Annotated in this window: 43 protein-coding genes, 2 rRNA genes and 2 riboswitches (2 of these 47 running past the window's edge); of the genes, 14 read left to right on the plus strand and 31 right to left on the minus strand. The window is 49.1% G+C overall.

The window, feature by feature from the left end; all coding sequences use genetic code 11:
- The 3 genes from B9A14_RS15800 to B9A14_RS15810 all read left to right on the plus strand — a co-directional run.
- Positions 1 to 311, plus strand: partial view of an adenylyl-sulfate reductase subunit alpha gene (locus tag B9A14_RS15800; RefSeq protein WP_084666781.1) — the 3' portion only. 1,450 nt of this gene lie to the left of the window's left edge; 311 of the gene's 1,761 nt are visible here — the last part of the coding sequence; the start codon falls outside the window, past its left edge; the stop codon is at positions 309 to 311.
- A 45-nt stretch (positions 312 to 356) separates the two neighbouring features.
- A complete protein-coding gene (locus tag B9A14_RS15805; RefSeq protein WP_084666782.1) occupies positions 357 to 677 on the plus strand; it encodes a 4Fe-4S dicluster domain-containing protein in 321 nt (106 codons plus the stop codon).
- A gap of 111 nt (positions 678 to 788) precedes the next feature.
- Positions 789 to 2,165, plus strand: coding sequence for a hydrogenase iron-sulfur subunit (locus B9A14_RS15810; protein ID WP_084666783.1), 1,377 nt, complete (start codon positions 789 to 791; stop codon positions 2,163 to 2,165).
- On the opposite strand, the gene B9A14_RS15815 is transcribed toward B9A14_RS15810, so the two are convergent.
- On the minus strand, positions 2,157 to 2,831 hold the full coding sequence (locus B9A14_RS15815) for an SdpI family protein (RefSeq protein ID WP_084666784.1): 675 nt from the start codon (positions 2,829 to 2,831) through the stop codon (positions 2,157 to 2,159). The two genes, B9A14_RS15810 and B9A14_RS15815, sit on opposite strands and share 9 nt — an antisense overlap.
- Positions 2,832 to 2,871: 40 nt before the next feature.
- Positions 2,872 to 3,156: an autorepressor SdpR family transcription factor gene (locus tag B9A14_RS15820; RefSeq protein ID WP_084666785.1), complete on the minus strand. Its 285-nt coding sequence runs from the start codon at positions 3,154 to 3,156 to the stop codon at positions 2,872 to 2,874.
- A 276-nt stretch (positions 3,157 to 3,432) separates the two neighbouring features.
- Between B9A14_RS15820 and B9A14_RS15825 the strand changes: the two genes are divergently transcribed.
- The 5 genes from B9A14_RS15825 to B9A14_RS15845 all read left to right on the plus strand — a co-directional run bounded on the left by B9A14_RS15825 (position 3,433) and on the right by B9A14_RS15845 (position 7,908).
- Positions 3,433 to 5,997, plus strand: coding sequence for a heavy metal translocating P-type ATPase (locus B9A14_RS15825; protein ID WP_084666786.1), 2,565 nt, complete (start codon positions 3,433 to 3,435; stop codon positions 5,995 to 5,997).
- A 91-nt stretch (positions 5,998 to 6,088) separates the two neighbouring features.
- Positions 6,089 to 6,316 (plus strand): hypothetical protein, encoded by a 228-nt coding sequence (locus B9A14_RS15830; RefSeq protein WP_084666787.1) that lies wholly within the window; start codon positions 6,089 to 6,091, stop codon positions 6,314 to 6,316.
- A gap of 101 nt (positions 6,317 to 6,417) precedes the next feature.
- A complete protein-coding gene (locus tag B9A14_RS15835) occupies positions 6,418 to 6,660 on the plus strand; it encodes a DUF2933 domain-containing protein (RefSeq protein ID WP_084666788.1) in 243 nt (80 codons plus the stop codon).
- Positions 6,661 to 6,690: 30 nt separating this feature from the next.
- Complete coding sequence (locus tag B9A14_RS15840) at positions 6,691 to 7,152, plus strand: hypothetical protein (protein ID WP_084666789.1); 462 nt, start codon at positions 6,691 to 6,693, stop codon at positions 7,150 to 7,152.
- Positions 7,153 to 7,350: 198 nt separating this feature from the next.
- Complete coding sequence (locus B9A14_RS15845) at positions 7,351 to 7,908, plus strand: hypothetical protein (RefSeq protein ID WP_157109989.1); 558 nt, start codon at positions 7,351 to 7,353, stop codon at positions 7,906 to 7,908.
- A 293-nt stretch (positions 7,909 to 8,201) separates the two neighbouring features.
- Here the strand turns inward: B9A14_RS15845 and B9A14_RS15850 are convergent, their stop codons facing one another.
- Complete coding sequence (locus B9A14_RS15850; RefSeq protein WP_269456781.1) at positions 8,202 to 8,492, minus strand: AzlC family ABC transporter permease; 291 nt, start codon at positions 8,490 to 8,492, stop codon at positions 8,202 to 8,204.
- 342 nt (positions 8,493 to 8,834) lie between these two features.
- Between B9A14_RS15850 and B9A14_RS15860 the strand changes: the two genes are divergently transcribed.
- From B9A14_RS15860 to B9A14_RS15875, 4 genes are all read left to right on the plus strand, one after another.
- A complete protein-coding gene (locus tag B9A14_RS15860; protein ID WP_084667210.1) occupies positions 8,835 to 9,230 on the plus strand; it encodes a DsrE/DsrF/DrsH-like family protein in 396 nt (131 codons plus the stop codon).
- Positions 9,231 to 9,252: 22 nt separating this feature from the next.
- Complete coding sequence (locus B9A14_RS15865) at positions 9,253 to 9,495, plus strand: sulfurtransferase TusA family protein (RefSeq protein ID WP_197686533.1); 243 nt, start codon at positions 9,253 to 9,255, stop codon at positions 9,493 to 9,495.
- 67 nt (positions 9,496 to 9,562) lie between these two features.
- The gene (locus B9A14_RS15870; protein WP_084666794.1) at positions 9,563 to 10,702 is read left to right on the plus strand and encodes an NAD(P)/FAD-dependent oxidoreductase; all 1,140 of its coding nucleotides are present in this window, start codon (positions 9,563 to 9,565) and stop codon (positions 10,700 to 10,702) included.
- Between the two features lie 15 nt (positions 10,703 to 10,717).
- Positions 10,718 to 11,176 (plus strand): helical membrane plugin domain-containing protein, encoded by a 459-nt coding sequence (locus B9A14_RS15875; RefSeq protein WP_084666795.1) that lies wholly within the window; start codon positions 10,718 to 10,720, stop codon positions 11,174 to 11,176.
- 13 nt (positions 11,177 to 11,189) lie between these two features.
- Here the strand turns inward: B9A14_RS15875 and feoB are convergent, their stop codons facing one another.
- Entirely contained in the window at positions 11,190 to 13,160 is a 1,971-nt protein-coding gene (gene feoB, locus B9A14_RS15880) for a ferrous iron transport protein B (protein WP_084666796.1), read from the minus strand.
- A 24-nt stretch (positions 13,161 to 13,184) separates the two neighbouring features.
- Positions 13,185 to 13,472, minus strand: a complete 288-nt coding sequence (locus B9A14_RS15885) for a FeoA family protein (RefSeq protein WP_084666797.1) — start codon at positions 13,470 to 13,472, stop codon at positions 13,185 to 13,187.
- Between the two features lie 454 nt (positions 13,473 to 13,926).
- Between B9A14_RS15885 and mntR the strand changes: the two genes are divergently transcribed.
- A complete protein-coding gene (mntR, locus tag B9A14_RS15890) occupies positions 13,927 to 14,418 on the plus strand; it encodes a transcriptional regulator MntR (RefSeq protein ID WP_231967840.1) in 492 nt (163 codons plus the stop codon).
- A gap of 111 nt (positions 14,419 to 14,529) precedes the next feature.
- Here the strand turns inward: mntR and B9A14_RS15895 are convergent, their stop codons facing one another.
- The 23 genes from B9A14_RS15895 to B9A14_RS16005 all read right to left on the minus strand — a co-directional run bounded on the left by B9A14_RS15895 (position 14,530) and on the right by B9A14_RS16005 (position 37,796).
- Entirely contained in the window at positions 14,530 to 15,822 is a 1,293-nt protein-coding gene (locus B9A14_RS15895; protein WP_172839191.1) for a DUF4830 domain-containing protein, read from the minus strand.
- An 81-nt stretch (positions 15,823 to 15,903) separates the two neighbouring features.
- Complete coding sequence (guaA, locus tag B9A14_RS15900; protein ID WP_084666799.1) at positions 15,904 to 17,430, minus strand: glutamine-hydrolyzing GMP synthase; 1,527 nt, start codon at positions 17,428 to 17,430, stop codon at positions 15,904 to 15,906.
- A 94-nt stretch (positions 17,431 to 17,524) separates the two neighbouring features.
- Positions 17,525 to 18,067, minus strand: coding sequence for a hypoxanthine phosphoribosyltransferase (hpt, locus tag B9A14_RS15905; protein WP_084666800.1), 543 nt, complete (start codon positions 18,065 to 18,067; stop codon positions 17,525 to 17,527).
- A 174-nt stretch (positions 18,068 to 18,241) separates the two neighbouring features.
- Positions 18,242 to 18,386, plus strand: a riboswitch (cyclic di-AMP (ydaO/yuaA leader).
- A gap of 8 nt (positions 18,387 to 18,394) precedes the next feature.
- Entirely contained in the window at positions 18,395 to 19,090 is a 696-nt protein-coding gene (locus tag B9A14_RS15910; protein ID WP_084666801.1) for a LolA-like protein, read from the minus strand.
- A gap of 95 nt (positions 19,091 to 19,185) precedes the next feature.
- Positions 19,186 to 20,067 carry a uroporphyrinogen decarboxylase family protein gene (locus B9A14_RS15915; protein ID WP_084666802.1) on the minus strand — a complete coding sequence of 294 codons (882 nt, stop codon included), beginning with the start codon at positions 20,065 to 20,067 and terminating at the stop codon, positions 19,186 to 19,188.
- A complete protein-coding gene (locus B9A14_RS15920; protein ID WP_084666803.1) occupies positions 20,064 to 21,917 on the minus strand; it encodes an ASKHA domain-containing protein in 1,854 nt (617 codons plus the stop codon). The genes B9A14_RS15915 and B9A14_RS15920 overlap by 4 nt, the downstream gene beginning before the upstream one ends.
- A 1-nt stretch (position 21,918) precedes the next feature.
- Complete coding sequence (locus B9A14_RS15925) at positions 21,919 to 23,538, minus strand: response regulator (RefSeq protein ID WP_084666804.1); 1,620 nt, start codon at positions 23,536 to 23,538, stop codon at positions 21,919 to 21,921.
- 20 nt (positions 23,539 to 23,558) lie between these two features.
- The gene (locus tag B9A14_RS18120; RefSeq protein ID WP_172839192.1) at positions 23,559 to 25,397 is read right to left on the minus strand and encodes a histidine kinase; all 1,839 of its coding nucleotides are present in this window, start codon (positions 25,395 to 25,397) and stop codon (positions 23,559 to 23,561) included.
- 87 nt (positions 25,398 to 25,484) lie between these two features.
- The gene (locus B9A14_RS15935; RefSeq protein WP_084666806.1) at positions 25,485 to 26,282 is read right to left on the minus strand and encodes a methyltetrahydrofolate cobalamin methyltransferase; all 798 of its coding nucleotides are present in this window, start codon (positions 26,280 to 26,282) and stop codon (positions 25,485 to 25,487) included.
- Positions 26,283 to 26,300: 18 nt separating this feature from the next.
- Complete coding sequence (locus B9A14_RS15940) at positions 26,301 to 26,933, minus strand: corrinoid protein (RefSeq protein ID WP_084666807.1); 633 nt, start codon at positions 26,931 to 26,933, stop codon at positions 26,301 to 26,303.
- Positions 26,934 to 27,187: 254 nt separating this feature from the next.
- A complete protein-coding gene (pyrE, locus tag B9A14_RS15945) occupies positions 27,188 to 27,763 on the minus strand; it encodes an orotate phosphoribosyltransferase (RefSeq protein WP_084666808.1) in 576 nt (191 codons plus the stop codon).
- 96 nt (positions 27,764 to 27,859) lie between these two features.
- A complete protein-coding gene (locus tag B9A14_RS15950; protein WP_084666809.1) occupies positions 27,860 to 28,780 on the minus strand; it encodes a dihydroorotate dehydrogenase in 921 nt (306 codons plus the stop codon).
- A gap of 8 nt (positions 28,781 to 28,788) precedes the next feature.
- On the minus strand, positions 28,789 to 29,580 hold the full coding sequence (locus tag B9A14_RS15955; RefSeq protein WP_084666810.1) for a dihydroorotate dehydrogenase electron transfer subunit: 792 nt from the start codon (positions 29,578 to 29,580) through the stop codon (positions 28,789 to 28,791).
- 196 nt (positions 29,581 to 29,776) lie between these two features.
- Positions 29,777 to 30,064, minus strand: a complete 288-nt coding sequence (gene groES / locus B9A14_RS15960) for a co-chaperone GroES (RefSeq protein WP_084666811.1) — start codon at positions 30,062 to 30,064, stop codon at positions 29,777 to 29,779.
- A 155-nt stretch (positions 30,065 to 30,219) separates the two neighbouring features.
- Complete coding sequence (locus B9A14_RS15965; protein ID WP_084666812.1) at positions 30,220 to 30,714, minus strand: MogA/MoaB family molybdenum cofactor biosynthesis protein; 495 nt, start codon at positions 30,712 to 30,714, stop codon at positions 30,220 to 30,222.
- 20 nt (positions 30,715 to 30,734) lie between these two features.
- On the minus strand, positions 30,735 to 31,184 hold the full coding sequence (locus tag B9A14_RS15970; protein WP_084666813.1) for an MOSC domain-containing protein: 450 nt from the start codon (positions 31,182 to 31,184) through the stop codon (positions 30,735 to 30,737).
- A gap of 99 nt (positions 31,185 to 31,283) precedes the next feature.
- On the minus strand, positions 31,284 to 31,784 hold the full coding sequence (gene moaC / locus B9A14_RS15975; RefSeq protein WP_084666814.1) for a cyclic pyranopterin monophosphate synthase MoaC: 501 nt from the start codon (positions 31,782 to 31,784) through the stop codon (positions 31,284 to 31,286).
- A gap of 6 nt (positions 31,785 to 31,790) precedes the next feature.
- Positions 31,791 to 32,762: a GTP 3',8-cyclase MoaA gene (moaA, locus tag B9A14_RS15980; RefSeq protein WP_084667212.1), complete on the minus strand. Its 972-nt coding sequence runs from the start codon at positions 32,760 to 32,762 to the stop codon at positions 31,791 to 31,793.
- 56 nt (positions 32,763 to 32,818) lie between these two features.
- Complete coding sequence (locus B9A14_RS15985; RefSeq protein ID WP_084666815.1) at positions 32,819 to 34,747, minus strand: molybdopterin biosynthesis protein; 1,929 nt, start codon at positions 34,745 to 34,747, stop codon at positions 32,819 to 32,821.
- Between the two features lie 37 nt (positions 34,748 to 34,784).
- Positions 34,785 to 36,020 (minus strand): molybdopterin molybdotransferase MoeA, encoded by a 1,236-nt coding sequence (locus B9A14_RS15990; RefSeq protein WP_084666816.1) that lies wholly within the window; start codon positions 36,018 to 36,020, stop codon positions 34,785 to 34,787.
- A gap of 72 nt (positions 36,021 to 36,092) precedes the next feature.
- On the minus strand, positions 36,093 to 36,287 hold the full coding sequence (locus B9A14_RS15995; protein ID WP_231967842.1) for a hypothetical protein: 195 nt from the start codon (positions 36,285 to 36,287) through the stop codon (positions 36,093 to 36,095).
- 139 nt (positions 36,288 to 36,426) lie between these two features.
- Positions 36,427 to 36,570: riboswitch (molybdenum cofactor riboswitch) on the minus strand.
- Between the two features lie 169 nt (positions 36,571 to 36,739).
- Positions 36,740 to 36,985 (minus strand): YkoF family thiamine/hydroxymethylpyrimidine-binding protein, encoded by a 246-nt coding sequence (locus B9A14_RS16000; RefSeq protein ID WP_084666817.1) that lies wholly within the window; start codon positions 36,983 to 36,985, stop codon positions 36,740 to 36,742.
- 109 nt (positions 36,986 to 37,094) lie between these two features.
- Complete coding sequence (locus tag B9A14_RS16005; protein WP_084666818.1) at positions 37,095 to 37,796, minus strand: class I SAM-dependent methyltransferase; 702 nt, start codon at positions 37,794 to 37,796, stop codon at positions 37,095 to 37,097.
- Positions 37,797 to 38,184: 388 nt separating this feature from the next.
- Between B9A14_RS16005 and B9A14_RS16010 the strand changes: the two genes are divergently transcribed.
- Positions 38,185 to 38,739, plus strand: a complete 555-nt coding sequence (locus B9A14_RS16010) for a cysteine hydrolase family protein (protein ID WP_084666819.1) — start codon at positions 38,185 to 38,187, stop codon at positions 38,737 to 38,739.
- Positions 38,740 to 38,753: 14 nt separating this feature from the next.
- Here the strand turns inward: B9A14_RS16010 and B9A14_RS16015 are convergent, their stop codons facing one another.
- From B9A14_RS16015 to B9A14_RS16025, 3 genes are all read right to left on the minus strand, one after another.
- Positions 38,754 to 39,086, minus strand: a complete 333-nt coding sequence (locus B9A14_RS16015) for a LysM peptidoglycan-binding domain-containing protein (protein WP_084666820.1) — start codon at positions 39,084 to 39,086, stop codon at positions 38,754 to 38,756.
- A gap of 198 nt (positions 39,087 to 39,284) precedes the next feature.
- Positions 39,285 to 39,400 (minus strand): 5S ribosomal RNA (gene rrf / locus B9A14_RS16020).
- Positions 39,401 to 39,519: 119 nt separating this feature from the next.
- Positions 39,520 to 40,972: ribosomal RNA gene (locus tag B9A14_RS16025) — 23S ribosomal RNA — on the minus strand; it runs 1,572 nt beyond the window's last position.

Below are 40,972 nucleotides of genomic sequence, written 5' to 3' on the forward strand. Positions count from 1 at the left end.
TAAATTATGCCCTTCAACATATTCAAATGCTAAAAAATCAAACCCAATATCTGGTGGCCCAGGACCTTCACGAGCTTATGCTGGCCCATGAAGTAATTGACCGGCTGGACGTAGCAGAGGTGCTTATCCACCACCTTCTCTTCCGACGGGAGACCAGGTGGCCAGGGTGGCAAACTAGAATGGATTATCCCGAAGTTAACCCTGAACTCGACTGCTTTGTGAATTCCCGCAAAAATCCCACCACAGGAGAAATAGAGATGTTCACACGGCCCTACGAACAGATGATCCCGGGCGACCGCCTGCGCCCGTAACTAATATATATAAAACATCACTACTCACTAGGGAGGGAGAAAGCGGTGCCCCCTAAGGTAATATTGGAAAAATGCGATGGGTGTAAAGCGGAAAAGGAGCCCTTGTGCGAGCAGATATGCCCCGGCGACCTTATGACTTTAGGCGAAGACAATAAAGCCTACTGCCGGGATCCCCGGGATTGCTGGGACTGCATGTCCTGCACTAAAGTATGCCCCCGGGGAGCCATAGAAACTCGGCTACCCTATCAGCTGGGATACTACCCAGCAAAGCTAATACCCCTTATGGGGACCAATAGGATAATATGGACATGCGTAGACATCAATGGTAAAGTAGAAAGGTTCGTTTGTAAGACCAGGAATGATTAAAAGCTAAAACTAAAACGTTGGTACCACCTGGCAGCGGTATAGAGGAAACCGCTGCCAGGTCGCTCTAAGGGTCTCCGCCAAGGCTCTTTTCGCTTTAGAGGGGGAGAAAAATTGCAGATAGGTGTATTTTGCTGCCGCTGCCACGGTGAGTTAGAGGAGTTCCTAGATTTTAACTTTCTTATAGAAAAGATAAAACTGGCCCGAGGAGTTGCTTGGGTAGAAATTATCGATCAGGCTTGCATAAGCCCAGCCCCCACTGAGATATCCCGAAAAATTAAAGAAAAAGGGCTCAATAGAGTAGTTATCGCCACTTGTTCTCCCTATTTGTATTCTGGCCATCTCTTCAGCTTAGCTAAGGAAAATGGACTTCACCCTCAACTGGTAGAAGTAGCCAACATCCGCGAACAATGCGCTTGGGTCCACCCTGTAAGAGAACAGGCCACACTCAAGGCACTAGATTTAATCCATATGGCCTGCGCCCGCGTCTCCGCGGTAGACACAAACTATAGAGTAACCCAGAAAGGCACTCCTACGGCCTTGGTTAACAAGCTGAAATGTGATCGCTGTAAGCGCTGCTTGGAGGAGTGCCCCCAAGGTGCTTATGAGCTGGACCCCGACGGTTTCCCTTCCCCCAACCCCAAAAAGTGCCAGCGGTGTGGAATTTGCGTGGGTGGGTGTCCTTTACAGGCTATCTCTTTGCCCGATTTCCGGCTAGAAGAAGTGGCAGCCATGATAAACGCCATTGATATGGCCGAAATACCAGAAGAGGAGCCCGTCATTTTAGGTTTCTTCTGCCGGCATGATGCTTATCCCGAAGCTGACCGCTTGGGAAGGGAGCGCATCCCTTATCCAGCTAATCTTCGCATTATCCGCGTACCCTGCTCAGGAGCTGTCAATATGTCCCTGGTGACAGACGCTCTGTCCTTAGGGATAGATGGCGTCATTATAGCCGGGTGCCGGGAAAATCAGTGCCGCTACAAGCAGGGCAATTCTCTAGTTAGTTCCCGTATAGAAAGCCTAAAGGAAACCCTGGCCAGAATGATGATAGAGCCAGAAAGGGTAAGATATCTCGCCTTGGCTGAAGTTACCCCTTTCGTAGCCAGTATAGAGGAAAATCTCTGTAATGGCTGCCTTACTTGTAAGCAGGTATGTCCCTTCCAGGCCATCTCCCTCTGTGAGACCTTAAGTTTTACTTCTTTCTCCTTTGGGGAAAATCAGAAGTTAATATCTCCCCTGGTTTCTTCTAAACCGCTCCCTTATATAGATCCCAACCTCTGCCGGGGCTGCGGAATATGTGCCGTGGCCTGTCGTGCAGGGGCTATAAAATTAAAAGGCTTTAGCGACCAAAGCATCCTTTCTCAAATCGATGGACGCTCATTTCCTCCTGAAACAGCCCCTTCCCAGGGTAAAGGAGTACTTCCAGACTTTTTAATCCAATATGTGCAGGAATTAAAAACTATAGGGCCCAATCCTTTTCGTCTACGATAAACCGCGGCTTTGCTGGAAAATCACTAGGGAGTATATAACGCTTAAAACGCTAGCCAATATAATCGCTGTTATTACAATTGTGAAAGCTATAGTACCCCTGGCCAAAAAAGCAGTAAGGATAGAAATAACACCTGCCAATACATAGGCTATACCAGCCAAGCGGTGGGTCCTACGCCAGACTTCTTCATTGGCTAAAGTCCAGGGAGTACGGATCCCCACAAAGTAGTTATACCTGACCCGGGGTAGGTAATTACCTATGAGAAGAAATAATAACCCTAGTAAAGCAGGCATTACCCGGTCCATAGGCACGTAATAGCCCAGGGCGGAGGTCAGGACTAGACCATAAAGAATAGCCATAAATAGCACCAGACCCAGGCGAATAACCCGGTAGGCTCCGAGGAATTTAAGATAATTTTCCCTCCGGGGGTCTACCAAAGGTAGGACTAACATTAAAACGTAAAGGCCGGCTGTCAAGAAAGGAAGCATAAAAGCACCGAAGGACCTGGAACCGTAATTATCCACTTGACCTGCTGCGTTCCAGTGAATGGGTACTCTTTCAGGTAAATAGGGGTAAATTATTGCGCCAGCCAAGAGCATTATAAGTAAAACTAATATAGCCGGCCAGTCCTGGACCAGCATCTTTTTATCCAGGCGGTAATTTTCCATAAGAAGTCCTCCTTTAGCAAATATTCATTCTTATACACCCTCATTTTGGGGGCGTTTTCCCATTACTCTTGACAATTTCCAGTAACCAACTCAATAAATCTTGAAATACAGTTGTGTTTAATGAATAAACAATGTATTGCCCCCGACGCTCATCAAGGACTAATCCGGCCTCCTTCAGCACTGCTAGGTGATGAGAAATAGTAGGCTTGGTAAGGTTAAAATGTAGGGCGATCTCCCCTGCCGTCAAATCCTTCCGGGCTAAAAGACGCAAAATTTCTCGCCGAGTAGGGTCTCCCAAAGCCCGGAAAATATTATTTAACCCCATGTAGTTCACCTTTTATTTCGATATTTATCTAATTGCTAGTTTAAAAGTTAATTAGTTCTTTGTCAAGGTGAGGGTTGGAAAACTGCTGTTGCCTGCTTTGGCGTACCTACAGAAGGTGCAAAGGAATAAGCAGAATAAGCAATTGTATATAAATAAAATCACCCACACGATAAAATAATAACATAAAGAAGGGCTTGACGGCTCTTACGAAGGGGCATATACTAGTTTTAGAATACCCCCAAGGGGTATATAGGTAAACAAAGGAGAGGTTTCCCCATGGCAAGCGAGGTAACTACTACCAGGATAAGTTTACCGGTAGAAGGTATGAGTTGTGCATCTTGCGTAGCCAAGGTAGAAAAAGCTTTAAAAAATATCCCAGGTGTACAGGCTGTTCAAGTTAACCTCTTGACCAAGAAGGCTACAGTCGAGTACAACCCCAGGGAAGCTCAAGTTATGGAGCTGGTCAAGACTATAGAAGAGCTGGGTTATAACGTTCCCCAGGAAGAAGTTTTATTAAACGTCAGGGGGATGAGCTGTGCTGCTTGTGTAGCCAAGGTAGAAAGGGTAGTGAAGAGCCTCCCGGGGGTGACGGAGGTTGTGGTCAACCTCCCGGCGGAGTCAGCCCGGGTGCGCTTCTATCCCGGGGCTATCAGCAAAGCTGAAATAAAAAAGGCCATCAGTGAGCTGGGATACGAGGCCAGTGAGAAAGTAACCGGTCAGGAAGCTTTGGACCGGGAGAGGGAGGCCCGGCAGCAGGAGATACGGCGGCAGGCCCGCAACATGTGGATCGCTTGGCCTTTGAGCGCACTGGTCATGCTGGGCATGTTCCGGGATGTCTGGATCTTCCCTTATTTTGTTCCCGAGTTCTTGCACAACCCCCTGGTTCTTTGGCTTTTGACCACTCCGGTGGTCTTCATCCCCGGCTGGCAGTTCTTTGTTAAAAGCTTTAGGGGCCTAAAGAAAGGCGCCACCGATATGAACTTGCTCTATGCCACCGGTATCGGAGCAGCTTATATCATCGCTACTATTAATAGCCTCTGGCCGGAGGCCGGCTTTGGCGGCAAAGGTGCCACCTTCTTTGAGTCCGCTGCGCTGCTTACTGCTTTTATCGTTCTGGGCCGTTACCTGGAGGCTTTAACCAGGGGCCGCACTTCCGAGGCCATTCGAAAACTTTTGAGCCTTCAGGCCCAGACGGCCAGGGTTATCCGGGACGGCCAGGAAATAGAGATCGCGGTAGATGAAGTAGCCATCGGCGATATCGTAGTGGTGCGGCCGGGAGAAAAAATTCCGGTCGATGGTGAGGTCATCGAGGGCTACTCAGTAGTGGATGAGTCCATGCTTACGGGCGAGAGCATTCCTGTAGAAAAGAAGGTGGGCGACCAGGTTATCGGGGCCACTATTAATAAGACGGGCTCCTTTAAATTTCGGGCCACCAGGGTAGGGAGCGAGACGGCTCTGGCTCAGATCATAAGAATGGTGGAAGATGCCCAGGCTTCCAAAGCGCCGATACAGCGGCTGGCAGATTTTGTGGCCGGGCATTTTATCGCCGGGGTGCACGTCCTGGCTCTGATTGTCTTTCTCTTCTGGTTTTTCTATGGGTTTGACCGCTATTTCCTCCCCGACAGCCGTTTTATCCTTTCTCCCTATAGCCTGGCAGAAATCGGGGTTTTCGGCTTTGCCCTGCTTCTAAGCGTCACTACTCTGGTCATTTCCTGCCCCTGCGCCTTAGGTCTGGCTACTCCCAGCGCCATGATGGCCGGTACGGGCAAAGGGGCAGAAAACGGGATCCTCTTTAAGGGGGCCGATGCGGTAGAAGCTAGCGCCAAGCTCAATGCTGTGGTTTTCGATAAAACCGGTACACTAACCAAGGGTGAGCCCGAAGTGACCGATGTGGTGGCCGGAAGTAACTGGGATGAAGAGCGCGTGTTGCTTTACGCCGCTGCCGTGGAAAAAAATTCCGAGCACCCCTTGGGCGAAGCTATCGTACGGAAAGCCAGAGCTTTAGGTTTGGAGCTAGGGGACGCAGATGAATTTCGGGCCATACCTGGCCACGGGGTGGAGGCCTCCTGGCGGGGAGAAAAGATTCTTTTAGGCAACCGACGGCTTATGAGCAAACAGAAGATAGACATAAGCGGGCTCCTGCCCCAGGCTGCAAGATTAGAAGAACAAGGGAAGACGGCCATGTTCCTGGCGGTGAACGGAAGAGCAGCTGGAGTTATTGCCGTGGCCGATACCCTGAAGGAATACGTACCGGAAGCCATCGCGCGGCTTAAGAAGATGGGGCTTCAAGTGGCCATGATTACCGGCGATAACCGGCGTACGGCCGAAGCCATCGCCCGACAGGCGGGTATCGACCGGGTGCTGGCCGAAGTACTTCCTCAGGATAAGGCCAGCGAAGTGAAAAAGCTCCAAGAACAGGGTCTTAAGGTGGCTATGGTAGGCGATGGTATCAACGACGCGCCAGCCTTGGCCCAGTCCGATGTGGGCATCGCCATAGGTAGCGGTACCGACGTGGCCAAGGAGACAGGTGAAATCATCCTTATTAAAAATGATATCCGCGATGTGGTGGCGGCTATCGAGATAGGCCGGGCTACCATGCGCAAAGTTCGGCAGAATCTCTTCTGGGCCTTTATCTACAATACTCTGGGTATCCCCATAGCCGCAGGGATATTGTATCCGTGGACAGGGCTTATTGTCAGCCCCGAGCTCGCCGCTTTCTTTATGGCCATCAGCTCAGTATCCGTGACCTTAAACACCTTGCTTTTAAAGCGCTTTGAACCTTCTACGAAGGACGAAAAGGCGTGGACAGCAGCGGCCAAAGCTAAATATAAGTATGCTTAAAGTAAACTAGGGGCCGGTATTCCTGCTGGCAATGCGATTCTCGCAAAAGTCAAGTTGGAGTACCAGTCTGGCCAGTGGGAGGAGGATTAAGATGCCTAATAACCCCAATAATACTGACAAAGTGGCCAAAATAAGCGCTCTTCTTTATACCGGAATTTCCCTTGTAGCAGCTCTGCTTTTTCTCTTACTGACCTATGCTACAGGCAAGACCTATACTCTGGTGGCCCGCTACGGCGGCGCCGCCTGGGTCTTCATCCTGACTATGATCATCACTATGCCCTTGGTCATCCCCTGGGTGCAGAAAAGGTACCGGCCGTAACAAAAGGAACCTTTATTTTAACTGGCCTTGTTTCAATTTGCCTTGATCTTAGTAATTAAGCGAAAATGCTTGCCCAAATATCCTGAAAGGAAGGGTCGTTAATGCATCATAGAAAAAATCACCACCTCCTGATGCTGTTAGGCTGTGGCTTAATGCTTATAGCCGTGTTTCTCCTTCTCAGTGGATTGGGTAGTGCGGTAAACAGGGAGGCCAGCGGGGCCCTGGGTTTGAGTGGCGCTTGGGCCGGGTTATTGTTTTTGCTTTGTCCCCTTATGCATCTTCTTATGCTGCAGGGACATAAGCAGGAGGAATACCCCCGGAAAGATAAGCCGCCTGATAATTAGTCGTAATTTATATATTTGGGGGGAATGCGATTGAAGCCAGATAAGAGGTTGATCCTAAGGCGAGCGGTGTTGGTGGGGTTGATAGCCTCCTTAATCCTTTTAACCTTTTATTTTTTGGTGGTAGGATTTACTTCCGGTTCCTTTAAACATAGCAGGGAACTCCTGGCTCAAGATGCCTTTTATGTCCTGCTCATTGCTGCTGGATTTGGTACCCAGGTAGGTCTTTTTAGCTATATACGACAAGTACAGAAGCTGGTGCGGGTGCGCGGGGCAGGAGCGGTGGCAGCTTCGGGAACAGGAGCTTCTACCGTCTCCATGCTAGCCTGTTGCCTACACCACATAGGGGAAGTTTTGCCTGTATTAGCAGCCTCGGGAGTGGCCATCTTTTTTGAACAATACCGCTATCCTGTTATGTGGGTCGGTATAGCTATAAATCTGCTGGGTATTTATCTCATGGTACGCATGATAACCAGGCATGGCTTCCGGCTTTGAACTAGGCCCACTCTGCTTTAGCATTGGCCCAGCTTGGGGGTAAATCTAAGTAAAAGGAAGGTGGAAAATTTGACTCAAAGAAAAGGCCTACTTTTAGTCTTTATCCTTTTGTTGTTTACAACACTTCTGGTCGGGTGCGGCTGGGAAAAAAAGCAATCTAGCTCCCCGTCAGGGGAGAAAACGTCAGAATCCCAACAAGTGCAGGTAGAAAAGGAAAAGACAACAGAATTACGGGAAGAAAAAGGGGCCGAAACACAATCTGGTAAGGATCAGAGCCAGGTTCTAAAACAGGACCTTAAACAAAGCCCGCTAAACCCCGACCAAAAACAACAACCCAACAACAAACCCCCGGTTCCCCAAAGGCCCCTGGAGGCCACATTTTATGAGCGGCGGGAATCTAAAGGTGGTATAGAGGTGGAAATTACTTGGGTCACCCCGGAATACTTAAGGGCACGCGGACAAAAGCCCACACCGGAACAGGAACGGGACCTAACCTCTAACCTAGTCTTTAACATTGCTTTGACTACCCATGCAGGCAATTTGATGAGCTTCGATTTTGCCGGTTCTACCTCCCTCAAAATCAATGGGCAGGAAGCGGGGAAAGGAACCTGGCAACTGGTGTCCGCGGATGCTCACCACCCTGAAGGTATCTTACGTTTTACCGCCCCGGTCGACGAGCCAGTTAAGGATTTAACTTTAATTATTAAGGGCCTAGGTGAGGTGCCTGAGCGCGTATTTAAATGGGAACTCCCTTAGCCAAAAATTTACAATTTGTCCATACATATAGCAAACTTTCTTTAAACAACCTAAAAGGGGTAACCCCCTGATCTTCATGGTGGAGGGTTTTGTTTTAATAATTACACAAAGGAGGAGATAACCATGGAATTTCTTTCCGCATATTTCCCTTACCTCATTTTAGGCGGATTAATGTTTTTAATGATGCGCTTCGGGGGTGGATGTTGCGGAGGTCACCGGTACAGCGGTCACAGCCATAATAGACGGTTGGAGCACGCTGAGCACGATAATGGGTCAAAACCTAGTTAGGTCTTTCAAGTATTAATTGCCATATCTTTAAGTTGAGGAACCAGAAGGCCAATGAAGGCCCCCAAAAAGGCAAAATCCAGTTGAAAGCGGCTAATCGTAAGGGCGTAAGATTCGTCATTCAGGAAATGGCCCAGTATTGCAAGTTTCCAGAACTTGACCCCGACGAGGTAAGGGGCCAGGGACGCTCCCATAAGCAGGTGACGCAAGTTTAGCAGAAAGGTAGCTAGAATAATCTGACTAGCTGTGGCTCCTGCCGCAGTCATGCTAATGGCCACGAACTGCGACGACCCGGCAATCTCTTAAAGAAGGGTTTTCCCTTTCCTTCTCTCTTACTTTTTTCGGCATAAATGCCCCCCGTAATATCTACTCCTGTCTCTGGCTTTACCTTTAAAGGTTCTTCCTTTTTTGCCGCTTTCCTACCTCTCCTTAAGGCAAAAGATATGGAAAACTTGCGCCGTGAACGGGGCCTGTTTTTTAACATATTCCCTTCTTCTTCGCTGTAGTAATTTTTTGCGAAGAAATTTTAAAGCATAGGAGGAATTTTCTGGGCCTTGTCGAATATGTATTTAGTAGAAAACAAAGATTTCGGGATTCGGCCAAAAGTTCACTTTCACTTTAATCAAGGAAGGAGGATTCTTATGGAACAACCCAAACTGTCTGTTATCTTACTTTCCGGAGAACTAGAGAAGTTGCAAGCCGGGTGCCTTATCAGTTCAGTGGCCTCCATGTCGGGAATGGAAGTCAACGTCTTTGTTACTATGGAAGCTTTAAGATCCTTCCGTAAAGAGGTAATTGAAGCTAAGGACTTTAAAGCAGGTCTTATCGGCCAGGAAATGCTCAACAAACAAGTAGATCTATTCTATAAGCTCTTAGAAAACGGTAAGGAGATGGGGAACTTAAAGGTATTTGGATGTGCTATGGCCATAGACCTGATGGGATGGAAAAAAGAAGATTTCATAGATATCTTTGACGATATAATTGGCGTTACTGCTTTCCTGGGCAAGGCTGCAGGTAGCCAAGTCATCGTAATGTAAAAAGGTTATGGGGGGTATATTCGTGTCTGAAGAAGTAAGCATTACTAAGACTATTGATGCCCGGGGCTCCTACTGTCCAGGCCCGCTTATGGAACTGGTCAAAGCCATTAAGCGTGGCCAGGTAGGAGATGTATATGAATTGTTGTCCAGTGATAGCGGTTCGGCCAAAGATGTACCAGAATGGGTCAACAAAATGGGTCATGAACTAATTTATTGCAAGCCAGAGGGCGATTTCTGGCGCATCGCGGTAAGAAAAACGAAGTAAAGAAGTGTGGGGTATGCGCCGGTATCGGCGCATACCCCAGAATGCGATTTAGGTGGAGGTCAGGCTGATGACCAAACGTATAGTCATTGTCGGTGGCGGCGTAGCCGGTACTATGGTGGCCAACCGGTTAGCCAAATCTATGGTCAAAGAGGTCTATGATGGTGAGCTAGAAATAGTGCTAATAACAAATACCGCTCAGCATATTTACCAACCAGGTTTTTTATTTATAGCTTTTAATGAAGGCTTTATGGATCAGTTCAAAAAAGAGGAGAAATATCTATTACACCCCAGAATTAATTTAGTTATTGACGAAGCAAAGATCATAGATGTTAAGGGCTACAAGGTTATTACTGAGAGGCAATCCTTTGATTATGACTTTTTAGTGATAGCCACCGGATCCTACCCCGATATGAACTCGGTGCCCGGCCTGGCGGAAGCCGGCCACACCTTCTATACTCCGGACGGCGCAGTTAAGTTACGGGAGGCCATGTTAAATTTTAAGGGCGGCACTTTGCTCTTAACCATTGATGTGCCCCATAAGTGTCCCGTTGCGCCCTTAGAGTTTATCTTTATGGCTGATGATTTTTATAGGGAATTGGGTATCCGTGATAAAGTAAAATTAAAATACACTTATCCCATCGGGCGCGTCCATTCCATGGAAGCTATTGCGAGCTGGGCTGTTCAAGAATTTGATAGGCGAGGGATCGAGTACGAAGTATTCTTCAACCTGGAAAAGGTCGATCCAGAGAAGAAAATTGCCTACAACATGGACGGGTCAGAACACCCTTTTGATTTGCTCGTCTCCATCCCGGCCCACCGCGGAGCCCAAGTTATTAAAGATTCCGGTTTAGGGGATGAAGATGGATTTATTCCCACCGACCGCTATACCTTAAAAATGGAAGGACAGGATAACGTTTATGTGGTGGGCGATGCTACTAACCTCCCGGTCAGCAAGGCCGGTTCTACCGCCCATTATGAGGCAGATATAGTGGTTAAAAATATAATCAGCGAAGTAAAAGGGATACCGGCCTCCCACCGTTACGACGGCAAAGCTTTCTGCTTCATTGAGACCGGTTTAAAGGAGGCTACCTATATAACTTTCAATTATGAACAACCGCCGAGGCTTTCTCCTCCCTCGGAAATGTTGCACTGGTTTAAGCTCTCTTATAACGAAATATACTGGTTGGCCGCTCGTGGCATTTTGTAAAAGGGAGTGGAGAAAATGGCTCATGGAGTCGCTTATAACTTAAATCACTCCGAGACCTCAGAACTTCTGCAAGAGCTGGAAAAGGTCAATAACAACCTTAAGACCCTCCTACAACAATTAAACAGGTGGCAAGAAACTGGTACCCTCGATACCCTCATAAAGCTAGGTGTAGTTATCCAGGCTGCCAAGGATTCCTTGACACCAGGTGTAATCAGTAGTGTCCTCTCCCAAGTGGTAAACACCGTATCCCTCTTGGACCGTATCCAATCCCTAGGCGGGGACCAACTCATAGCCAGTACTATCCAGGCCTTAGAGGAAGCTATTCAGGAAAACAAAAACCAACCCCCAAAAAGCTTATGGAGCCTGCTCCGGCTATTAAATCAGGACCCCCAAGTTAAAAGGAGTTTGGGAATATTTGTTTCCTTTTTACAAAAGTTCTCTGCGCATCTAAACTTTGCTCAAGTAAAAGAATAGAGCTCGGGGCAATCTAGAACAACTTTAAAACTACATTTAATAATAGCAAAACTACTAAGGCGATACTTAAAGGAATCGTAAAGGCTAGTATAGTCCATTTCAAACTCCTGGTCTCCTTGTAAATAGAAAGCAAAGTGGTAGCACAGGGGTAATGAAGAAGGCTAAAGAGCGTAACTGATAGAGCTGTGGTCCAAGTCCAACCATAGGATTTCAATAAAGTTGCCAGCGCCTCCAAGCTATCCAGTTCTACCAGGGTCCCCAAGTTAAGATAGGCCATAAGCAAAAGGGGTAAAACAAGTTCGTTGGCCGGCAAAGCTAGAATAAAAGCTAAAAGAATATACCCATCTAAACCCAAGGATCTGGCCAGGGGCTGCAGGTACCCGGCTGCCAAATTTAGTAAGCTCTGCTCCGCTATATGGGTGTTGGCTAGAAGCCAGGTCAGGGCCCCGGCAGGGGCGGCAACAGTTACTGCTCTCCCCAAAACAAATATAGTGCGATCTAAAAAGGAACGGATAAGTAAGCTCCCTATCCTGGGCCATCTGAAGGGAGGAAGCTCTAAGGCAAAGGCTGAAGGTACACCGTGCAAAAGAGTCCGCGATAATATCCAGGAAACCGCAAGGGTTATAAGTATCCCGAACAGAACAAGTCCAGTGACAGCCGCTGCTGCCACTAAGGAATTTCCGCTCGTTCCAGCAAAAAAAATGCTAGCCAAGGATATAAGTAAAGGAAAGCGGCCATTACAGGGTACAAACACGTTCGTGAGCATAGCTATCAAACGCTCCCGCGGGGAATCGATAATCCGGCAGGCGGTAACCCCCGCGGCGTTACAACCAAACCCCATACCCATAGTCAAGGCCTGCTTGCCACACGTACCCACAAGCTTAAAAAGACCGTCCAGGGTAAAAGCTACTCGGGGGAGATATCCCAACTCTTCTAGAAAGGTAAAACAGGGAAAAAAGATGGCCATAGGAGGTAGCATTACCGACACCACCCAAGCAGTTGTCTGGTAAACCCCCTCCACAACCAGCCCGCGGAGCCAGAGTGGTAGGCTTAGGTAATCGGTGGCTAAAATTAATTTTTGCTCTAGGTTAGAAAAAAGTTTAGTTAAAAGTTCCGAAGGATAGTTAGCCCCTATTAAAGTAATCCAAAATACCGCCCCCAGGAGTAAAACCATGAGGGGTAAGCCGATCCACTTGGAAGTGATAATATCATCCAGCCATCGGTCCCGCGCAAAGGCACCCTCCCCTGATTTTTTAATCATTGCTTTTTGAACTAAGCTTTCCGCCTGCCGATAGAGGGTCGTAATATCTTCTAACTGACCAAGCTTTCTCTCCGGGCAGGAGGACAATGTAAGCTTCCCACCTATAAGGCAACCCCGGTTTTGTTGGGCAAGAGAACACACCTCAGTGTTACTAGTACGGAAGTCAGACGTAAGATTATAAATAGCCTCTCGCAACTCGGTTAATCCCTGTCCGCTGCGAGCCACTGTAGCCACTACAGGAATCCCCAATTCACGGCTCAAAACACTAGTGTCTATCTCTAGACCTCGCTTCTTAGCTTCATCTATTAGGTTAATACATAAGACAACTTTCCCTAAATTAATGACCTGCAAAGTTAGTAGAAGGCTTCGCTCTAAGGCGGTGGCATCAGCCACCACCACTACCACCCGGGGTGTGCCTCCGAGTAGAAAGTCATGGGTGATTTCTTCTTCTGGAGAGCCGGGTTGCAAAGAATAGGTCCCTGGCAAATCTATGAGCATAAACTGCCTATCTTTATACCGGTATATCCCCTGACCAAGGCTTACCGTTTTACCTGGCCAGTTTCCTGTGTGTTGACGTAAACCCGTCAGAGCGTTAAAAAGGGTACTTTTACCTGTATTAGGGTTACCAACTAAAGCGACGACTACAGGTGGAGGCTCATTCGTTAGGGGAAGGGTATGGGTAGGTTTCTTCCAGGGTAAAGGGACAAATTTCTTAAGTCCCATATCCTGCTCCACCTCCTTAAGCTTTTAAGAGTTCCCCACGATACAAGTAGCGTTAAAAAGGGGCTGGACAAATATCAGGGCAGCTTGTTCCTTCCGTAACGCAATAGTGGTCCCCTTTATGCGATAAGCTACTGGATCCCCCACTAGGCTAGTCCTTACCACTTCCACTACTGTACCAGGGGTAAACCCTAGTTCTAGGAGGCGGCGGCGCCAAAACCCTTCGCCAAAAACTTGAGTAATCCGCCCCCAGGTATGTTCCGGAAGTTCAGCCAAGGGGCATCCTTGGCTCGTAAAACCTATATTATCTTCCATTTAGCCTCCTCCTTCCTAAACCTGTTTTCCAGTTTGAAAAAACCTTCAAGATGGTCCATGGGGCATCCTTAAGCTGTAAGGCTAGTCTTTGCTCCCTTTCTCCTCATCCCTGTCTTTCGCTTGAGATCTTGTTAAAGTTTAGCTACCGCTCTTAGCTACCGCTCAAAGAAAGGACCTTGCTTTCAAACCTAAATAGGCCTTGCGGGGGATAACCCAGCCAAAGGACGAGGCAGTCTAAGCTGTTTATCTCTATAATAAACAAGCTTTTAAGTTAGCCTTGGTAGATAATATGAAAGGAGCCCACTTTTGGACTCCTCTAAAAAAGTTAGCCGCTCCTAAACCTAAGGCTCTTATGACCTACCAGGAACGTATACTATCTTAGGGAGGGTAACCTAAAAAGAATGGGTACACTCCACAAAGGCAATGGAGCCTATTATAAAAGGTGGTGAGGAAATTGCATAAAGAAGAACAATTTCGCACTTTTCGAGGCTATGCCCTTCTAGAACAGGAGATAGGGGCTCTTACACCTAGTATGGAAGATTACTTGGAAATGATATATCGCCTCGCGGAAAAAAACGGTTATACCCGTATCCAGGAACTGGCGGCAGCCTTAAATGTACAGCCTTCATCAGCCACCAAAATGGTTCAGCGCTTAGCTGAAGCTAACTACTTAATATACGAAAAATACGGCGTTATTAAGCTAACGCCGTCAGGTAGCCAAGTAGGAAGAAGATTATTGGCCAGACATAATACCTTGGCTGAATTCTTAAAAATAATAGGAGCAACTAGTCATATCCTGGAAGATACCGAAAAAATCGAGCACAACTTGAGCCACGAAGCCTTAACTTGTATTAGCCGCTTAGTACACTTCTTCCGGGAACATCCCGCATGGCTTAAGGCCTATCAGGAATATTGTGTTCAGTTTTCCGACTATAGCGCACTCTGATATAGATTTTGTAAGCACAACGCTAACCCTATTACCCGTGTGGTAACGAGCCCAAAGCCTTAGTCAATCAGCAGAGTTAGATCTGGCCCGGGGTATCTATCTATTTTGGAATCAGGGGCCAAAACCTATACTATCTATGCGCCAGCCCATACCAGGTATCTCCTGGCGGAGGGTCAGGAAAAGTACCTGTACTCCACTTTCAGCCGTTATGGCTCGTCTAAAGGTTAGATGAACAGCCACCTGGTAGCGCTTCACTTCTGGAGTATCCTTCTCCTGAGGGGGAAGCTCCCGGATACTTACTATCTTGGCTGCCGCCACATTATTTAGCCCGTCCCGATCGAGGACACTAAACGAAGGATTATACAGGCGGTTATTATCCATGTTGCGGAAAAGATACCCTATCAGATTTCGCCGACTTAAAGTAGCATGGGCTGTCCGCTTGTCCCCGTTACCCACAGCTTCATAGAAAGTACGGATAAGCTCTTCCGGGCCTAAAGAAGACAACCGTTTCTCTAAGGGGTCTTCAGGATTTACTACCCCCATTAGCCACTGACCCCAAGACTTTCCAGTTATCTCTTCTAACCGACGTCCCTTAAGGGAACAGGCAAAGCCGAGAGGTCTTCCAGCATCTAGCCAGGCACCTACAATTTTATTTTCGTACTTGACTATTACTGCTCTTCCGCTCCAACGCTGGGTCTGTACAAATTCTGGTAGGGGTTGCTCAAGTTTATAAAGGTTAACTCGCACTTCTTTACCTAAGTAGGGGGTAATATCCAGCCCCACGTCCTTATTAAGCTCATTATTATAAGCCCAGTAGATCACCACAGGGAAGTCGCCAGCATTATGTACTAGTCTATCAGGCAGCTTCCCCTCCATAGTGTTAGCCTTAAACAAGACATCCCAGCCGTACTGGCGCAAGAAAGCCACATCCTCGGGTTCGACCTCGCTGGTTGCGTTTTTGTATTCCGTGAGGGAAAGGAGCAGGATATTAAACTGGGGCGGCACTTGGTACCAGGTATTTTCCAGGGCAAGATAGCCAGGCTCCTCAGGAGCAAAATCCTTAAATAAATAGACGTACTCCCTACTGCGGGCCACCTGGTCTGTCTCCTGAACCTTAAAAACCAAGTAATGCTTTTTCCAGGGCCAGGTAGCTGGAGGCTGAGCATGTTGCGCCTGATCCAGGTAGGAGATAAGCTTGGCAGCTATTTTTTTGTCTTCAATATTTACTACCCTTACCTTATCACCTGCACCCTCTTCCACATAGAGCTCCAAACCCACTATAGCATCCTTAAATTCCGGGTACTTGGCAGCAGTAGTTACCTGGGGCCGAACAAGACTCAAGGCCAAAATGAGGATGAGCGATAGCAGGGACAAGAACAATATAATGCTGGTCTTGCGCCTCACGTCCTTATCCCCTCCCCTATAAATAAAAACCTTGGTCCAGGGCTTACTTACAAGCCCTGTTCCTAGTTTAAACAAATTCGCTTACTCCCATTCAATGGTAGCCGGGGGTTTAGAAGTGATATCATAAAGTACACGATTTACCTGACGCACCTCATTAACAATCCGGGAAGAGATACGCTCTAACACTTCATAAGGTAACCTGGCCCAGTCAGCGGTCATGGCATCTTCGCTGACCACCGCCCGGATGATAATGGGATAAGCGTAGGTGCGCTCATCCCCCATAACCCCTACACTTTTCATGGAAGCTAATACAGCAAAAGACTGCCAGAGCTCACGATATAGCCCTGCCCGGTGTATCTCTTCCTGTACAATGGCATCCGCTTGGCGTAAAATAGAAAGCTTTTCTTCTGTTACCTCCCCCAGGATGCGGATGGCTAACCCAGGGCCAGGAAAGGGATGCCGCCATACTATCTCCTCTGGCAACCCCAACTCTAGGCCTACCTGGCGCACTTCGTCTTTAAAGAGAAGTCGGAGGGGCTCTATAAGCTCAAATTCCATATCCGCAGGCAACCCTCCCACGTTGTGGTGGCTTTTGATTACCGCAGCAGTCTCCGTCCCACTCTCAATTACATCCGGGTAAAGGGTTCCCTGAACCAAGAAATCTACCCTCCCAAGTTTCCGGGCCTCTTCCTCAAAAACCCGAATGAACTCTTCCCCAATGATTTTACGCTTTTCTTCTGGATCTAGCACTCCCCGAAGGCGGTTTAAAAAACGATGGCTTGCGTCTACATAAATTAGGTTTATATTAAAGGTTTGGCCAAAGGTTTCGCGGACCTGCTCGGCCTCTCCCTGGCGTAGAAGGCCATGGTTGACAAAAATACATACCAGCTGGTCGCCGATGGCCTTATGCACCAGGGCTGCCGCTACAGAAGAATCTACCCCGCCACTCAAGGCGCACAAAGCTTTGCCCTTGCCCACCTTTTCCCGGATAGCCTTCACCTGTTCTTCAATAAAAGAGCTAACCGTCCAGTCCCCTTTTACTCCGCAAACCTTATACAAAAAGCGGCGTAAGATCTCCTGCCCCAGAGGTGTGTGTTTGACCTCTGGATGAAACTGGACACCATAAAGCCGGCGTTGGGGATCGCTCATGGCAGCTACAGGAGTATACTCCGAACGAGCAGTAACCTGGAACCCTGGTGGTGGAGAGCTAATATAATCCCCGTGGCTCATCCAACATTGCATAGGTGAAGGAAGCCCTTCAAATAAGGCATCTCTGGATATTATTTCTAACATCGTCTTACCATATTCTTTCCCCTGAGCTTCCTCTACCCTTCCCCCTAAATCGTGGGCCATAAGCTGCATACCGTAACAAATACCTAGGATGGGGATTCCGGCTTCATACAAGGCCGGATCAATACGAGGAGCCCGAGGAGCATACACACTAGCTGGTCCTCCAGAAAAAACAATACCTTTAGGCTTACGGGCCAGGATCTCTTTTAAGGGTGTATAATAAGGGATCATCTCGCAATACACGTGACATTCCCGTATGCGGCGAGCAATCAGCTGATTATATTGTCCTCCGAAGTCCAAAACCAACACTAGATCCATAATCTATAATTTCAACCTCTCTCCCAGGATGCTTACCTGCTCCCTTAACTCTTCTTTAAGAATAACATGTTTTGAAGCTGTCCAGGATTCACCATTAGCTACGGCGATAAACTTCGGGTTTAAGCACGCAAATATCTGGCAAGTGGCGGTACTTTTGGTTATAGTCCAGGCCGTAGCCTACTACGAAGTAATCAGGAATGCAAAAACCACGGTAGTCAATTTGAACGTCCACTAAACGGCGTTCAGGCTTATCCAATATAGTACAACATTTTAGACTCAAAGGCTGGCGTGCTCGAAGGTTGTCCAGGAGATATTTTAAAGTTAGGCCAGTATCCACGATATCTTCTACAATAAGCACGTGTTTATCTTCTACCGGTACCTCCAGATCTTTAAGTATGCGCACTACTCCAGAAGAACTAGTACCGCTGCCGTAGCTAGACACGGCCATAAAATCGAGGGTGATGGGAATGGTAATTTCGCGGACTAAATCCGCTAAAAAAATTATAGCACCTTTCAAAATACCAACCACTAACAGATCTTTCCCTTCATAATCACGGCTTATGGCTTCCCCCAGCTCCTTCACCCTCTGTTTAATCTGTTCACCTGTAACCAGTACTTGGGCGATATCTTCACGCAAATTTTTATTCCCCCTTTAAGATTTTAACATGAGCCCATAGACAAAGCTAACTTCGCCGTAAGCAAAAAAAATCCTGCCAGTATGAGTTAACAAATAAGGCCCCTTAACAAACTTAAACCCCTATGGTAGAATATAAAGTGCCATCAACTCCTTTAATAAAAAATTTTACTCCTTCCACCCTTATCGCCGAATTTCTTCGGCTGTGGAAGAAAGCGGGGGACCCAAAGTAAGGGGTTAATCCGCACACTACCTGTGCGGTAGGGCTAGGTACTCGGCCCGCACCCGTCAGCTAACCCCGTAGGCGTGAGAGCCGGGTGGACTTTTGTTTTATTGGAGAGGTGGCTTAACGTTAATACGCTTATTGAAATCGTATAACTCAAGCTTAATTAGAAGCCTATCCCCCGGCTTTTGACGATGTTCAGCCACCAGCTCTGCTTGTTGAATATAGGTGGTCCCCCTGTCAATCCAGAGCTTACAGGCAAAATTCCCCCAGTAAGCGGTAAGGAGGGCATTATTTATTTCTGGCCGTAAAACTAAAAGATAAGGGCGTCCAGGCATATTTTTCTGCCTTCCTTTATAATGTAGCTCTTTTACCTTGGTTATTTTGAGGATGGACAGGGGATTTACCTCTACCAGAAAAATCTCTTGTTGTAATGGGTTGTTCCCAGGAGTAACCATCCACCGCTGGGATACAGGATCTTTGAAGTAAGTAGTATCCTTTACCTGGTAAATGTCTACCTCCTGGCCGGTCATCTTACCCCAAAGGTGTAAATCTCCTGCAGGTGTACGTTCCCCGCTCACTCTGCTTATCTCAATGCATCCTCCCTCTGTTTCCAGGAAGGCCTCCAAGTGGAAACGATAACTTTTAAGGGCATGGGTTGTATCTAGGGCTTTAACCAATAGTTCCTCGGGTGTCACTCTGATCTCTTGCCAATAAAATTTATAGCCCCAGGTACTGGCTAAAACCAAAGCCAGGACTACCAGGGCTATCCTAAGATTTAGTTTAGGTAGAGGGATTTTCAATTCTACCCACCCCTCCCTGGCTAGGTATTTTTTTATAAAATACTTAATTCCCTTAGGGAGGGGTTATGCCAGCATAATAATGGTGGTAAATGTTTCTAATATTCCCCCCAACGCCCAGCCGCTCGGTAAAGGGTTAGGACCTTCTCCGCTGGGAGTTCCGGCCCCAGGCACCCGCTGCTGGTGGAAAAGATGAAGCCACCGCCTGGGGCTGCTATAGTCATAAGCTCCCTTACCGCTTTTTCAATCTCCTTTTCGGAAGCCCTAATCAAAAAATCGAGGTCAAAGTTACCCATCAAGCAAAGCTCGTTACCATATTCGTGTTTAATCTTACTTATATCCATACCACTTGCTGGCTCTAAAGAATGTACCCCTGTAAACCCGGCTTTCACCAAATAAGGTAAAAGATCCTGGATGTTCCCATCCGAATGGAAGAAAACCGGAACCTGGTACTCCTTTAACTTAGCCACCTGGCGCTCCCAAAGGGGCAAAAAAAGATCTCGTACCAGGATGGGGCTGATATAAAGGCCACGGGTATAGGCTATATCATCGGCCAGGATTACACCATGGGCACCAGCCTCTACGGCCCTTAGAGCTTCTTCTGTACCCTGCCGGGCCTCATCCTGGGCAAGCTCCATTATTTGTTCTTCCCGGTTAGCTACCCGGCATAAGAAATCCATAAAACCCATTTTCTTGGCTGCCCTTTGGAAAGGGCCGTCTACAAGGGCGAAGATGAAAAAATCGGTATCTTCCCGCCACCGCTTAAAGGAACTGGCTTCTTTTTCTGAAACTCCCGCAGTCAACCCTACCAGGTCCATCCCTAAAAGCTTTCTTGCGGCGACTTCATCCTCCCACGTAATCGGGCTTGTTTTGCCCAGGAGAGCAGCCACCAATCCTGGAGCCAACTGCCACTCCCCTTTCGGCACCCGGTCCAGGGCCTGGCGAGTCAAGGCGCGGTATACCCTTTCCGCCCTAGTCATAGAGAACTCCTCTCTGGTAAACTAAGGGAGGAAACAAAGGTATCCTGGAAGGAAGGTTGCACCATTAACTCCAGGTACCCTACCTGCTTGGCTATTTCCTCCGCCCGCCTGCGCTCAGCTAGAGATACCAGGGCTGCCCGTGCCCCAGTACCTGCAGCGTTACCTACCTGCCGGAAAAGTTCGAGAGGCAGGGGCGGGAACATACCAATGGCTACAGCACTGGCCACCTTAAGATGGGTGCCGAAGGCCCCGGCCACCACTACCTCTTGTATGTCTTCTACACCCAGACCTGCGGCCTTAAGCAGAAGTTCGGTTCCCGTAGCTATAGCTGCTTTAGCCAGCAGAATCTCCCCTATATCCTTCTGGGTAATCACAATATCCTCACCTGTTCCACTCTCAGAGGCAGGTACAAGGAGAAACTCCGCTGGCCCTCCTTCTGGCACGCGAACCCTAGGATGCTGGCGGTTAAGGCGTCCATGAACATCGATAACCCCTGTCCTGTAGAGTTCAGCTACAGCATCTAAAATACCAGAGCCACAAATACCTAAGGGAGCCGCGTCAGCTATAGTCTCTAGTTCTACCTCGGTACCCCCATCCTTTAAACGTACAGCTTGGATGGCCCCCTGTACTGCTCGCATCCCATGGAGGATATGGGCTCCTTCGAAGGCTGGACCTGAGGCACAGGAGCAGGAGAGCATCCGGCCATTATATTTTAGTACAATCTCGGTATTGGTCCCTATATCTAGCCCTAGCACTATCTTATCCGTCCTGTCCAGCCGGCTTCCCAAGATCATAGCTACATGATCTCCACCTACGAATCCTGCAATAACCGGCATAAGGTAAACATAGGCACCGGGACTGAAACTTAAACCCAGGTCACGGGCCTTGATCTCCACCGGAGTAGTAACAGCTGCCACATAAGGCGCCCGGGCCAGCTGGGCGATGGGCAATCGAAGGAGGAGATGGTGCATGGCCGTATTGCCGACGATGACTGCTTCTTCAATATCCTTAGTCTCCAATCCTGCGCGGGTAGCCAAATCTTTCGCTAAGCGATTCAAACCGTCAATTATAACTTGGTGTATGCGCTGATATTGGCCTTCATCCTCCAGGGCGTAAGCAAGGCGGCTCATCACATCTTCTCCATAAGCAATTTGGGGATTCATGATCCCTTCGCTGGCCAAGGTAGCGCCGGTTTCCAGATGGACTAGAAAACCGGCCACTTTGGTAGTACCTAGATCCACCGCCAGGCCCACAGGAGGAGGTACGGGCCGGTGGAAAAAGCAGTTAACAATCTCCCGGCCTTTTACTGTTACTGTACCTCCTTTAGCCTGAGCCAAAGGAGGCTCCTGGCGGGCAAGCTCCATATCCACTTGAAGCTGGGAAAGGTTATAGTCGGAAGCCAACCTCTGGGCCACTTGCTGCCATACTGGTCGCGGATTTTCTATAGTGGTTTGCTCCGTGGTTAAGGTATACCGCGCCACCGGGGGTTCCGGCATAACTTCTACTTCTATTCCCTCTACTTGAAGCTTTTGGATACCCACCATAGATTCCGGCGGGATCTCCACCTTCACTGGAGCGTAAAGGGCGGCCTGACAAGCTAAACGGAAGCCTTCAGCTATTTGCTGAGGCGTGAACACCCTACGTTCGGCTTCAGTCAAGGGAGATAATCCCTCACCCTTCACCCTTACCCTACACCGGCCACACAAACCCTTACCTCCACAGGGCGAGTAAACTCCCCCAGCTCCCAAGGTGAAACCGGCTCCCTGGGCTACAGCCAAAATAGTCTGGCCTGGCGTGGCTTCCACCCGCCGTCCTATGGGCTCAAAATCGACAGTAATTTTCTGAACCAATTTAGCCTCCTCCCATCTTTTTGCGGAATATAGTAGGTGTATATCCTTCCATTTTTTTAAAAACCTGGCCAAAATAACGGTAATCCCTGTAGCCTACCCTAGCCGCTATTTCGTTTATAGAAAGATCCGTACGTAGAAGCAGCTCTTTAGCCACCTCTAATCTCACCCGGGTAAGGTAATCTATAAAATTTTCGCCCTGCACTTGCTTAAAAAGGCGGCTAAAATAACATGGGCTTAAATAAACATGGTGGGCTACATCTTCCAAGGAAATATCACGGTGATAGTTTTCTTTAATAAACTTGATAGCCCGGTCTATCAAATTGTTGTTACGCTGTTCCCGCGCCTGTACTACTTTATCTACTAATATACCAATCTTTTCCTTGACCCTAGTTTGTAACTCGTTTAAAGATTCTCCCATGACCAGCTCAGTACTTCCAGCAAGCATTACTTCGGCAATCTCGTCAGGATTAGCCCCTGCTTCCAAGGCTGATCTGGTAGCCAAACTTATTAATTCTAAAATTTTAACTTTAAGTACCGGAGGCCGTACCTCTTGCTTAAAGATGGCTTCTGCCATTATATGGGTAAGATGACGCCAAGCCGCCTCCTTATCCCCCAACCGTATAGCTAAACTTAAACTTTGTTCAGCTGGGGAACTAAAGGGTTCCCGGGAACGGGGCAGCACCGTAACGTCATCGGCATGGATCACCTGGTCGCCACCATAAAGGATGCGGTACTCAGCAGCCGCCGCGGCCTCAGCATAAGACCGACTAAGTTGTACAGGTTCAATTACCGGTCGCCCAATACCTACTGTAATGGTTAGGGGAGTAAGCTGGCGCACCTTCTCGCATAGCTTCTTAGCCAAACATATGGCCTCTTCCCGCACCCTCACCCGGTCAGGCAGGTGGTCAGTAGAAAGCAAAAGGAGAAACTCCTCCTTAAGGCCTGGGACCACCAAGGCTCCTCGCCATTCAGAAGCTGTTTCTTCTAGAATGTGCCATACCTTTTTCTTAAGATATTGGCGCTCTGCCTCTAGTAAGCCACCAGGTCGCGCTGGAAATCTATCTATAGCTGCGACCATGACTAGGCGAGGAAGGGAAGCCAAACCTAAAAATTCGGCCCGGGCCTTGATTTCCTCAGGCTCAATATGGCCCGCTACCAGATCCAGGGCAAACCCCTGGCGTATTAAGGGAAGCATTTCTTCTAAGGCCGAGCGCAGCTGCTCAGTTTCTTCCCTGGCCAGCCGTTCCTTTTCTATCTCCTGGGCCAGGTCATCTAATAAAGTTACCAGTTCTTCTGTCGCCACAGGTTTAAGCAAATAGCGAGAAGCACCTAAAGCTACAGCTTCCTGGGCGTAGGCAAACTCATCATAAGCTGTAATAAAGATGAGCCGAGCTTCTGGCCGTAGCTTACGAATAACTTTCCCGGCTTCCAACCCGTCCATGACTGGCATCTTTATATCCAGGAGCACTACATCAGGGGAAAGCCTTTGAGCTAGGCGGACAGCCTCAGTCCCGTCCCGGCCCTCACCTACTACCTGGTAGGCAGGTCGCTCCCTTTGTAACACATAGCGGATGGCTTGGCGCTCCAAAGGCTCATCGTCAGCGATCAATAGTTTCAACAACCTCTCTCCAACCCCCTACTTTAACCCTTAGAGAATTCCTCTTTTATAAAGGGAAAAGTCAACTGGATACTCGTTCCTGCCCCAGGCTGACTGTGGACATTAAGGGCACACTCAGCTCCGAAATAATGCTGGAGACGGCGGTAAACATTGACAATGCCCAGCCCAGTAAGCTGGCCCTTCCCGCTCCGGCTTATCTCCAGATCAAAAATCTCTTTTTGTTTTTCATCAGGTATTCCTACTCCTGTATCCCGGATTTCTAAGTGGACTTGGGAACCTACAAGGCGACCCTTGATATAAATTATACCACCTTCTTTCAAAGGCTCCAGCCCGTGAATTACAGCGTTTTCCACCAAAGGCTGGAGGACCATACAGGGTAGCCGTGCTTCCAACACCTGGGGTTCTATCTCAATTTCGCTGATAAGTCTATCGCTAAAACGGGTTTGCTGGATGAAAAGATAATCCTGAACAACCCCCAGCTCTTCTCGTAGAGTCACTAACCCCTTAAGTCTATATAAGGTATAACGCATAAGCCTAGCCAGGGCCCCCACCATCTTTTCTGTAGTGTGAGCTCCTTCCAACAGAGCTAGCCGGGAAATAGCGTTTAAGGTGTTAAAAAGAAAGTGGGGATTAACCTGGGACTGCAGGGCCTTAAACTCTGCATCTTTTAAAGCCTGTTCAAGTTGATGCTGCTTCTTTAAAAAATGGATGAAACTGTTGCGCTCCTCTTCTAGTTCCTTGCAAGAAACCAGGGCGGAATTAAGCTGTATGATCTGCCCGGCCATAAAGGAAAGAAGGCCACATACCGCCTCTAAATCGGTTAGCGAAAGGACAGGTATCTTCCCATCTAGTTTCTCTAGTTCGTCCCCAACTAACAAACAATGCCCGCACAGGATAGCTCCTATCGGCCCATCCTCGTTAGCTAAGGGGTAAGAAATTTCCACTAGCCCAGCAGGACAACGATAGACAAAGGCTCCCCTGTAGCTCCCCACATAGGTCGTCAGCTCTTCCCTGGAAGAAGAAGGTTTAACCGAAGCGCCTCCTAGCTGGCAATAATGAGAACACTCTAAAAAACCGCCTAAGGGAGATAAAGGATTACCTCGAGCATCTACTATAACAATTTCTAGGCCTATAAGGTGTCTAAAAGAACGCTGTAATTCCTCCAAAGAATCCCTCTCTAAGGCTTTTATCAAAGTAGTTGGCTCCAGGTTAACCCGACGCTGGCGGTCTGCACCTATGAGTCCCTTAATGAGGGGGACAGCGCTGGTAGCATCCGGCGCATAGCCATCGGCCCCCATCCTGGCTGCCAAGGTAGCGTTTAGAGGCGTTCCTCCTACCACTACCTTCACCTTATGACGTAACCCCGCTTCTTCTAGCGCTCGGATAGTTTCCGCCATGGCCGACCTAGTTGAAGATAAGAGGGCAGATAAACATAATACCTGAGGTCGATGTTTGATTACCGCTTCCACAAACGCGCTGGGAGCCACATTTACACCCAGATCGATTACCTCAAAACCAGAAGCTTCTAGCATTATACCCACTAAATTCTTACCTATGTCATGGATATCTCCCTGAACAGTTCCTATAACTGCCCTTCCCACCGGCTGTACCTGGCCAGTGACCATGTAAGGTTTAAGTTCCTTCATACCAGTGTGTAAGGCTCGGGCAGTAATGATAAGATCGGTCACATAAATTTCGTTATGCTCAAATTTCTCACTGACTATATCCATGGCCCTAACAAAACCTTCGGTAATAATCCGGACAGGTTCCACACCTGCCTTGAGAGCCCGCTGCACTTCTTCTTTAACCTTGTAAGCATTGCCACTGATCACAGCCTCCACAATTTCCTCTAAAAAAGGCACCACACTGCCCCCTCCTTAAGGTATGAAAAAAGGCTGCAGCTAGGAATTCCCCGCCACAGCCGGAAGGTGCCTTTCTATTTGTTAATATTATACCACTAATTTGCCGGAGCGGGCAGCTGTAATATATTCCAAGCAATACTCATCAAGACCAGCCAGGGCTTTAGCAGCGGTAAGCAAGGACATAAGGGAACGGTCTAAGGGATCTAAAATAAAGGCGTCCATACCCATAGTTAAACACATGATAGCAAAGGCCCGGTTAAGCAGCCGTCTTTCTGGTAACCCATAGGAAACATTAGAAAGCCCACAAATAAGATGTACTTTAGGAAACTTCTCCTTTAAAGCCCGGGTACTCTCTAGAGCTTCCTTACCGTAAGAACTATTCACTCCCAAGGGTTTAATAAGGGGATCAAGATAAATGTCCTCTAGAGGAACACCAGCTGATATAAGTCCTGAAACAATTCTTTCCGCTACCCTAAGCCGATCTTCTACCGTCTCCGGCATACCAGTATCATCCATACATAAACCGATAACTGAAGCCTTGTACTTAGTTACCAAAGGTAAAACCTTCTCCCAGCGTTCTTTCTCCGCCGTGATGGAATTAATCATGGCCTTCCCCTTATGACGGGAAAGACCAGCTTCTAAAGCTTCCGGGCTAGGAGTATCTATACAGAGGGGAACATCTACCACTTCTTGAATAATGTCTACCAGCCAGGCCATAATTGAAGCTTCCTCACCCAGGCTGGTACCGCAGTTAACATCGATGATGTTAGCTCCTGCCTCTACTTGTTTTACAGCCAGATCCTGCAAATAAGCCTTATCCCGGGCTGCAATAGCCTGGGCTATGGGTTTGCGACTAGAATTGATAAGTTCCCCTACAATAAGCATCCATTTTCCTCCTAAACCTTAAGCGATGCCTAAAAGTTCCTTAACCTTATCTACAGCTGAAGCTGCATCGGGGGCATAACCGTCAGCGCCGATCTCATCAGCAAACTTCTGAGTCACTGGAGCGCCACCCACGATGATCTTAATCCGGTCGCGGTAAGCGGCCAAAGCCTCGATAGTCTTCTTCATTTGCATCATGGTGGAAGTAAGCAAGGCAGACATACCTACTACTTGGGGCTTATGTTCTTCTACCGCCTGTACAAACTTCTCTGCCGGTACATCAATACCTAGGTCTATAACCTTAAAACCGGCTCCTTCCATCATCATAATAACTAGATTCTTCCCAATATCATGAAGATCACCTTTCACTGTCCCGATGACCATCGTACCCTTTTCCTGGAGGGAATCTCCCGCAAGCATAGGCTTAACCACTTCCATACCAGCATGCATGGCCCTGGCAGCCACCAAAACCTCAGGTACATAAATTTCGTTGTTCTTAAACTTTATCCCCACAACGTTCATAGCGGCGATGAGGGCATCGTTAATAATGGTGGTAGGAGCTATACCCTCTTCTAAGGCCTTGTTTACACCCTCCCGTACTTTGTTGGCGTTTCCCGCCATAAGGGCTTCTTTAATTTCTTCTAGGATGGCCATAGCTTTTCCCCCTATGCGATGATTTGTATTCATTTTTAAGTTTATTTTTAAGGTTGCATAAGGACAAGGATAAATTATTGTCATCTGTTTGCTTTCTTGCTCATTACCTCGCCTTCTTAATATTTTCCAGTTCCATGGTGCTACCGGTAATCCTGGATCGCTTGGGTTTTGCCACCTTACCTTCTTTATATTTTTCCTGCTTCCTAGATCTTCTCGTCCTAGGGGAAAGCTCCCTTACTTCTACCTTACCCTCTTCATATTTTTCTACTTCCCGGCTTTACTGCAGGAAGCCCTTGGCGGCATAGGGGACATTCCTCTGGCCTGTAGTTTTCAATTTCCATAGTCAACAAAGCCTTTAAGGGCAAGCCTAAATCCACCTTTCCCCCGCTACGGTCTACCAAGGCCCCGACCCCTACGGGAGTAGCTCCCCAATCTTTTACCACTTCTATTACCTCCTTTACTGATCCTCCAGTGGTAATCACATCCTCTACTACCAGGACCTTATCTTTAGGTTCCAGGCAAAAGCCTCGACGGAGGGTCATTTTCCCCTCTTCCCTCTCTGTAAATAGGGCCCGAGCCCGTAACGCCCTAGCCACCTCATAAGCGATAATGATAGCTCCTGTAGCTGGACCTACTACTGCTGTTATCTCTTGTCCCCCAAAATGTTCGGCTAGAGCGGAACAAAGCTTTGAAGCTTCCTCCGGGTATTGTAAGACTCTTGCACACTGAAGATACCGGCCGGCATGAAGCCCAGAACTTAAAATAAAATGCCCCTCCCAAAGTACACCAGTACGCCGGAAAATGGTCATTATCTCTTCGGGTCCGAGCATATAATTTATCTACCCCTCCTACCTAATTTTGCAAGCGCCTATAAATATCTTAGAAGCTATACCCTCCCTTTAATGGCCCTGAAAATGAAGAAACAATTAAAGGGGCGAGGTTAGCTCTAAGCTCCCAATTATTTTGTTTATGTCGTCAATATTGTTCTGCATCAGATACTCTCTCAAACCCTCGATTATCTCCAGCATGGCCTGGGGGGATACCAGGTTGGCAGTACCCACCGCCACCGCCCGAGCACCTACCAAAAGGAATTCTAGGGCATCGGTGGCGGTCATTATACCTCCCATACCTATAACAGGGATCTTCACCGACCTCGCCACCCTCCAAACAGCGTAAAGGGCTATAGGCTTAATAGCAGGCCCGCTCAAGCCCCCCACTATATTCCCCAGAACCGGCCTTCGTTTCTCCCAGTCTACTGCCATACCCACCAGAGTATTTATTAAAGATAGGGCATCCGCACCTGCCCTCTCTACAGCCTGGGCCACAGCTACTATGTCTGTAACGTTAGGGGTAAGCTTGGCAATAATAGGAAGGGTGGTTACCCGGCGGACCGCCTGTATTACCTCTGCAGCTTGTTCAGGCTCGCTCCCGAAGGCCATCCCGCCCTCCTTAACATTAGGACAAGAAATATTTACTTCCAAGGCGGCTACTCCTGGGACTTCTCCTAAACGCCTGGCCAGTTCAGCATATTCATCCACGGTACTGCCAGCAATATTTACGATGATGGGCGGCCTAAAGCGCCGTAAGAAGGGCATCTTCTCCCGGATAAAAGCTTCTAAACCTGGATTTTGTAGCCCTATAGAGTTAAGGAGCCCAGCAGGGGTTTCCACTATCCGCGGGGGCGGGTTACCCAGCCTAGGCTCCAGGGTAATACTTTTGGTAACCAAGGCTCCTAGGGCATTTAAGTCCACATAAGAAGCATATTCTTCCCCGAAGCCAAAGGTACCCGAGGCCGGCATTACAGGATTCTGCAGTTTAAGACCTGCCAGTTCTACGGTAAGATTCATAATGGACGCTACCTCCCAAAGACGTCCCAAGCCACACGGTGGGCAGGAAACACAGGCCCTTCAGAACAAACGTTCTCATAGGTCAAGTTCCCATCCTCCTGGTATATAGGCACAGCACATCCCCGGCAGGCGCCCAAGCCACAGGCCATATGTTCTTCCAAGGATACCTGAGCAGGTATAAGGTGGGTAGCGGCAAGGCTAGCCACCACAGCTAGCATATCCCGTGGGCCGCAGGCGAAAATACCGTCGAATTGTTGGCTAGTAATCTGGTCGGCTAAAAGATCAGTTACCAGGCCGGTAAACCCAGCGCTTCCATCCTCTGTAGCTATTTCTAACTCTACTCCTAGTTCGGCTAACTCTCGTTCCCTTAAAAGGTAATTTCGGCTACGCGCCCCTTGATAAAAGGTTACCCTATTCCCCTGGGCTACAGCCTCCCGGGCCAAAAAAAACAAGGGAGCCAAACCCATACCCCCGGCCACCAGAGCTAATCTTTTACCAAAAGGAACTACAAATCCCCGCCCTAAGGGACCGAGTCCGGAAATCCTCTCTCCCGGCACCCGGGCAGCTAACCAGGCCGTACCTTTGCCCACTACACGGTAGAGAAATTCTATTTCCTGCTTGCCTGGGTCGAAATCGTGGATGCTTAACGGCCGTCGCAAGAGAGGATCATACCCTGAACCGCACCGCAGGTGAACGAATTGCCCTGGCTTAGTCTCCTCTATCGGAGCCTTTAACCGCAGACGATAAATTCCAGGACCCGTAGGAAAATTAGTCACAACCTCTCCTACCCACAGGGCCATCTTTTCCCCATCCTTGGCTTAAAGTTCGACTTGAAGTATCTTTCGACACTTTCTTTTACCTTCCTTCTATAGGCTACAAAAAAGCCCCGGCTCTACCTGCGGGGCTGGGAAAGTAAAATAATATGGGGGTGATTAATCTATTTATGTAGGAAATTATCCTTCTTAAGTTTACCTCTAAGTTTATCCTCCTACAATTTTACTCTATTACCGCTAAGATATCCCTCTCGCTTATCAAGAGGTACTTCTGGTCTCCTTCCTTAACCTCTGTTCCAGCGTACTTAGCGAAGATAACCTTATCTCCCTTTTTGACCTCCATGGGCAAGCGTTGCCCATTCTCCAGAACCCTTCCTGGACCTACTGCTAAAACCTCTCCCTGCTGGGGCTTTTCCTTAGCCGTATCCGGCAGCACAATGCCTCCCTTAGTTTTTTCTTCTGCTTCTATAACCTTTACTAATACACGGTCACCCAGCGGCTTAAAAGCCATAACTCCCTTCTACCTCCCTTTTAACTTTGTTTTTAGCACTCACTTTAGGGGAGTGCTAACACCCAAAAAGTATCATATTAGGTTTGAGGCTAAAATGCAAGTACCCGCTGCAGTTTTCCTTATCATTTTCCTAGAAAGAAAAAATTATACAAAGCTTAATCTAAACGTGCGCATTCTGAAGCCTCTCCCTTCAAAACGGCTAAACCATGGGGTAAAGCGGGTAGTACCGCCTCCAGGTTTTCCCTTACTCCCCGAGGGCTCCCAGGCAGGTTTATAATTAGACTTTTCCCCCGGATCCCGGCCACGGCACGCGATAACATAGCTTGAGGAGTAACCTTCAGTCCTTGCGCCCGCATGGCTTCTGGCAAGCCCGGCACCTCCCGCTCTATGACTTCTTTAGTAGCTTCCGGTGTTACATCACGCGGACCGAAACCCGTCCCGCCTGTGGTAAGGATTAAATCCGCTCCCACTTCATCACAAAACTCCCGTAATTTGGTAGCTATAACCTGGCGTTCGTCAGGAACTACAGCATAAGCCACCACTTGGCCGCCGATCCTAGCCACCAGCTCCCGGATCACCTCGGCGCTCTTATCCTCCCGCTCTCCCCGGGCCCCTTTATCGCTCGCTGTAAGGATAGCTACCCGGATCATTTCACTTATCACCTCGGTTTTTAAACATCGCCTTGCCCATCAACGACCTCAATATTATCTCCTACCTGGACCGGTCCGCCCTTTAACACCCTGGCAAAGATCCCTTCCCTCGGCATGATGCAGTCACCAGCCTGATAATAGACGGCGCAGCGTTCATGGCATACTTTACCTATCTGGGTAACTTCCACTACTGCCTCGGGACCGATCTTCAATTTGGTACCCGGAACAAGGCTCCTTAAGTCTAATCCTTCAGTAGTCAGGTTCTCTGCAAAATCTCCCGGTCCCACTTTAAGTCCTTGGGCCTGCATCTTGCGTATGCTCTCCAGGGCTAAGAGGCTGACCTGCCGGTGCCAGGGGCCCGCGTGAGCATCACCTTCCAGGCCATGGTTGGGGATCAGTCTCCCCCAACCTATGTTCCTCTTACGCTCGCCTTTACGCAGGCTCGTGCATACTGCTACTATGCGTCCCACAGTTTCCCTCCTCCCGAAAGGCATCTCTTTAAAGCGTAGCTTAATTGGGAAAGCCAAAGCGCAAATACCTTAGCCGAGCCCCAAAGCCTGTTTACCTAGCTAAAAGTTCCACCTTTCCTCACCTTCCCGCTGCCAGACCCCGCTCCGCCCCCCGCTTTTCTCCACTAATCGGATATCGCTTATAACTATTCCCCGCTCTACAGCTTTGCACATATCATAAATAGTAAGGGCCGCAACACTCACTGCCGCCAGGGCTTCCAATTCTACCCCTGTTTGACCAGAAGTTTTAACCCGGGCTTCTATCTCCAAAACCCCTTTATCCAGGTGCGGCCGGAATTCTAAAGCGGCATAAGATAAGTTCAAGGGATGACATAGGGGTATAAGCTCCCCTGTTTTCTTAGCCGCCATGATCCCCGCCACCCGGGCTACGGCCAATACGTCTCCCTTAGGGCCTTTGCCTTCCAAGATAAGATTCAAAGTAGCCGGGTTCATGATCACCTTCCCCCGGGCTATAGCTTGGCGTTCAGTAACAGGCTTTGCTCCTACATCCACCATACGCGCCTGGCCACGGGAATCTATATGGGTCAAAGCTTGATCCATAACCTTTCATCCTCCCAGCTGGCACATAAAACTTCCCTCGTTCCATCCCGCTTCTAAACGATGTCCCCAAGGCTTAAGGCACACAGCCTGTTGGAAAAGCCTGGCCAGCTCTGTCACCGAGGCGCCCGACCTTAAAGGGGTTTTCATATCCACTTCAGCCTGCCAATAAAGGCAAGGACGGAGCTTCCCATCGGCTGTAAGCCTTAAGCGATTGCACCGGCTACAAAAATGCTCGCTCAAAGCCCCTATAAACCCCACGCTCCCTGGGCCGCCAGCAACCCGGAAGCTCCTGGCCGGTCCATTCCCAGGCAGATCCAACATAGGTTCTAATTTAAAATTAGCCGCTAGCCGTTTCCATATCTCTTGAAGGGGAACATAACCAAAATACTCCCCGGCTGCTGTGCCGATGGGCATAAGCTCTATGAACCGCACATGTAACGGTTCCCTTAAGGCTAAAGAAGCAAAATCCAAGATTTCATCCTCGTTGAAGCCGCGTACCACCACTACATTTAATTTTACAGGAACTAGACCGGCCGCCAGGGCAGCCCGGATACCTCGCCAGACGGCCTCTATACTTCCACCCCGGGTAATAAAACTATAGCGGTCCGGTTGCAAGGTGTCTAAACTAATGTTTACCCTCTTTAAACCTGCTTCCTTCAGGGGAAGGGCCAGGGATTCCAAAAGCTGACCATTTGTAGTTAAAGAGATCTCTTCCAACCCCGGCAAGCTAGCCAGTTCTCGTACTAGGGAAACCAGGTTTTTCCGCACTAAGGGCTCGCCACCGGTAAGCCGGATCCGCTTAATCCCTACCTGAAGGGCTGCCTGCACCAGTCTTACAATCTCTTCCAACCGTAAGATGTCATCATGGTTCTTTAGGGGTACCCCTTCCTCCGGCATACAATACCGGCAACGGAGGTTACAGCGATCCGTAACAGATACCCGCAAGTAATTTATACGGCGACCGAAGGTATCCTCCACCGGCCTTTCCCCCTTAAACTCGTGCTCTTTCTCCCCGGTCTCCCTGGCTTTCCAAGTCAAAAATTCTTCCAAACTATTTGCCCACAATCCTTAAGATCATATCCTGGCAGGCGCTGGGCTGCCTTCCGAAATTCTTCCGAAGCCATAACCTTAACTAAATCCTGGACTAAAGGATTTTCCCATTGCTCGCGAAAGAAACATAAATCAAAGCGTTCCACCGCCACCGGGACAAATTCTAGTTGGTAGGCCCTGGCCGCGGCATAAATTCCTAAGCCCACATCTGCTAAGCCCAGAGCCACCCTCGCCGCCACACCTAGGTGGGTGGTCTCCTCCCTCTCATAACCATGGATATCCTTCACCTCTAAACCCTGAAGCTTTAAATGGTAATCCAAAAGCACCCGGGTACCCGAGCCAGGCTGCCTGTTGACAAAGGTCACATCTTTTCGCACCAGATCCTTTAAGCTTTTAATGTTTTTAGGATTGCCGGGAGCAACCATCAAGCCGTTCTGCCTGTAGGCTAGGTTAACTAGCACCACCTGCTCGCCACGTAAATACTCCTCAACATAGGGCACGTTATATGTACCGCTGGCGGGATCCAACAAGTGTATACCTGCTCCGTGGGCTTCTCCCCGCTGCAAAACATTAAGCCCTGCTAGACTTCCTACTTTTGCTACTGCTAGCCCCTTACCAGGATAAAGCTTACGTAAGGCATCTCCCAATACTGCAAGCAAGGGATCATCGCTGCCGGTTATGACCAGGGTGGCCTGGATCTCTTCCAGCGCCTTAAGAAGAACTACCTTTACCTCAGCACCTGCAGGGTAGCCCTCGGAAAGACGCGGAATACGCAAAATCCCATCTGCCCGGGCCAGGGAGGCGATGTTCCCCGCTCCCCGGCCTAAGGGAGTAGCTATTAGCTTTTCCCCCACTTGGGCAAGGCGCACGCGAATAAATTCTTCCCGGCCTAGAGAGGAAGCTATTTTCCGTCCCAAGATAGCTTGGGCCTCCGGAGGCTCCGGCGGTTTAAGGCCTTGCTTGATATACACCAGGGGTCGAAGGAAAAGCTCAGCACAGAGGGCCGCTGAAACGGGGTAGCCCGGGACTCCTAACACCGGTTTACCTTCCACCAAGCCCAGGATAACCGGCTTACCCGGTTTGGTAGCTACACCGTGGGTAAAAATACGGCCCAGCTCGGCCACTAGACGGGCAGTATAATCCTCCCGGCCAGCAGAAGATCCGGCATTGATAAGCACTACATCTGCTTGAGACAAGGCTAACTTTAGCCGCTCTTTAAGGAGGTCGTAATCGTCCGGAGTGATGGGGAAAAGGTGGGGTTCGCCTCCCCATTGGCGGACTAAGGAGGCTAACATAACGCTATTGGATTCTATGATTTGCCCGGGCAGGGGATTAGAAGTGGGCGGTACCAATTCGCTCCCAGTAGGCAAAATAGCCACCTGGGGCCTACGGCGTACTTTTACCTCTGTAACTCCTGCGCTTAAGAAAGCGGCCAGATCAAAGGCTGTTAAAAGATGGTTGGTCGGTGCCAGCATCTCCCCAGCCAAAATATCCTCCCCCGGTAGGCGGACATGCTGCCAAGGTATGGCCGGAGCATAAATTTCCACTATGTTTTCGTCGATAAAAGTAACCTCTTCCAGCATAATAACTGCGTTAGACCCTTCCGGTAGAGGATCACCTGTATCGACCACCCAAGCTTCTTTCCCCAAAACTAACCTCCGGGGAAAACCTTCGGAAGCACCCCAGGTATCCTCCACCCGGACAGCGATACCATCCATGGCCGCGCCAATATAATGGGGGGAGGAAAGGGGAGCATACACAGCCTCTGCTGTGACCCGCCCTAAGGCTTCCTGGGTAGGTATCTTTTCCCCCGGCGTAGGATGGAGAAACCCTATATTTTTTAAGGCCTCTAAAAATTCCTCTCGAGCTTCCTCCCAGGGCCGGTTGTCCAGAAAAACTTTACGTTCCTCCACGCTTTAAGCCCTCCTGCCTTAACCTGCCCGTCCTCTTTTATATAAAAAGCCTCACCTTCACCCGACTACCAGCCTCTAACCCGGCCTTTTCCAAAGGTATCCTTATGAAACCATCGGCCTGCACCATAGTAGAAATGAGCCCCGATTTACCCGGAAGGGGTACAGCCACCAACCCGCCATCTTCCCCGCGTGCCAAGCGTACCCTCACATAATCCTCCCGCCCGGCGTCCGAAGATAACCGTCGCGCCAAAGTAGCCTCCACCGCTGGTTCTTCTTCCGGATCTTGGTAACGGCCATACTTTAAAAGAGGACTTACAAAAAGATAAAAAGAAACCATAGCCGATACTGGGTGACCAGGGAGGCCAAAAACCATCCTGTCCTGGATAAGGGCAGCCAGGGTAGGTTTACCGGGCCGGATGGATACCCCATGGAAAAGTAAACCTTCTTCTCCCCAATGAGATAAAAGGCGAAGGGTTAGATCCCGGGTTCCTACTGAACTTCCACCAGAAAGAAGAACTACCTGGCTTTCCTCTAAAGCCTGGGCCAGCCTTTCGCTTAAATAAGACAGGTCATCAGGAACAATACCATATAACTTGGCTTCGGCTCCGCAGGATTTTACCAGTCCCCAGAGGGTATAAGAATTGATATCCCGGACTTGCCCTGGTCCTGGCTGTGCTTCTACAGGTACTATCTCGTTGCCAGTTGCCAAAATCCCTACCCGCCAGGGCTCCCATACCTTCACTTTCCAATGGCCCAGAGCAGCTAAAACCCCCAAATCTTGAGGTCGTAGGCGGCATCCTGCCTTAAGAACTGTCTCGCCCTTCTTAACATCCTCCCCCTCAGCCATAACGTTTTCTTTAGGGGCCACAGGTTTTAAAACATTTAGCCAACCTCCTGGCAAGGTCTCCGTATGCTCCAACATAACTACAGCGTCTGCACCTAGAGGTAGCATACCCCCGGTGCTCACCGCCACCGCTTCCCCTCGGTTTAAAACCATCTCTGCCCGCGACCCCATGGGTACCTCACCAATCATCCGCAAAGGTACGGGTGTCCCCTCGCTAGCTCCGAAAGTATCACAGGAGCGCACGGCAAAACCATCCACGGTGGAGCGGGTAAACCCGGGAACGTTTTCCTGAGCCACAATGTCTTCAGCCAACTCCAGGCCTAAGGCTTGCGTCAACTCGCAAACTACGCTCTTACGCTTAAGCCTGGGCCAGTGGCTGGCCAGAACCTTACGGGCCTGGGCAACAGTCACCACCTGAAAAAACTCCATAAACCTTCCCACCTGGAGATCTACTACCCTGGGCTTTAGCCTCCAATCTTGTCTTGGATAAAACTAGCCCGTTTATTCAAAACAACCTAGTTGGCACTGGACTATCTTTATTTTAAGCTCGTCTGCAGCTTGTCCGATGGTCCGCATGGGGACTCCCAATTTCCGGGCCAAATCCTGGGCCACAGCACAAGGTAACTTCCCTCCCCGGGCTTCTGCCGCCTCCCGAACCACTTGCAGGATTTCTTCTTTTTTCTCCATTTTCTCCATTTTATTCTCCCCTTGTAAGCAAGGTTTTTGCAGAAGCTCTTCTTTACTCCCTTAAATAAAAGACCCACAGGGCCTTATAAGGGCACTCTCCTTTAAATGCTCTAGAAGACATTAACGGGCACCCGGAATGGGTGCCCTTAGTTTCTCCCTTAAGGCTCCTTTCCCAATCCGGGAGGCAGGCCCGTTTCCCGGCCTACCCCGTCACTGCCTGGAGGCAGGAGGCCAGCAGCCATAGCTTAAGGTTTTTAGCCGTAGGCTTACTGGCTCGGAGGTCTAATATAGAGGCCTATTATTAAGCCTATTTTAAGATCAAAATGGTTAAGTCTATTCTAGCATAACGGATAAACAAAATAAAGCATCTTACGCTCAAAAACGACCGATCTGCCATTCTTTATTTTTTGTTGTACCTTTTAAACTATCTATACCTATACTTTTATACTTACCTATACTTGCTATACTTGGCAACCACAACGATTAGAAAAAGTAGCTACTAGAACAACTTCTCCCCGGTCAGCCGCGGCTTCAAAGAGGGTTTTGACTGCCCGCCACACTTCTTCTTCCTCTCCCCGGATGATGGTGCTCATAGAATTGGTCTCCACCTGCACCTGCCCCGCTGACCAAGAAGCTAAAACCTCTTTGATCAGCTGAGAGTACTCTTTAACACCGAGCGGATAAAGAGCTACCTGGCAAGCCAGCATAGCTTACACCTCCCGAAAATCATCACTTAACAAAGATTCCCATACTTCCTTCGGCACCACCATCATACGGCCACTCCTCTACAAAAATTTCCCAATCTCCACTACAGCCCTAACTGGAAGCGACTTTATAAGCCAGGGCACAAACGAATCCCCCATCTGTCCTCCCTTGCCGCCGAGCCTCTTCTTCCAAGGCCAGGGCCTCTTCTACCTGGCTGAAATCAAAGTCAGGGGGAACAAACAATACTGCTCTACCCTGCACCCTTTCTCCTGGCATGGCGGCCAAAAGCTCCTCTAAAGTAGGGAAATGTGCATGGTGGAAAAGGCTTTCCGGATCCCGCGCGGCCTTTTCTTGATAATACCTGCTCCAAGCGCTATTCCCACCTATAACCCCCACTACCAGCCGGCCCCCAGGCTTGAGTACCCGGTAAGCCTCCTCTAGGGCTTCCCTTAAGTCTGGTACGAATTCTAAAGCCGTAAGCGATACCACTGCATCAAAGGTACCTTCTCCAAAGGGGAGATGGCGGGCGTCAGCTCGGTAAAATTTTATCGGGAGGCCTTCCCTCTCAGCCTTATACCGTGCTTTAGCTAACATCGGTTCTGAAATATCAATCCCGGTCACCTGGGCTCCCAAGCGGGCCAGCTCTAAAGAAAGATTCCCAGTACCGCACCCCACATCTAAAATCTCCATCCCTGGCTCCGGCTTAAGATACTCGTATATAGCTTCCTTTTCGATTTTATCCACCAGCTTCCCCTTAGGCGTCTTATACCAATCATCGTAATCTTGAGACTTCTTATCAAAAAGTTCAGCCATCGGATAAACCTCCTCTAAGGTTTATTTATTTGTATTGGGATGAATAATATGACCATATATAGCCCTTGGGTAAATAACCCTTTGGTATACCAGAAGGTTCCACAAAAAAATTTCTCTCCTGCCCTCTCTAACCTTTCTCTCCTTGAAATTATCCTTAATTATCTTTATCTCCCTCCATATCCACTATTATAAGGACTATAATTCCCACTATAATCTTCTTTCAGTTTCCCCAATTTCTCCCTGCTCTTAGCCTTATATTACCACAGATTGGGTTTTAAAGGTAGGTTTTAACCGTTCTTTTTAGCTTATTGCTTATTAACTACCAGGTTGGATAAAATAAAGCCAACAAAATAAAATGGAGAAATCCCCTAAGGAGGGTATCAGGCTCATGCGTAAAGTTTTATTCGTCATCGATATGCAAAATGACTTTGTAGCTGAAGGTGGAGCTTTAAGTTTTCCCGAAGCACGGCAAATAATACCCTTTGTGGTAAGTAAGGTAAAGGAAGCCTTAGCCCATGGAGAGGAAGTCCTTTTCACCTTGGATACCCATACGCCTAAAGATGCAGAATTTCAAAAGTTCCCACCGCACTGCTTAGAAGGAACACCCGGGCATGACCTTATCCCCGAGCTTAAGGAAGCAATCCAGCCTTACCAAGGCACAGGCAAGGTTCATTTCCTTAAAAAAAGCCGCTATAGCGCCTTCTTCGGTACTGATCTAGAAACTTGGCTGGGATTAGTACCAGGAAGCCCTAAAGAGAAGGTAGACGAAGTAGAACTGGTAGGCGTATGCACCAATATCTGTTGTTTCTTCACCGCTGAGGAGCTAGCCAACCGCGATATCCCAGTGACAGCCTATGCTCAAGGTATGGCTACCTTCGACGCGGACGCCCACAAATTCGCCCTGGAACAGATGCGGACCGTACTGGGTGTTAAGGTGGTTTAAATTTTAAGATGGATTTACGGCAAACAAATAGCTTGGCCTACTTGAAGATTATAGGGATCGATATGGGGGTTAAGTTCCAAAAGCTTTTCCACTGTGGTCCCCACAGCTTGGGCAATGCGATAAAGGGTATCGCCAGGTGCTACTATCCAATAAACGCCTGAGGGACATTGCTGCTCAGGGAGACAGATTAGCTGGCCTATCTGCAGATTGTTAGGATCCACACCTGGGTTAAGGCGCATAAGTTCTTCTACCGTAGTACCCAAGCGCAGGGCGATGAGATATAACGTATCTCCAGGTTGTACTCGCCAGTATCTACCGGACGGGCAGGGCGGCTGCTGAGATACCATAGAGATTCACCTTCTCAAAATTGGTTTAATCTCCTTTTCCAACATATGTTAGACGTGAGCAAAATGTTATCCCTGGCCTTAGAAATTCCCATTGGCTGTAAGTACCAGTGTTTCAATATTCACCTGTTAAAGAAAAATAAAAACCCCTGCTAACGTAAGCTTAACAGGGGCTCAAGTATTTTCCTATATAGCGAGGCTTTCTGGCAGCGACCTACTCTCCCGGGGGACGGACCCCCAGTACCATCGGCGCTGGAGGGCTTAACTTCCGTGTTCGGGATGGGAACGGGTGTTTCCCCTCCGCTATAACCACCAGAAAGCCTTCCTTCCCTTATATCCTCTTTTCTATACCCTCTATCTTCTTCTTAACTCTCCTTCTCTTCTTCACTTTGTAACCTATCCTTGGCCTTGTTCCCTCAAAACTGCATAGTGTGCTAGGGTCAAGCCCTCGACCGATTAGTACCGGTCCGCTAAAGGGGTTACCCCCCTTACACTCCCGGCCTATCTACCTGGTAGTCTTCCAGGGGTCTTACCCGGCTTTCCCGGTGGGAAACCTTATCTTGGGGTGGGCTTCGCGCTTAGATGCCTTCAGCGCTTATCCCCTCCAGACTTGGCTACCCAGCGATGCCCCTGGCGGGACAGCTGGTACACCAGCGGTCTGTCCATCCCGGTCCTCTCGTACTAGGGACGGCCCCCCTCAAGTTTCCTGCGCCTGCGGTGGATAGGGACCGAACTGTCTCACGACGTTCTGAACCCAGCTCACGTACCGCTTTAATGGGCGAACAGCCCAACCCTTGGGACCTACTTCAGCCCCAGGATGCGATGAGCCGACATCGAGGTGCCAAACCCCGCCGTCGATGTGGACTCTTGGGCGGGATCAGCCTGTTATCCCCGGGGTAGCTTTTATCCGTTGAGCGATGGCCCTTCCATCCGGTACCACCGGATCACTAAGCCCGACTTTCGTCCCTGCTCGACCCGTCGGTCTCGCAGTCAAGCACCCTTATGCCTTTGCACTCCACGCGCGATTTCCGACCGCGCTGAGGGTACCTTTGGGCGCCTCCGTTACCCTTTAGGAGGCGACCGCCCCAGTCAAACTGCCCACCTGACACTGTCCCTAGGCCGGTTCACGACCCCAGGTTAGAATTTCAGTACCCCAAGGGTGGTATCCCAAGGCCGGCTCCCCACCCCCTGGCGAGAGTGGTTCTACGCCTCCCACCTATCCTGTACATGAGGTACCAAAACCCAATGCCAGGCTACAGTAAAGCTCCACGGGGTCTTTCTGTCCTACCGCAGGTAACCCGCATCTTCACGGGTACTACAATTTCACCGAGCCCCCCGTCGAGACAGTGCCCAAGTCGTTACGCCTTTCGTGCGGGTCGGAACTTACCCGACAAGGAATTTCGCTACCTTAGGACCGTTATAGTTACGGCCGCCGTTTACTGGGGCTTCGGTTCAGAGCTTCGCTAGAAGCTTTCGCCCCCAGCTAACCCTTCCCCTTAACCTTCCAGCACCGGGCAGGCGTCAGCCCCTATACTTCAGCTTTCGCTTTTGCAGGGACCTGTGTTTTTGGTAAACAGTCGCTTGGGCCGTTTCTCTGCGGCCCCCTCGGGCCACCAGACGCAAGGCCCGGCTACCCTACACGGGGCGCCCCTTCTCCCGAAGTTACGGGGCCATTTTGCCGAGTTCCTTGACGAGGGTTCGCTCGCGCGCCTGTGGATTCTCTCCTCGCCTACCTGTGTCGGTTTGCGGTACGGGCACCTAGCCCCCTCGTTAGAGGCTTTTCTTGGCAGTGTGGGCTCGGCCAGTTCGGTACTCTATCTTCCCTCCCCGTCACCCCTCAGGCTTCACGTGGGACGGTTTTCCCTGCCCCACACCCTACAGGCTTGGAC

Origin of the sequence: Thermanaeromonas toyohensis ToBE (assembly GCF_900176005.1) — a bacterium.
Taxonomy (GTDB): Bacteria; Bacillota; DSM-521; order Neomoorellales; family Neomoorellaceae; genus Thermanaeromonas; species Thermanaeromonas toyohensis.

What these genes read in the sequence shown, in the direction of transcription:
- B9A14_RS15860 (WP_084667210.1), top strand. Translation starts at nt 8,835, where the DNA reads ATGGAACAACCCAAACTGTCTGTTATCTTACTTTCCGGAGAACTAGAG.
- groES (WP_084666811.1), bottom strand. Translation starts at nt 30,064, where the DNA reads ATGGCTTTTAAGCCGCTGGGTGACCGTGTATTAGTAAAGGTTATAGAA.
- B9A14_RS15940 (WP_084666807.1), bottom strand. Translation starts at nt 26,933, where the DNA reads ATGGCCATCCTAGAAGAAATTAAAGAAGCCCTTATGGCGGGAAACGCC.
- B9A14_RS15950 (WP_084666809.1), bottom strand. Translation starts at nt 28,780, where the DNA reads ATGAATCTTACCGTAGAACTGGCAGGTCTTAAACTGCAGAATCCTGTA.
- B9A14_RS15915 (WP_084666802.1), bottom strand. Translation starts at nt 20,067, where the DNA reads ATGACTAGGGCGGAAAGGGTATACCGCGCCTTGACTCGCCAGGCCCTG.
- B9A14_RS15935 (WP_084666806.1), bottom strand. Translation starts at nt 26,282, where the DNA reads ATGCTTATTGTAGGGGAACTTATCAATTCTAGTCGCAAACCCATAGCC.
- pyrE (WP_084666808.1), bottom strand. Translation starts at nt 27,763, where the DNA reads ATGCTCGGACCCGAAGAGATAATGACCATTTTCCGGCGTACTGGTGTA.
- B9A14_RS15995 (WP_231967842.1), bottom strand. Translation starts at nt 36,287, where the DNA reads ATGGAGAAAATGGAGAAAAAAGAAGAAATCCTGCAAGTGGTTCGGGAG.
- B9A14_RS15835 (WP_084666788.1), top strand. Translation starts at nt 6,418, where the DNA reads ATGCATCATAGAAAAAATCACCACCTCCTGATGCTGTTAGGCTGTGGC.
- B9A14_RS15990 (WP_084666816.1), bottom strand. Translation starts at nt 36,020, where the DNA reads ATGGAGTTTTTTCAGGTGGTGACTGTTGCCCAGGCCCGTAAGGTTCTG.
- B9A14_RS15815 (WP_084666784.1), bottom strand. Translation starts at nt 2,831, where the DNA reads ATGGAAAATTACCGCCTGGATAAAAAGATGCTGGTCCAGGACTGGCCG.
- feoB (WP_084666796.1), bottom strand. Translation starts at nt 13,160, where the DNA reads ATGGGACTTAAGAAATTTGTCCCTTTACCCTGGAAGAAACCTACCCAT.
- B9A14_RS16000 (WP_084666817.1), bottom strand. Translation starts at nt 36,985, where the DNA reads ATGCTGGCTTGCCAGGTAGCTCTTTATCCGCTCGGTGTTAAAGAGTAC.
- B9A14_RS15830 (WP_084666787.1), top strand. Translation starts at nt 6,089, where the DNA reads ATGCCTAATAACCCCAATAATACTGACAAAGTGGCCAAAATAAGCGCT.
- B9A14_RS15965 (WP_084666812.1), bottom strand. Translation starts at nt 30,714, where the DNA reads ATGATCCGGGTAGCTATCCTTACAGCGAGCGATAAAGGGGCCCGGGGA.
- B9A14_RS15825 (WP_084666786.1), top strand. Translation starts at nt 3,433, where the DNA reads ATGGCAAGCGAGGTAACTACTACCAGGATAAGTTTACCGGTAGAAGGT.
- B9A14_RS16005 (WP_084666818.1), bottom strand. Translation starts at nt 37,796, where the DNA reads ATGGCTGAACTTTTTGATAAGAAGTCTCAAGATTACGATGATTGGTAT.
- B9A14_RS15870 (WP_084666794.1), top strand. Translation starts at nt 9,563, where the DNA reads ATGACCAAACGTATAGTCATTGTCGGTGGCGGCGTAGCCGGTACTATG.
- B9A14_RS16010 (WP_084666819.1), top strand. Translation starts at nt 38,185, where the DNA reads ATGCGTAAAGTTTTATTCGTCATCGATATGCAAAATGACTTTGTAGCT.
- B9A14_RS15820 (WP_084666785.1), bottom strand. Translation starts at nt 3,156, where the DNA reads ATGGGGTTAAATAATATTTTCCGGGCTTTGGGAGACCCTACTCGGCGA.
- guaA (WP_084666799.1), bottom strand. Translation starts at nt 17,430, where the DNA reads ATGGATCTAGTGTTGGTTTTGGACTTCGGAGGACAATATAATCAGCTG.
- B9A14_RS15955 (WP_084666810.1), bottom strand. Translation starts at nt 29,580, where the DNA reads ATGGCCCTGTGGGTAGGAGAGGTTGTGACTAATTTTCCTACGGGTCCT.
- B9A14_RS15885 (WP_084666797.1), bottom strand. Translation starts at nt 13,472, where the DNA reads ATGGAAGATAATATAGGTTTTACGAGCCAAGGATGCCCCTTGGCTGAA.
- B9A14_RS16015 (WP_084666820.1), bottom strand. Translation starts at nt 39,086, where the DNA reads ATGGTATCTCAGCAGCCGCCCTGCCCGTCCGGTAGATACTGGCGAGTA.
- B9A14_RS15875 (WP_084666795.1), top strand. Translation starts at nt 10,718, where the DNA reads ATGGCTCATGGAGTCGCTTATAACTTAAATCACTCCGAGACCTCAGAA.
- moaC (WP_084666814.1), bottom strand. Translation starts at nt 31,784, where the DNA reads ATGGATCAAGCTTTGACCCATATAGATTCCCGTGGCCAGGCGCGTATG.